At 66.9% G+C, this 57,671-nt stretch carries 46 protein-coding genes (1 of these 46 running past the window's edge); 29 read left to right on the forward strand and 17 right to left on the reverse strand.

Annotated features, from left to right (window positions below; genetic code table 11):
• On the forward strand, positions 1 to 1,539 hold the full coding sequence (gene dnaA, locus LZC94_00005) for a chromosomal replication initiator protein DnaA (protein ID WXB15660.1): 1,539 nt from the start codon (positions 1 to 3) through the stop codon (positions 1,537 to 1,539).
• A 787-nt stretch (positions 1,540 to 2,326) separates the two neighbouring features.
• Here dnaA and cysS read toward each other — a convergent pair.
• Positions 2,327 to 3,874, reverse strand: coding sequence for a cysteine--tRNA ligase (cysS, locus tag LZC94_00010; GenBank protein WXB15661.1), 1,548 nt, complete (start codon positions 3,872 to 3,874; stop codon positions 2,327 to 2,329).
• A gap of 68 nt (positions 3,875 to 3,942) precedes the next feature.
• Between cysS and LZC94_00015 the strand changes: the two genes are divergently transcribed.
• The 8 genes from LZC94_00015 to LZC94_00050 are packed head-to-tail and all read left to right on the forward strand — an operon-like array spanning position 3,943 to position 9,316.
• Positions 3,943 to 4,632, forward strand: coding sequence for a hypothetical protein (locus LZC94_00015; protein WXB15662.1), 690 nt, complete (start codon positions 3,943 to 3,945; stop codon positions 4,630 to 4,632).
• Positions 4,629 to 5,543, forward strand: coding sequence for an ABC transporter permease (locus LZC94_00020; GenBank protein ID WXB15663.1), 915 nt, complete (start codon positions 4,629 to 4,631; stop codon positions 5,541 to 5,543). Before LZC94_00015 ends, LZC94_00020 begins: the two co-directional genes overlap by 4 nt.
• The gene (locus tag LZC94_00025; protein WXB15664.1) at positions 5,540 to 5,992 is read left to right on the forward strand and encodes a hypothetical protein; all 453 of its coding nucleotides are present in this window, start codon (positions 5,540 to 5,542) and stop codon (positions 5,990 to 5,992) included. The genes LZC94_00020 and LZC94_00025 overlap by 4 nt, the downstream gene beginning before the upstream one ends.
• Entirely contained in the window at positions 5,989 to 7,155 is a 1,167-nt protein-coding gene (locus LZC94_00030; GenBank protein WXB15665.1) for an FtsX-like permease family protein, read from the forward strand. The genes LZC94_00025 and LZC94_00030 overlap by 4 nt, the downstream gene beginning before the upstream one ends.
• Positions 7,156 to 7,197: 42 nt before the next feature.
• Positions 7,198 to 7,647: a DUF2203 domain-containing protein gene (locus tag LZC94_00035; protein WXB15666.1), complete on the forward strand. Its 450-nt coding sequence runs from the start codon at positions 7,198 to 7,200 to the stop codon at positions 7,645 to 7,647.
• Between the two features lie 9 nt (positions 7,648 to 7,656).
• Positions 7,657 to 8,307, forward strand: coding sequence for a GTP cyclohydrolase I (locus tag LZC94_00040; protein WXB15667.1), 651 nt, complete (start codon positions 7,657 to 7,659; stop codon positions 8,305 to 8,307).
• Positions 8,304 to 8,978 carry an LON peptidase substrate-binding domain-containing protein gene (locus tag LZC94_00045; GenBank protein WXB15668.1) on the forward strand — a complete coding sequence of 225 codons (675 nt, stop codon included), beginning with the start codon at positions 8,304 to 8,306 and terminating at the stop codon, positions 8,976 to 8,978. The genes LZC94_00040 and LZC94_00045 overlap by 4 nt, the downstream gene beginning before the upstream one ends.
• Positions 8,975 to 9,316, forward strand: a complete 342-nt coding sequence (locus tag LZC94_00050) for a Rieske 2Fe-2S domain-containing protein (protein ID WXB15669.1) — start codon at positions 8,975 to 8,977, stop codon at positions 9,314 to 9,316. Before LZC94_00045 ends, LZC94_00050 begins: the two co-directional genes overlap by 4 nt.
• Before the next feature lie 18 nt (positions 9,317 to 9,334).
• On the opposite strand, the gene LZC94_00055 is transcribed toward LZC94_00050, so the two are convergent.
• Both LZC94_00055 and pdxH read right to left on the reverse strand, forming a co-directional pair.
• Complete coding sequence (locus LZC94_00055) at positions 9,335 to 12,619, reverse strand: hypothetical protein (GenBank protein WXB15670.1); 3,285 nt, start codon at positions 12,617 to 12,619, stop codon at positions 9,335 to 9,337.
• Between the two features lie 11 nt (positions 12,620 to 12,630).
• A complete protein-coding gene (gene pdxH / locus LZC94_00060; GenBank protein ID WXB15671.1) occupies positions 12,631 to 13,299 on the reverse strand; it encodes a pyridoxamine 5'-phosphate oxidase in 669 nt (222 codons plus the stop codon).
• 301 nt (positions 13,300 to 13,600) lie between these two features.
• On the opposite strand from pdxH, the gene LZC94_00065 reads away from it, so the two are divergent.
• The gene (locus tag LZC94_00065) at positions 13,601 to 13,903 is read left to right on the forward strand and encodes a hypothetical protein (GenBank protein ID WXB15672.1); all 303 of its coding nucleotides are present in this window, start codon (positions 13,601 to 13,603) and stop codon (positions 13,901 to 13,903) included.
• 229 nt (positions 13,904 to 14,132) lie between these two features.
• On the opposite strand, the gene LZC94_00070 is transcribed toward LZC94_00065, so the two are convergent.
• Positions 14,133 to 15,047, reverse strand: coding sequence for a hypothetical protein (locus LZC94_00070; protein ID WXB15673.1), 915 nt, complete (start codon positions 15,045 to 15,047; stop codon positions 14,133 to 14,135).
• A gap of 152 nt (positions 15,048 to 15,199) precedes the next feature.
• Here LZC94_00070 and LZC94_00075 point away from each other — a divergent pair, with 152 nt between their 5' ends.
• From LZC94_00075 to LZC94_00100, 6 genes are all read left to right on the forward strand, one after another.
• On the forward strand, positions 15,200 to 16,828 hold the full coding sequence (locus LZC94_00075; GenBank protein WXB15674.1) for a prolipoprotein diacylglyceryl transferase: 1,629 nt from the start codon (positions 15,200 to 15,202) through the stop codon (positions 16,826 to 16,828).
• Between the two features lie 12 nt (positions 16,829 to 16,840).
• The gene (locus LZC94_00080) at positions 16,841 to 17,767 is read left to right on the forward strand and encodes a hypothetical protein (GenBank protein WXB15675.1); all 927 of its coding nucleotides are present in this window, start codon (positions 16,841 to 16,843) and stop codon (positions 17,765 to 17,767) included.
• Positions 17,713 to 18,006, forward strand: a complete 294-nt coding sequence (locus LZC94_00085; GenBank protein WXB15676.1) for a hypothetical protein — start codon at positions 17,713 to 17,715, stop codon at positions 18,004 to 18,006. The genes LZC94_00080 and LZC94_00085 overlap by 55 nt, the downstream gene beginning before the upstream one ends.
• Entirely contained in the window at positions 18,003 to 18,494 is a 492-nt protein-coding gene (gene tsaE, locus LZC94_00090; GenBank protein WXB15677.1) for a tRNA (adenosine(37)-N6)-threonylcarbamoyltransferase complex ATPase subunit type 1 TsaE, read from the forward strand. The genes LZC94_00085 and tsaE overlap by 4 nt, the downstream gene beginning before the upstream one ends.
• Complete coding sequence (locus LZC94_00095; protein WXB15678.1) at positions 18,491 to 21,058, forward strand: CehA/McbA family metallohydrolase; 2,568 nt, start codon at positions 18,491 to 18,493, stop codon at positions 21,056 to 21,058. Before tsaE ends, LZC94_00095 begins: the two co-directional genes overlap by 4 nt.
• Positions 21,059 to 21,156: 98 nt before the next feature.
• Positions 21,157 to 25,251: a protein kinase gene (locus LZC94_00100; GenBank protein WXB15679.1), complete on the forward strand. Its 4,095-nt coding sequence runs from the start codon at positions 21,157 to 21,159 to the stop codon at positions 25,249 to 25,251.
• Positions 25,252 to 26,086: 835 nt separating this feature from the next.
• Here LZC94_00100 and LZC94_00105 read toward each other — a convergent pair.
• From LZC94_00105 to LZC94_00130, 6 genes are all read right to left on the reverse strand, one after another.
• On the reverse strand, positions 26,087 to 26,359 hold the full coding sequence (locus LZC94_00105; protein WXB15680.1) for a hypothetical protein: 273 nt from the start codon (positions 26,357 to 26,359) through the stop codon (positions 26,087 to 26,089).
• A gap of 98 nt (positions 26,360 to 26,457) precedes the next feature.
• Positions 26,458 to 26,772: a hypothetical protein gene (locus LZC94_00110; GenBank protein WXB15681.1), complete on the reverse strand. Its 315-nt coding sequence runs from the start codon at positions 26,770 to 26,772 to the stop codon at positions 26,458 to 26,460.
• A 39-nt stretch (positions 26,773 to 26,811) separates the two neighbouring features.
• The gene (locus LZC94_00115; GenBank protein WXB15682.1) at positions 26,812 to 28,251 is read right to left on the reverse strand and encodes a hypothetical protein; all 1,440 of its coding nucleotides are present in this window, start codon (positions 28,249 to 28,251) and stop codon (positions 26,812 to 26,814) included.
• 437 nt (positions 28,252 to 28,688) lie between these two features.
• Entirely contained in the window at positions 28,689 to 29,519 is an 831-nt protein-coding gene (locus LZC94_00120) for a metallophosphoesterase (protein ID WXB15683.1), read from the reverse strand.
• 89 nt (positions 29,520 to 29,608) lie between these two features.
• Complete coding sequence (locus LZC94_00125; GenBank protein WXB15684.1) at positions 29,609 to 31,288, reverse strand: transglutaminase-like domain-containing protein; 1,680 nt, start codon at positions 31,286 to 31,288, stop codon at positions 29,609 to 29,611.
• A gap of 40 nt (positions 31,289 to 31,328) precedes the next feature.
• Positions 31,329 to 31,673: a hypothetical protein gene (locus LZC94_00130; GenBank protein ID WXB15685.1), complete on the reverse strand. Its 345-nt coding sequence runs from the start codon at positions 31,671 to 31,673 to the stop codon at positions 31,329 to 31,331.
• Between the two features lie 134 nt (positions 31,674 to 31,807).
• Here LZC94_00130 and LZC94_00135 point away from each other — a divergent pair, with 134 nt between their 5' ends.
• The 6 genes from LZC94_00135 to LZC94_00160 all read left to right on the forward strand — a co-directional run bounded on the left by LZC94_00135 (position 31,808) and on the right by LZC94_00160 (position 39,904).
• Positions 31,808 to 33,001, forward strand: a complete 1,194-nt coding sequence (locus tag LZC94_00135) for a UTP--glucose-1-phosphate uridylyltransferase (protein WXB15686.1) — start codon at positions 31,808 to 31,810, stop codon at positions 32,999 to 33,001.
• 35 nt (positions 33,002 to 33,036) lie between these two features.
• The gene (locus tag LZC94_00140; protein WXB15687.1) at positions 33,037 to 34,038 is read left to right on the forward strand and encodes a PhoH family protein; all 1,002 of its coding nucleotides are present in this window, start codon (positions 33,037 to 33,039) and stop codon (positions 34,036 to 34,038) included.
• Complete coding sequence (locus tag LZC94_00145; protein WXB15688.1) at positions 34,035 to 36,017, forward strand: GAF domain-containing protein; 1,983 nt, start codon at positions 34,035 to 34,037, stop codon at positions 36,015 to 36,017. Before LZC94_00140 ends, LZC94_00145 begins: the two co-directional genes overlap by 4 nt.
• Before the next feature lie 190 nt (positions 36,018 to 36,207).
• Entirely contained in the window at positions 36,208 to 37,605 is a 1,398-nt protein-coding gene (locus tag LZC94_00150) for a hypothetical protein (protein WXB15689.1), read from the forward strand.
• Between the two features lie 82 nt (positions 37,606 to 37,687).
• A complete protein-coding gene (locus tag LZC94_00155; GenBank protein WXB15690.1) occupies positions 37,688 to 39,349 on the forward strand; it encodes a hypothetical protein in 1,662 nt (553 codons plus the stop codon).
• Positions 39,350 to 39,397: 48 nt separating this feature from the next.
• Entirely contained in the window at positions 39,398 to 39,904 is a 507-nt protein-coding gene (locus tag LZC94_00160; protein ID WXB15691.1) for a hypothetical protein, read from the forward strand.
• Between the two features lie 1,001 nt (positions 39,905 to 40,905).
• Here the strand turns inward: LZC94_00160 and LZC94_00165 are convergent.
• Both LZC94_00165 and LZC94_00170 read right to left on the reverse strand, forming a co-directional pair.
• Positions 40,906 to 41,988, reverse strand: a complete 1,083-nt coding sequence (locus LZC94_00165) for a hypothetical protein (GenBank protein WXB15692.1) — start codon at positions 41,986 to 41,988, stop codon at positions 40,906 to 40,908.
• A 23-nt stretch (positions 41,989 to 42,011) separates the two neighbouring features.
• Positions 42,012 to 42,857, reverse strand: a complete 846-nt coding sequence (locus tag LZC94_00170; protein WXB15693.1) for a class I SAM-dependent methyltransferase — start codon at positions 42,855 to 42,857, stop codon at positions 42,012 to 42,014.
• A gap of 37 nt (positions 42,858 to 42,894) precedes the next feature.
• On the opposite strand from LZC94_00170, the gene LZC94_00175 reads away from it, so the two are divergent.
• The 6 genes from LZC94_00175 to LZC94_00200 all read left to right on the forward strand — a co-directional run bounded on the left by LZC94_00175 (position 42,895) and on the right by LZC94_00200 (position 48,280).
• Positions 42,895 to 44,286, forward strand: coding sequence for a M20/M25/M40 family metallo-hydrolase (locus LZC94_00175; protein WXB15694.1), 1,392 nt, complete (start codon positions 42,895 to 42,897; stop codon positions 44,284 to 44,286).
• Between the two features lie 233 nt (positions 44,287 to 44,519).
• A complete protein-coding gene (locus LZC94_00180) occupies positions 44,520 to 45,002 on the forward strand; it encodes a roadblock/LC7 domain-containing protein (GenBank protein WXB15695.1) in 483 nt (160 codons plus the stop codon).
• Positions 45,003 to 45,056: 54 nt separating this feature from the next.
• Positions 45,057 to 45,644, forward strand: coding sequence for a GTPase domain-containing protein (locus LZC94_00185; GenBank protein ID WXB15696.1), 588 nt, complete (start codon positions 45,057 to 45,059; stop codon positions 45,642 to 45,644).
• Positions 45,645 to 45,743: 99 nt separating this feature from the next.
• Complete coding sequence (locus tag LZC94_00190; protein ID WXB15697.1) at positions 45,744 to 46,568, forward strand: metallophosphoesterase; 825 nt, start codon at positions 45,744 to 45,746, stop codon at positions 46,566 to 46,568.
• A 186-nt stretch (positions 46,569 to 46,754) separates the two neighbouring features.
• Complete coding sequence (locus LZC94_00195) at positions 46,755 to 47,531, forward strand: VOC family protein (GenBank protein WXB15698.1); 777 nt, start codon at positions 46,755 to 46,757, stop codon at positions 47,529 to 47,531.
• 452 nt (positions 47,532 to 47,983) lie between these two features.
• Entirely contained in the window at positions 47,984 to 48,280 is a 297-nt protein-coding gene (locus tag LZC94_00200) for a (2Fe-2S)-binding protein (GenBank protein ID WXB15699.1), read from the forward strand.
• On the opposite strand, the gene LZC94_00205 is transcribed toward LZC94_00200, so the two are convergent.
• Both LZC94_00205 and LZC94_00210 read right to left on the reverse strand, forming a co-directional pair.
• The gene (locus tag LZC94_00205) at positions 48,274 to 49,227 is read right to left on the reverse strand and encodes a COX15/CtaA family protein (GenBank protein WXB15700.1); all 954 of its coding nucleotides are present in this window, start codon (positions 49,225 to 49,227) and stop codon (positions 48,274 to 48,276) included. The genes LZC94_00200 and LZC94_00205 overlap by 7 nt on opposite strands.
• Before the next feature lie 549 nt (positions 49,228 to 49,776).
• Entirely contained in the window at positions 49,777 to 50,712 is a 936-nt protein-coding gene (locus LZC94_00210; GenBank protein ID WXB15701.1) for a GGDEF domain-containing protein, read from the reverse strand.
• A gap of 440 nt (positions 50,713 to 51,152) precedes the next feature.
• On the opposite strand from LZC94_00210, the gene LZC94_00215 reads away from it, so the two are divergent.
• Positions 51,153 to 52,466, forward strand: coding sequence for an MHS family MFS transporter (locus tag LZC94_00215; GenBank protein ID WXB20337.1), 1,314 nt, complete (start codon positions 51,153 to 51,155; stop codon positions 52,464 to 52,466).
• Between the two features lie 149 nt (positions 52,467 to 52,615).
• Here LZC94_00215 and nagE read toward each other — a convergent pair whose 3' ends face one another.
• The 3 genes from nagE to LZC94_00230 form a co-directional block, all read right to left on the reverse strand.
• Positions 52,616 to 54,370, reverse strand: a complete 1,755-nt coding sequence (gene nagE / locus LZC94_00220; protein WXB15702.1) for an N-acetylglucosamine-specific PTS transporter subunit IIBC — start codon at positions 54,368 to 54,370, stop codon at positions 52,616 to 52,618.
• A gap of 221 nt (positions 54,371 to 54,591) precedes the next feature.
• Positions 54,592 to 57,231: a phosphoenolpyruvate--protein phosphotransferase gene (ptsP, locus tag LZC94_00225; GenBank protein ID WXB15703.1), complete on the reverse strand. Its 2,640-nt coding sequence runs from the start codon at positions 57,229 to 57,231 to the stop codon at positions 54,592 to 54,594.
• 16 nt (positions 57,232 to 57,247) lie between these two features.
• Positions 57,248 to 57,671, reverse strand: partial view of an SIS domain-containing protein gene (locus LZC94_00230; protein WXB15704.1) — the end only. It continues 599 nt past the right edge of the window; only the last 424 of its 1,023 coding nucleotides appear in the window; its start codon lies beyond the right edge, outside the window; its stop codon occupies positions 57,248 to 57,250.

The following is a 57,671-nucleotide window of genomic DNA, read 5'->3' on the forward strand; positions in this document are numbered from 1 at the left end:
ATGGAGACGATTCCGACTGAGAAGCAGCTTTGGGACGAGGCGGTCGCATTCACGCGCGACAAATCGCCCGGGAGCTTCGACCAGTGGTTTTACGGTGTGCAGTTCGAGGGTCTCACCGATGGTGTGCTCTGTCTTCGAGCCCGTGATGAGTTCGTGCGCGAGTGGGTCGATCAATTTTTCTTGCCTACGCTGACCGATCACATTCGCAGTCGTACGGGCTGGAGCATCCAGGTGGCATGGACAGTGGGGGGAGAATTGGATCATCCCGTTATTGAGCCGCCTCCGAACCGAGTCGGCGAAGAACCGAACCGCTTGAACAACCAGGCGCGCGGAATCGTCCTGGGTGGACCGAGCACGGGCCACACGGGTCACTCTGGCCACGCGGGTCACACGGGCCACACAGGCTCTGGCAACGTTCAGAACCTGGCGACGGCCTCCGTGCTGGACGATGCCGCTCCATGGAGCGAGCGCCGCGTGGTGCGTCAGAACATGCAGGTCGTCGCGCCGCCGCTCGAGGGCCTGAACCCGAAGTACACGTTCTCGAACTTCGTCATCGGCCCATCGAACCAGCTCGCCCATGCGGCCGCCATCGGCGCTGCAGGAGGTGGCGGCCGCCGGCACAACCCGCTCTTTCTGTGCGGCGGAACGGGGCTCGGAAAGACGCACCTCGTGCACGCGGTGGCCCATCGGGTCCGCGCCGAGCGCCCGTCCACGCGCATCGTGTACGTCTCGGCCGAGAAGTTCCTGAACGAGTTCCTGCAGGCGCTGCAGGACCAGCGGATGACCGAGTTCCGCAACCGCTATCGCGAGCGGTGCGATCTCTTGCTGGTCGACGACATCCAGTTCCTCGCGTCGAAGACGCAAACGCAGGAAGAGTTCTTCCACGCGTTCAATGTTCTGCACCAAGCCGACAAGCAGATCATCGTCACCAGCGACAAGTACCCGCAGCAGCTCGAGCGCATGGAGGAGCGCCTCATCTCGCGCTTCACATGGGGCCTGGTCGCCGACATCCAGGCACCCGAGCTCGAGACGCGCGTGGCCATCGTGCGCAAGAAGGCCCAAATCGAGGGCATCGAAATTGCCGACGACGTGCTGGTCTACATCGCCCAGTCCGTCCGGAGCAACGTGCGCGAGCTCGAGGGCACGCTCATCCGCCTGGCGGCCAAGGCATCGATCACCTCGCGCATCATCGACCTGGACTTTGCCCGCTCCGAGATCGCGCTCTCGTCGAGCGCGCGCGCCAACGAGGCGAGCGTGGAAGACGTGCAGCGCGTGGTGTGCCACCACTTCAAGCTCAAAAGCGGCGACCTCCTCTCCAAAGACCGCCACAAGAGCGTGGCCTTCGCCCGCCACGTGGCCATGTACCTTTGCCGCGAGCGCTTGAAGTGCAGCCTCCCCGAGCTCGGTCGCGCCTTCGGCAACCGCGATCACACCACCGTGATGAGCGCCGTCCGCAAAGTCAAAGCCCTGCGCGGCGCCGATCCCGAGGTGCGCGCCCACCTCGAAGCGCTCGAGCGCAAACTGGGCACGGCCGACTGACGCCGCTCAGGGGCGGCGCGAGAAGATCGGAACCGCGAGGGCCGTTCAATGGCTGGCGGCCCTAGCGTCCTGGCGGTGGATTCAAGAGAAGATTGGAACCGCCAGGGCGCAAGGAGCGCCAAGAGAGGGGAGGCGGATGAAAATTTTCATCCAACTCTGACTCCGTTTCAATCGTTGGCGGCGCTAGCGTCCTGGCGGTTGAATTGAAGAGAAGATTGGAACCGCCAGGGCGCAAGGAGCGCCAAGAGAGGGGAGGCGGATGAAAATTTTCATCCAACTCTGACTCCGTTTCATCGGTTGGCGGCCCTAGCGCCCTGGCGGTTGAATTGAAGAGAAGATTGGAACCGCCAGGGCGCAAGGAGCGCCAAGAGAGGGGGAGGCGGATGAAATTTTTTTCATCCAAACTCGGACTCCGTCTCAATCGTTGGCGGCGCTAGCGTCCTGGCGGTTGATTCAAGGTTGGCGGCGCTAGCGTCCTGGCGGTTGAATTGAAGAGAAGATTGGAACCGCCAGGGCGCAAGGAGCGCCAAGAGAGGGGGAGGCGGATGAAATTTTTTTCATCCAAACTCGGACTCCGTCTCAATCGTTGGCGGCGCTAGCGTCCTGGCGGTTGATTCAAGGTTGGCGGCCCTAGCGTCCTGGCGGTTGATTCAAGAGAAGATTGGCCAGGGCGCAAGGACGCCAAGAGAGGGGAGGCGGATGAAATTTTTTTTTCATCCACTCGGACTCCGTTTCAATCGTTGGCGGCCCTAGCGTCCTGGCGGTTGAATCGATCGCCTCTGCGCGTCTAGACGAGCAGGCGCCAGCGGGTGGTGTCGCCGGCGTCGAAGACTTCGACGTTGAGGGCGTGGAGCTCGGCGCGTAGCTCGTCGGCGCGCTTCCAGTCCTTGGCGGTGCGCGCGGCGGTGCGCTCGGCGACCTTGGCCTCGATGGCGGCAGGGTCGAGATGGCGCAGACGAAGGCGGCGCTCCAAGGTGCGCTTGGCGTATTCGGGGCCGGTGGTTTGCAACAGGCCGAGCGGCGCGCATGCCGCCTCCAACGACGTGATGGCCTTGGCGGCGAGGGCCACGGCTTGCGCACGCGCGGCGGGATCTTTCTTCAGCTTGCCGATCTGTTTGACGATCTCGTTCGCCGCCTTGCAAAGCTCGCCGATTTCGGCGACGGCCACCGGGGTGTTCAGATCTTTGTCGAGCGCGGCAAGCACCTTTTCGGGCGTCTCGGCCACGATCTTGGACTCGTTCTTGAACGCCTTCGCGGGCGGATCGCCCGATGCCGCGGTGCTGGTGTCGGCGCCGGCTTCGGCCACCGCGGCGGCCAAGGTGTCGCGTGTAATATACACGTAATCGACCCGGCGCTCGGCTTCGTCGATGCCGGGGAAGACGACCCGGCCGTCGTCTCGCTTTTCGACGTCGAAGGACAGCGGGCCGCGGTAGTGCGTGCCGAGCAGGTAGTAGCGGAAAGCTTCGGGATCGTTGCGCTCGAGCACGTCGCGGATGGTGACGAAGTTGCCGAGCGACTTGCTCATCTTTTCGCTGTCGACGTTGAGGAAGCCGCCGTGCAGCCAGTAGCGCGCGAAGGGAGGACCCCACACCGCCTCGGCCTGCGCGATTTCGTTCTCGTGGTGCGGAAAGATGAGGTCCATACCGCCGCAGTGGATGTCGAAGTGCTCGCCGAGGTAACGGGCCGCCATGGCCGAGCACTCGATGTGCCAGCCGGGGCGACCTTTGCCCCAAGGGCTCGCCCAGCCCCAACCCTCCTCGGGCTCACCCTTCCAGAGCGCAAAGTCCAGCGGATCGCGCTTCACGTCCGAGGTCTCGATGCGCGCCCCCGCCAGAAGATCGTCGATGTGCCGGTGCGAGAGCTTCCCGTACGGCTCGAAGCTTCGAACCGAAAAGTACACATCGTTGCCCTTGGCGGTGGCGGCCACGTACGCGGCCCCCTTGTCGATCAAGGCCTGGATGAGGGCGATGATCTCGGGGATGTGCTCGGAGACGCGCGGCTCCTGGTCCGGCCGTGCGCAGCCGATGCAGGTCAGGTCGTCGTTGACGAGCTTGGACATTTCCGCCGAGAGCGCCAGCGGGTCGATGTTGCGCTCGCGAGCCCGGCGCAAAATTTTGTCGTCCACATCGGTTTCGTTGCGGACGTGGGTGACCTCGTAGCCGCGCGCCCGAAGGTGGCGCACCAGCACGTCGAAGGTCGTGTAGGTACGGCCGTGGCCGGCGTGGGCCAAATCGTACGTCGTGATACCGCAGACGTAGACGCTCGCCGTTTTGGGCACGAGGGGTTCGAAAGTCTCCAGCTTCTGCGTCAGGGTGTTGTAAAGCCGTATCGTCATCCCACATCGCGATATAGCGGAAGACGCGCCGTCGCGCGCGCTTGTGTTATTCAAACGACCCACGCGACATGCGCGCCCCCCCTTACCTGTCACCCTCCGGCGTCGTTCTCGCGGGCTTTCTCTGCATGAGCTTTGCTCTTGGGTGCGGGGGCTCGCAGCGGTCGTTCGATGGTTCCGTCTACCGAAATGGCCAGGTCGCCTTTCGGATCCCACCCCCACCGAGCGGATGGCGCCGCGTCGAGGTCAACGATGCCTCCCTCGCATTCCGCGACGATGCCCGCGACGCGGTCATCTTGGTGAACGGCCGCTGCGGCGGAAAAGACGACGATACCCCGCTCGCGGCGCTCACCGCGCACCTCATCATGGGCACCACGGAGCGCGAATACCTCAAAGAGGAGACCCTCCCTTTCAACGGCCGGGAGGCGCGGCACACGCTCTTGCGCGCTAAGCTCGACGGCGTGCCGAGGGTCTACGACATCTATGTGGCGAAGAAAGACGGCTGCGTCTACGACTTCGTCCACGTCGCGCCCCCGAGGTCCAGCGCGCCCACGGTCTCCAGCGCGCCCGGTATCTCCATCTCGGGCCCGCCCACCGTCTCCGTCGCGCAAGCCGTTTCCAACGCGCAGGCGGCCTCCAACGCGCCCGATGCATCCAGCGGCGCGCAAGGCGCACCCGACCTATCGAGCGCCGAGGTGGGGGCACCCGACTTCGAGCGGTTCGTGAGCGGCTTTCAGACCATCGGCTCGGGGGCGTTGTGACCGAGACCGAGCGCGGGGCCCTCCCTTCGGCATCTTCGCCGCCGTCCTCACGCGGGGCGCGGGCCGGAGGTCCAGGCGACGGAGGCGACGATGGCCCGCGGCTGTCGCTGCCCTCGATCGCGCCGCCCCCGTCGTTCTTCGCCCACCACTACGAGCGGACGCTTCGCCTGATCGACCACCTGGGCGAGGTGACCTTGCTGATCGGGCGCATGTTCCGCGCGCTGCCGCGCCGTCCTCTGGAGTGGCGGAGCACCTTGCACCAGATGGAGTCGCTGGGGGTGCGCTCGATGGGCATCGTGACGGTGACGAGCATCTTCATCGGCATGGTCATGACCATTCAGTTCGCCTTCGGCCTGCGCCGCTTCGGGGGGCTGGAGTACATCCCGCGCGTCATCGTGCTGTCGTTCGCGCGCGAGCTGGCGCCGACCCTCACCGCCGTCATCGTCGGGGGCCGCATCGGCAGCGGTATGGCGGCCGAGGTGGGCGCCATGAACGTGACCGAGCAGGTCGACGCCATCCGCGCGCTGGGCGCCGATCCGGCCAAAAAGCTGGTGCTCCCGCGCACGGTGGCGGCGGTGCTGGTGATGCCGCTCTTGAGCATTTTCGCGCTGTCGCTCGGCACGTTGGGCGCGGTGATCATCTGCTACTCGCAGTTCGACATCAGCCCCTCGTTCTTCATGCAGTCGTCGCTCGAGTCGGTGCAGATGGGCGATCTGCTCAGCGGGCTGGCCAAGACGCCCATCTTCGGCTTCATCATCGCCATCGTTGGCTGCCACTTCGGCCTGCAGACGCGCGGCGGCACCGAGGGCGTCGGTCTCAGCACCACGCGCACGGTGGTGGTGGTGTCGATCGCCATCCTCATCGCCGACTTCTTCCTGACGAAGATCTTCATCGGCATCACCGGATCATGACCGCGGGGCAGCGCCGCAACCTCGCGCTCGCCGTTCTCGCCGGCGCGTGCGCCGCCGTGCTCGGCATGAGCGCCGACGCGCAGGCGCGGCGGCAGGCGCGGGCGCGCGACCGAGGTGCCATCGAGGCGGTCGCGAAGCGCTTGCCCTCGTCGGATCTGGCGCTCTCCAGCGGGGCGCGCTGGCATCGGTATCCTTCGCAAGAAGAGCCGGGTGCGGCCTTCGCGGACGGTCCGGCCTTCTCCGACATGGATCCGGCCGGCGGCTTGATGGCGCCTCCCATCGAAGCGTGGAGCGCGGAGCTGCGTCCGACCCCCAAGCGCGCCGAGGAGCCCGACGACACCGGCGATCATCCGGACGCCGAGGAGCACGACGACACCGGCGATCATCCGGACGCCGAGCAGCGCGACGACACCGGCGATCATCCGGACGCCGAGGAGCGCCCGCGGTGAGCGCCCTGCTCGCGCACGCCGCGGGGGCGGTGTGGCGTCGCCGCGGCAAGGCCGGCGCGCTCGGGTGCGGGCTCGCGCTCACGGTGGCGTTGATGGCGGCCATCCTCTTTCTCACCGATGCCCTCCGCGCCGAAGCCTCACGCGCGCGCGCCGCGCTGCCCGACGTGCTGGTGCAGCGGCTCTTGGGCGGACGCCCCGCGCTCTTGCGACCCGAGGACGTGAAGAAGCTCGACGGCATCGATGCGGTGCGCGAGGTGCGCGCGCGCGTGTGGGGCTACCTGTTCGTACCGGCGCTGCAAGGCAATGTCACGGTGATCGGAGCGCCCTCCGACCTGGTACCGCTCACGGTGGCCGGCGGCGCGCTCGATTCGGGCCGCGATCTCGCGCCGGCCGCGCACGAGATGATCGCGGGGACGACCTTGGTGAAGGCCATGGGGCTGGTGGTGGGCGACGAGATGCAGCTGCCCTCGGCGGCGACGGATGCACCCTCGCTGCGTTTGGTCGGCACCTTTTCGAGCGTCGTCGACCTGTACACGGCCGACGTCATCGTCATGAGCGACGAGGACGCGCGCGCGGCGCTCGGCCTGGGCCCCGACGACGCCACCGACGTCGCCGTCACCTTGACCAACCCCGCGGAGGCGCGCATCGTGGCCCGCACGATCCTGGAGCGGCTGCCCGGCGCGCGCGTGATCGAGCGCGATCTGCTCGACCGCGTGTACGCGCTCGCGTATGGGCGGCGCGCGGGGATCGTGCTGGCCGCGTCGATCCCGGCGCTCCTGGCGCTCCTCATTTTGGCGTGGGACCGCGCGACGGGCTTGGGCCCCGAGGAGCGCCGCGAGATCGCGGTGCTGAAGGCGGTGGGATTCGCCACGTCGGACGTGCTCTGGGTGAAGCTCTTCGAGGCTCTGCTGGTGGGTACGACCGCAACGGTGGTTGGCCTCCTCGGTGCTTACCTCTGGGTCTTCGTCTTGGGGGCGCCGGGCCTTCGTCCGGCGCTGGTGGGATTTGGGGTGCTCTACCCCGAGGCGCCGCTGACCCCCGAGGTGGATCTCACGCAGCTGGTGGCCATCGTCCTGGGCGTGTTGGCTCCCTTCATCGGGCTGAACATCGTTCCGGCCTGGCGCGCGGCTTCGATGGATCCCATGGACGCCATGCGATCTTGATTTACAGTGGTTGCCACTTCTTTCAACGCAGAGGACTCCACCATGACCGAGCGCGAGCGCGAGCGAGAAGTATTCACCATCGAGGCGGCGAACGCGCTCGTCCCGACGCTGTCCGCGTTGGTCACGCGTCAGTTCGGTCGCCGCACGGAAATCGAGGACCGACTGAAGTCGCTGAGCGCTCTGGTGGGCGAGGTCCCGAGCGATCTCACCCCGCAAGACGAGGACGCGGACTCGGTTCGCTCGATGAAGCGCGAGTTGGTGCAGCGCATCAACGAGTACCAGGAGGGCTGGCGCGATGTGGAAGCGCTTGGGGCGGTGGTCAAGGATCCGCGCATCGGCTTGCTCGACTTTTACGGAGAAGTAGACGGTCGGGCGGTGTGGCTCTGCTGGAAATATGGCGAGGCCGAAGTGGGTCATTACCACGCGCTCGACGAAGGATTCTCCGGGCGGCGCGCAATCCGCACCAGCCTGCGCCAGCGTATGCTCAACTAGACCCGACCCATGAGAAAGCCCGATCGCCAAGCGGCTGCAGCCGCCATCGACGCCTTCTTGCGCGCCTTGGGCCGCGAGCCCCAGGACGATCCCAACCTGGTGGGCACGGCGGCGCGCGTGGCCGACATGTTCAGTCAGGATCTCTGCGCGGGCTACGGCATCGACGCGACCGCGCTGCTCGCGCGCGAGACGTTCCCCGTCGAGACGACCTCGGGCTCCGCGGGGGTGGTGGTGCTGCGCGATCTGGCGGTCACGACCACCTGCCCGCACCACTTGATGCCGGCCACGGGGCTCGCGACGGTTGCCTTTGCACCGCAGTCGCGGCTCGTGGGGATTGGCACGGTGGGGCACGCGCTGGACGCGCTGTCGCGAAGGCTCACCTTGCAAGAAGAGATCGGCGAGAACATGGCACGCGCCCTCTTCGATGCGCTGGCGCCGGTCTGGGCGGGTTGCCGGCTGGTGCTCACGCACACGTGCATGACCGCACGCGGCCAGCGCCGGCACGGAGCTCGAGTGGAAACGATCAGCATCGTCCCTGCCGGCGATCGTCCGGTGGCGTACTATCTCTTGTCAGGATCCACTTCGGGACCCGCGCCCGGATCGGCGTCGGGTTCCGCGCCCGCGCAGCCGGCGCATTCGCACGATCCGGGGTCATCATGAGCTACACGAAGGACAAAGACAGGGAGAAGCTTCTGGCGGCGCTGGACGAGCTCCCGCTCTTTCCGCTCCCCAAGGTGGTGCTCTTTCCGCGCGCGCTCCTGCCGCTGCACGTGTTCGAGCCGCGCTACCGCACGATGCTCCGCGACTGCCTCGACACCCACGGCGCCATGGCGGTGGTGCTGATCGCCGATCCCGGGAAGCTCGACCTTCACGGGCACCCGCCGATTCACGCTGTCGCCAGCGTGGGAACGGTGGTGGAGCATCAGCCGCTGGAAGACGGGCGCTCGAACATCCTGCTCAGCGGCGCAGCGCGCGTAAAGCTGGAGGAGCTGCCGTTCCTTCCGCCCTATCGCCGGGCGCGCGCCACCATCCTCGAGGAGCACGGCGAGGAGGTGTCCTCCACCGATCGCACCGCGCTGGTGGGCGCGGCCACCGCGTTCGCGACCGAGGTGAAAAAGAGCGATCCGATGTTCCACTTCCGGCTGCCGCCCGAGTCCACCATCGGCGCCATCGCCGACCTGTGCGCGCACCACTTGGTGATCGACGCCGCCGCGCGCCAGGCCATCTTGGAGGAGCTGCACGTCGCCACCCGCGTGCAGCGGGTCATCCGCGAAATTTCGCTTCAGCGGCAGCTGCTGGCCGGCAGCTCCAACGGAGGCGCAACGAATTGATCGTCGCGCGCGTCCCGCGGGCGGAGCTCTCGGAGGGGGCGCTCTTACGCATTCCGTATCCACCGTACGATGTGCTGCTCACGTTGATCGAGGGCAAACCCTACGCCGTCGAAGACGCCTGCAACCACTCCGGCGCCAGCCTCGCCGAAGGGTGGCTCGAGGGCCACGGCATCGTCTGCCCCATGCACGGCTACATCTTCGACATGCGCAACGGCGCCCTCGTCGCCCCCCGCGGCGTCTGCGATGCACAGCGCACCTTCCGCGCTGTCATCGAAGGTGACGAGGTCGCCGTCTACGACGACTTTTCGTTGACCATCACGGGGTTGGGCGCGCGCTAACGGGGCGCCCGCGAGGGCTCACTTCTTCACGCAACGAAGCGGGTAGCGCGTACGCACATTGAACGCCGCGACGTCGATGGTCGCCGTGTCACCGGGGCCGCCGACATTCGCCTTGGTGCCGCGCGCCGGGAGCGCGGCTCTTCCAGCGCCTCGGGTCAACGCGTCGGCGCTGCCATCGACGATGCCCGACATGCGCTCGATGCAAAGCCGCTCGCTCGAGATGCGCACCCGCGCGGTGACGCTGCGCAAGGACGCGGGGTAGCCGGCGGCGCCGGTTTGAACGTGCACGGTGCTGGTCATCGGAAGATCGACGATCCACCCTGGCTCGTCGCCGCCGCAGGCGCTGATGCCGTCGCGATCCGCAAAGTCGATGGATCCGAGCGGCTCCAGCTCACCGGCCGCGCCGCTGGCGAGATCGATGGGCAGCACCCAGCGCAGGGGAACGGCGCGCTCGGGATCGGGCTGCCCTTCGACCACCAGCCCGATGCTGCGCCCGTCGGGCCGCTTGGCCAGGCGCAGCGAAGGGATGGCGTTGTCGGCCGCGCGTGGAACCCGCACCAGCTCGCGCGCCACGCCGCCTTCGACCTCCCAGACGACGGCGGCCGGCAGCTCGTTGGCGCCCTGCGGCCCCGTCAGGATCCAGCGCCCGCCCGCGCGAAGGGCGGCGTCGATGGCGCCAAAAGGCTCGCCGTCGTGGCGACGGATCTCGAGCGGCGGCTTGTCCGCCTCCAGCTCGATGGGCACCGATTCGGCGGGCGACAGCCGCCGCGCCACGAGCAGCGCGTGCTGCCCATCGTCGGCGGAGGCCACCTGCCACGACGAGACCGGCCGCGGGATGCCTCCCCCGGTCGCAAAGCGCGACGAGTCGATGATCACGCGCGGCGCCGGCGCAGGCTGCGTCGTTTGAATCTCTTGCGAGCTCGCGTACGGCGACGTGAAGCGCGCGATCCAGCGGCTCGTGCGCTCCCACTCGCTGGTGCCTTTGGCCCCCCACGCATAGAGGCGCAAGAGCGGTCCCGTGCGCGGCGTGCGATCGAGCGGCTCGCCCGTCTCGATGCTCAAGCCCAGCTCCTCGCCCGGGAGCTTTGGCGCGGCCACCGCAAAGAAGGGCGACCAATCCAAGTTGGAGAGCGGCAAGGGCCGCGGCCCGCTCGCGCCGCCGGTTGCGCTCCAGATGACCGAGTGCGGAAGGACCACCTCCGGCATCACGATGGGCGCCCGCGCGGGCTGAATCGGCGGCGCCGCCGCGACATGGCGGGTCGGCTCGCACGCGAGCTCCACGATGGGCGTCGGGCGGCGCAGCCCGCGCGACGTGAGGGACGCGTCCATCGGAGCCACCTTGGGCGGTCCCCACCCGATGCGCACCCACCCCGCGGCCACGCACCCCGCCGGCCCGCACGCTCGCACCGTGGAGCTGCGCGACTGCGCGGTGGGGGCGATGGGCTCGGGAAGATCGACGGGATCCCAGGTCATACCGCCATCGGTCGTCTCGTAGCCGCGGCGCGATGCGGTCCACCCAAGGCCGTAGCGGCCCGACACGATGGGGAAGCCCGCATCGCGCACATACGCGCCGGCGCGCGCATGCCCGTCGAGCTGGATCTGCACGCCCAGAAAGGTGCCCGCCGCCTCGACCCAGCCGCCGATCACGCCGTGGCCGCGCTCCTCGAAGCCATCGAGCCATAGCCCTTGCCGCATCACACGTGCGACGTCCGGGGCCAAGGTGGGGAACACGATGGGAACCGTGGTCACCTTCTTGGACGCATCGAGCACCGTCAGGCGCGCCGCGCCGAGATCTCCATGTGGCGGGGAGACGACGACCACCCGCCCATCCGCGAGCGCCACCATCCGATCCCCGGAGAGCTGTCCGTGCAGCTGCACCTCCCGCCAAGGCCCGTCCGCCGCCCGGATGCAGTAGCTCACGCGCGATGCGGCCGGCGCGTTCGCCGCGTTGGCGGCGTTCGATCGGGCGCGCCCCGAGCCTCCGAGCGGGAGCATGTCGGCGTCCTCGGACGGCGCATCCTCCGCGCACCCCCCGCGCACGGCCACCGCCCCCGTGCCCGACGCCAGCACCACCCTCGGCCGGTCGAACCGCCGCAGCTCGGCGAGCCGCCCATGCGCCGCGTCGTAGGCGTAGATCACCGTCTTGCCGCGCGGCTCGCCGCAGACGAACCCGAACGCGCCCGCGTCGTTCGCGCCGCCGAGGGCCAGCGGATGGCAGCGCGCAGGCTTGAGCCCAAAGGCGTCGGGCGCAAAATCGACCAGCGCCCCATCTTGGAGCCGCACCCGCGCCAGCGCACCATCGCGCGCCAGCACCGCGGTCCCATCGGCCATGGGCCAGCCGTCTTCCACCGCCGCCACCATCGGGCGCTTTCCCAGCGACTTGGTGATGGCGCTTTGAAGGCTGGCCCCCGGCGCCAACGACGAGACGGATCCGGCTCCCGCGCTGCCGAAGCCGCCGAGGCCCGCCACCGGCCCCATGGCCTCGCGCCGATCGGGCTTGCCTGCGAGCTTCGAGACCTGCCCATCGGCGTGGACCAGGTACCAAGCCGGCGCGCGCGCCGCATCCATGCCGCCCACGGCGATTCCCTCGTCGAGGGGCACCACGTCCTTGGCGTCGATGGGAAGCCCGAGCGGCTTCCACGAGGCACCGGCATCGAAGGTCGCCATGGCGCCGCGCAAATCGGCGACGGCCACCGCGCGCCAGCCATCGAGCGCCCCGAACGCCCCGATGTAAGGCGCGCCCGGAAATGCGCCCGCATCGACGGGCGCACCCGTGCGCGGATCGATGGCGCGGAAGGCCCCGCTGGAGCTCTTCAAGTACACGCGATCGAGCCCGACCACCACCCGCGCGATCACCGACCACGGGGAGGCATGAATGGGCTTGGCGCGCTCCAGCCATTTGCCCGCGCGCCACACGGTGCTGTCGAGCACGAAGAGGAACCCGCCCCCCATGCGCTCCGGCACCGCCAAGGTGATGCTCGGCGCCTTGGGCAGGCGATCCTCGGACGCGAGCAGCGCCCCGTTCGCCTGGCTCACCACGCGGATCCCCGCCACGATCGTGCGAACGCCGCCGCCCGGCTCCACGCCAAAGGCGCGGTCCTCCTCTACGATTTCAGGGACGAGGCGCGCGCCCCGCACCGTCGGATCGGCTTTGGTCGCGGGCCCCGCCGTGCGAAGGTTCCCCCGCGGCTCGCTGACCGACAGCGCGCCACCGTGGCAGCCGCCCAGCGCGCCCACCGCGACCAACGCGCTCGACGCGATGAACGCGCTCGACGCCCCCAGGCCCGCCCGCGCTAACCGCACCCGCGCGGACTTCAGGGGGCGAGGCGCACACGGCGCCATGCGGCCTCCGGGTTGTCGCGGGCATAGGCGATCCGATCGTGCAGGCGGCTGGAGCGCCCTTGCCAGAACTCGAACGAATCGGGCGCGACCCGATAGCCTCCCCAGGTCTCGGGCAGCGGCACCGGCTGCCCCTCGTAGCGCGCGGTGAGCTCGTTCACCCGCGCGTCGAGCCACTCGCGCGTGGTGAGCACCTGGCTCTGGGGCGATGCGAGCGCGCCAATCTGGCTACCGCGCGGCCGGGAGTGAAAGTACGCCTCGGACTCCTCGCGCGTCACCTTGGAGGCTGTTCCGCGGATCCTCACCTGGCGTTCGAGCTCCTTCCAGAAGAACAGAAGGGCGACGCGCGGGTTGTCCGCGATGTCACGGCCCTTCGCGCTCGCGTAGTTCGTGTAGAAAACGAGGCCACGGGGAGCCACGTCCCTGAGCAATACGATGCGAGCCGAGGGGCTGCCGTTGGCGTCGACGGTTGCCAGGGTCATCGCGTGAGGCTCGTGAATCCCAGCGGACACCGCCGTCGCCAGCCAGCTCTCGAACTGGGCGAAGGGATCTGCGAGCACATCGGCTTCGGAGAGGGTTGCGCGGGTGTACTCCTCGCGAAGCGACGCGAGGTCGGAGGTCTCGAAAGAAGGCGGTTTCGACAAGGTTTTTCCCTGAGTTGGAGAGTATGTCACACCAACTTGCGCACGCGCCCGACGATGCGCTGCTCCGCGAGGAGGGCACGCAAACCCCCCCGGCAGGAGGCGTTTTGTTGCCACCCGGTGACGTCATTGCGGCGTTCGCGACAAATTTAACGAATCATATGTTCAGTTGTGTGCCGACTTTGCGTCACCGATTCTTGACCGGCTCCTCTACTCCGGTTATCGGTGGGGTGGATCGGCGCGAACTCCACCATGGAGTCTCGTCGCAACTTTCCAAGGACTCGGGGGGATGAGGTTTGAATCGATGGGCAGTCGATTGACGTGGCTGCAAATTCGGGAACGACGCGAGTTCAAAGGGCGTTGGGTTGCACTCGATGAGTGTCGCTACGACACGAAGACCTCCCAGCCCATCGAGGGCTCCGTCGTCGACTCCGATGAAGATCTCGTCACGCTGTGCAACCGCATGCAGGAGAGCGACAATCGCTATTGCGCCATCGTTTACTGCGACGACGCCGAAACCGCGCCGCCGCCGACCGTTCGCCGTAGTCCGAGCAGCCCGTCGTTCACGGAGTTCACGCCCGCACCGGGTCGGCCCTACACGCACTGAGCGCGCTATCTTCGCCGGGCTCCGGCTCGCGTGACCATGGTTGCCATCTCCTCCCGGTGATGCGAGCCCGGGGATGGGGAGGTAGTGGTGGAGATGTGTGCGCCCACGAGCACGCGAGCCGGAGGGGCACCAATTGGGGGGTTGCTGGGTAAACGACCCCCTCGGCCGCTCTATTCCATCGGCTTCGTCGTTTCCCTCGACCCCGCGCTCGGCCGGCGACCGCCCACGACTAAGGCAGCGGCGTCACCTTGACGTTGTCGAAGCACACCTTGACCTCCCAGTCGTTGAAGCCGAAATACTCGTGGCCGGGGCCCGCGAGCGGTGCGTCATCGGCGAAGGAGGCCATCTCCAAGCCGTCGACGAACCATCGGACGGTCTTGCCGTCGGTGCGCTCGATCTTGAAGTGGTAGATCTGCCCCGCGACGACCGGTCTTTCGCGCGGATCGTCCGAGGTCTTATCGATGTGGATCTCCTTGCGGTCCTTGCCGTGCTCGTTCTGCCGCGCCAGCGCGTGGAGCGTGTTTTTCCAGCCGCCGAAGATGGGCAGGTAGCTGGTGGCGTTGTTGTAGGAGATGGCGGTCGCGCCCGACTGCCCATCGCCCCAGACCTCCGCTTTGAGATCGCCGTCGGGCGAGTCGCTGATGGCGTCGAACTCGATGCGCGCGTTGACCGGAATGGCCCGGGTCATCCAGACACCATGGTTGCGCGCCCCCTGCCCGCAGAGCCGCCCATTTTCGATGTGCCACACATCGGTGTTCGACTGCCGCCAGTTGGGCCCGAGCTCGGGGCCGATCGCCGCGTCGGCTTTGTCCGCTTTATCGCCTTTATCGCTCTTGCCTGCCTCGTGCGCGCCGCCCTCGCGCCCGGAGTCGGCCTCGGACCGATTCGTCGGAAGAGCGTTGGGGCGTGCCGCCCGTTCGAAATTGTCTTCGAAGATGCTGGTCAGCACATTGGCTGGCGGTTGCGGTCGCGCTGCAGGCGCCTGCGCTGCGGCGGGTTTGGCCCCGGCGTCCGAAGGGGTGCTGTTGCCCGCGGGGACGCACCCCAAGAGCAAAGCCGAGACGAACGAGGAAACCGCGGGAAAAGCGAAGAAAGCGCGGGGCGCGCCGCCGCCAGGGGAGCTCGTCACGGCCGAAAAAGGCATGCGACGGGCGTATCGGGAGCGGGAGGGGAAGCGGATCGCGGGCTGGGACGGCACCCCGCGATTTCTAGCCCGGTTTGGTCGGGGCGAGGTCACCAAACTGGCGTCGCGACTTAAAAGCGCGCGCCATTTTGGTGTAAAACCCATTCCCCAACATGCATCCGATCCTGTTTCGCATTCCTCTCCCCCATGGGCCGCTCAAGCTCTGGTGGGGGCTCGTTGCGGTTGCGGTCTTGTCGGCCGTCTATGCGATCGTCGCGCATCGCCGGAAGGAGCGGGATGGGCTGGTGATCGGCGGTCTCTTTGCCGTCGTCGCCGCGGGCGCTTCGTACTTCTTCCGCGGCGTGCAGTTCGACGCGTCCAACCTGCCCATCTACTCGTACGGCGTGATGCTCGGGCTCTCGCTCGTCGTCGGCTGGTACCTCACGTTGACATTGGCCGAGCGCGATGGGCTGCCCAAGGAGACGATGGCCAACTGCTACGTCTTCACCGCGTTGGCGGCGCTGGTGGGCTCGCGTCTCTTGTATGTCGCGACCAACATGGACGAGTTCAAGACGTTCAGCGACATCTTCGCGCTGCGTCGCGGAGGGCTCGTCGCGTACGGTGGATTCATCGGCGGCTACTTGGGCAGCTGGGCCTACCTCGCGCGCCACAAGATTCGATTGATGCCGTGGGCCGACGTGGCCGTGCCCAGCTTGGCCTCGGGCCTCTTCATCACCCGCATCGGCTGCTACCTCTTCGGCTGCGACTTCGGCAAGCGGCTGTCGGGCGACGCGCCGGGCTGGCTCAAGAAGCTCGGCACCTTCCCGCACTGGGCGCAGGGCACCCTCGACGGTGGCGACGGCTCGCCCGCGTACCTGCGTCACCTCGAGCTGTTCAAGGGCACGCCGCTCGGCGCGGAGGTCACCAGCGCGAACGCCTCGCTCCCCGTGCACCCCACGCAGATCTACGAGTCGCTGGTGGGCCTCCTGCTCTTGGGGCTCCTGCTCTGGCAGCGCAAGCAGCAGCGCTTCCGCGGTCAGATCTTCTTCACCTTCGTCTTTGCGTACGGCTTCTGTCGCTTCCTGCTCGAGATCCTCCGCGACGACGTGGAGCGCGGCGAGTACGGCCCCGCGATGGGCGAGCACCTCTTGGTGCCGGGCGCGCTCCTCGTCTTGTCGATCGGCTTCGTGTTCGGCATCGCCCTCGGCATCAAGAACGCGCAAGCCCGCTTGGTGGCGCGCGTGCTCGCGTTCCTCCCGCCCATCATCGCGTACATCAAGCTGCGCCCCGCCTCGTTCGGCGGGCAAGTCAATGTGCAGCTCTCTACCAGCCAGCTCATCGCGGTGATCACCGGGCTGCTCGTGTCGTACTTCTACGCACGTTACTGGCAAGACGCACGGCGCAATCCCAAGCTGGCCATGGCGGTGGGCACATTCGAAGAGGTCGCGCCCCGCAAGCGGAAGAAAGCGCGCGCGCCGGTGGTTCAAGAGGTCGAGGAGGAGACGGAGGAGCCGGAAGAAGAGCGCGACGAGGACGAAGAGCGCGACGAGGGCGACGTGCGCGTCAGCGCGCTCCCCGACGCTCTCCCGTCGGGAGGCGACAAGGACGAGGACGTGAAGGAAGTGAAGGAAGTCACGCCGACGGCCGCGGCCTCCCCGACGAGCAAGAGGAAGCGCGAGGAGAAGGCCGAGGCCAAGGACACGGAACAGCCTGGCAAGACGAAGACGGAAAAGAGCGAAAAGATAGAAGAAGGACTCGCCCACGCCGGGGGGAGCTCAGGAGATCCCGCGCCGGAGACTTAGGAGACTTCGAATATGTTGCAGTCGCGCACCGCGGCGCGCGCGGTCACCAGGAGCGCGCCGCGACCGGCGCATCTCTGGGCCGTCGGGCTGGCGCTCGCCCTGATTTCAACGAGCGCCGAGGCGCTGGCCGACAAAGTCGCGGTGCTCCCGTTCGCGTCGGCGAGCGCGGGGCCCGGCGCCGCGACCAAGGCCGAGCTCGACCTGGCGCGTTCGGCCACGCAGAGCGCCGTCGTCAAAGGCGGGCACACCGCGCCGACGCCTTCGGAGATGCTCACCGCCGAGATGGCCGTCAAAGATGGCGTGGCCGATACGAGCGAGGAGTTCCGCGCCGCCGGCCGCGCATCGAGCTCGCAGTGGAGCATCTCCGCGCGCGTCGAGCCCTCCGGCGCGCCCGGGCGCTACCGGCTCGAGCTTTTGGTCTGCCAAGTGAAGACCGGCCGGGTCGAGTCGCTGGCGCGCGAGATCAACGGCGCCGATTCGGCGCAAGCCACATCGCAAATCGGCGAGATGCTCGCCATCTTGGTGCGGCCCGAGGGCATCGGCAACGCCGACATCACCTGGTCGCAAGCGCCGCCGCCGCTCCCCCCGCGACCCCCGCCACCCCTGTTGCGCCACCTCCCGCGCCGCCGGCTCCCGCCGAGCCTCCCGCGCAAACCACGCCCGCGACATCCGTCTCCGTCTCTGCGCCCGCCGCACAGTCGGGCGAGCGCGCATACGGTGAAGGCCGTCCCTTCGCCGCCGGCGTTGCTCTCGGCGTGCTCGGCGCGTTCGTGCGACCGTCGAACGCGCAGGGGAGCGCGACGTCGTTGTTCCTCACCGGCTCCTTGGGCTACGCCATCGAGGCCGTGCCGGGGCTGGAGCTTCGCGCCGACTTTTCCGGCGCGGTGGCCGGGCCGCGCGCGCTCATCGCCGAGGCGGGCGCGCGCTACCTGCGCGTGATCGATCCGTCGCGCCGCACCTTTCGCATCTACGCGGGGCCCGAGCTCGAGCTCGGCGGCTTCTTCACGCAAGGCGGCGACAAGAGCGGACGCTTCTTGATCCGCGGCGCCTTGGTGGGCGGCATCGGCATCACGGAGCAAATCGGGATCGAGGCGAGCGGCGACATGGCGGTGGCCGCCGGTGGCGCAGGTACCTTGGTGTTCGGCGGCGCCAGTGCGCGCGGGATCGTTCGCTTTTGAGCGCGCCCGTCGTGCTCGAGCTCGCGTCCCGCAAGGACACGCAGCGTCTGGGTCGGGCGATGGCCGCGGTGCTCGAGCCCGGCGATCTCGTCGTCTTGAGCGGCGATCTCGGCGCGGGCAAGACGTTCCTCGTGCGCGCCATGGCGCGTGGGCTGGGGGTGCCGCGCGAGGTGGCCATCGCGAGCCCCACCTTCAACCTGGTGCAGGAGTACACCACGCCGCGTGGATCGTTCGTGCACGCCGACTTGTATCGCCTGCTCGACGAGCCCGAGCGTCTGCCCCTCGAAGTGGCGCGGCTCGACTTGGCGGAGCGCCGCGCTGAAGGGGCGATTGTGGCGGTGGAGTGGGGAGAAGGTGCGATTCGCGCGCTGGGCGATCGCGTGGCACTCTTGGTGCGTTTGCAACTCGATGGATGTACGCGCAGGGTCACGATCGAAGGGGTGAAGGCCACGGCGCTCGACACCTCCCGCGCCTCCTCACGCGAATGAGACGTGGGGATTGGATCGCCACCGCGCTCCTCGCGGGCCTGCTCGGGTTCGCGTTGACGCATCGTCCAAAGCCCCCGCGCGAGGAGCGCGTCGCCCGCGAGGCGCACCCCCGGCCCGTTCCCCCCGATGCGCCGCGTCTCGGGGGCGCGCTGGGGACGTTTGCGATCGAGCCCGAGCGGGTGACCGCCACCTTTGCGCGCGACGGCTTCGCCCTCCCCATGGATCTCGTGCTCCTCGCCGACGGTGACGCGCGTCCCGTGGCGCTCTCGGGGGTGGCGTTGCTCCCGGATGGAACCTTGCATGGAACTTTCGTCATCGATTTGGATGGCGAGCCTCAAATTGCGACCGTCGTCTTCCGTATGGATCCTTCGAGAGAAGTGTTGTTGGCAGAGCTCTCCATATCGGACGCGCGCTTCGCAGATGCGCACGGGCTTTCACTCGCCGTCGAGTTTGGCGCCGGGACCCGTCCCGTCTTCGTCTCCGGTGTAGGCGAAATCTCGGACGTCGCGCGGGTCACCGGACGCGCCGCCGTTCTCGAGGACGACCTACATCCTCTTGGCGCGGTCTCCGCCAGCGGTCCCGTGCAGGTTCGGCGCCATCCCACGCAAGGACCCGACGAACAGCACGGCGATGGCCCTATGGACCTTCTCGTGGCAAGCCCTCCTGCCCGCAACGGAAAGACCGATCTGCGCCTGGTGCTGGGAAAAAGCAGCGCCAGCCTCTGGGGCGTTCTCTTTGCCCAAGCTGGAATGGAAACGGCACCCGTCCACGGCATCGTCTCCGCGGCGCCGGGTGACACGCGCGTACGCGCTCACGCGCATGTCTTCGGGCTCGATGCATCGGGCTCACCCTCGGTGCGCGCCGCCGTCGACCACGAAGGCCGCTTTGCGATCGACGTGCCGCGCTCCGTCGACAAATGGTACGCGGCCGAGAAAGCGGATCGCACCAGCGCGCCCATCGTGTTCGAGCCCGGAACGCCCTGGGATCTGCGCCTCGATCTCTCGCCCGGCGGCGAGCTGCGCGTGCGCATCGTCGATCCCGACACCGGCGCCCCGCTCACTGCGCGCCTGGTCGTGCACGGCGTCGATGGCACCCTCGATCCAAGCTTTGGCCCCGACTACCGCGCGTCCGGCGCCGGTCCCATCATCGATTCGCTGCGCGGGGATGTCGCGACCCCGCTGCCCGCAGGCCGCTACCGCGTTTCGGCGACCAAAGGCATCGAGTACACGGTCGATGCCAAGACCATCGAGCTCGCGGGCGATCGCACAGTCGCGCTCGAACTTCACCTACGCCATGTGGTGCCCACCCCGGGCATGCTGGGTTGCGATTTGCACGTCCATGCGCGTCCCAGCTTCGATACGCCGGTATCGGTGGAAGACCGCGTGCTCTCCCTCGTTGCGGCAGGGATCGATTTTGCCGTTCCGAGTGAGCACAATGTGGTGGGCAACTATGCACCTGCGCTCGAAAGCTTGGATCTCGCTCATGAAATGGGCAGCGTTCCCGGGGTCGAGATCACCACGTTCAACCCTTACATCGGCCACTTCGGCCTCTTTCCTTTTCCACTCGATGCAAGGGTCCCGCCGTTCCGCCATACGAATGTGGCCTCCATTTTCAATGCAGCAAGACGCGGCGATCCGAACCGGATCTTGCAAGTCAATCACCCGCGCCTTTCACGGGAGATAGGTTATTTCGACGCCATGGGGTTCGATCCGCGTGGCGCTCCGCCCTCGCGAATGCGAACCGACTTCGACAGCATCGAAGTCTACAACGGCTATGAGATGCAATCGCAGGAGAAGGTGGACGTGGTCCTGCGGGACTATTTTTCGCTTCTCAACCAAGGGCATCGCATTACGGCAACCGGCAGCAGCGACTCGCATAGCATTCAATATCAATGGGCGGGGTATCCGCGCACGATGGTCATGGTCGGCCCGGTCGCCGACGGGGATCTCACGGGCCTCGATCCGTCGGTGGTCGTTTCCAACCTCAAGCGCGGAGCGGCCATCGTGACCAGCGGGCCCGTGGTCGAGGTGGAAGCCAACGGTGCGCACCCGGGTGATGAGCTCATGCTCGCTTCGGATGCCACCCTGAGCGCCCACGTCAAGGTGCGCGCGGCCCCGTGGGTGGACGTCACGTCGGTGGAAATCGTCGTCGATGGAGCGACCACCTCGCGCATCGACATTCCTTCGCAACCCACCAAAATAGGGGACGAACCCGGCACCATCGAACAAGCGGTCGCACGGACGGTGCGCTTCGATCGCGATGTCCCTATATCGGGTTTGCGATTGTCCACAACGTTGTCCACAACGAATCCCGACTCACGCACGACATCGACCAAATCAAATTGGAAGTTGTCGGCAGCGGATCCGCGTTTCCGCTTGCAAACAAGCGACACGCGGCGTCATTGGTTTGTGGTGATCGTACGGGGAACAAGAAAGGTCGACGATGTGTTGCCGTTCATGCCTGTGCCGCCGATGGCCATCAGCAACCCCATTTGGTACCGAATGAGTACGATAGGGGCCGACAGCAACCCCTCGAAATCGTTGAGGGGAGAACCTACGCGCTAAAGCGTTCGAATCGGGTGGACGATGAAGTCGTGTGCTATAGCCGCGCTCGTGATCGCAAGGGGGAGGCATTCCGCCGTCGCTGGGGCGGAGAACGCATCATGAACAGCCAGGGGGCCGGCCACGGCCACGCACATTCTTCCACCATGTTTGGCCGCTATTGCTTGCTCGAGCGACTCGGTCAAGGCGGCATGGCCGAAGTTTTCAAAGCGAAGAGTTTCGGCGTCGAAGGTTTCGAGAAGATCCTCGTCATCAAGCGTATTTTGCCCGAGCTTTCGCGCAGCAAAGAGTTCGTGGACATGTTCATCCACGAGGCCAAGCTCGCCGTGCGTCTTTCGCACGCGAACATCGTTCAGGTGTTCGATCTGGGCATCGCGCCGATGGCCGGGGCCATCGCCAGCCCTGCAAGTGTACCGGCGAGCGTGCCGCCTTCCTCCCGTCCGGGGCAGGGCCATGCGCTGGCGGCCGCAGATTCCCCGGCCGGCGCCTATTTCATGGCCATGGAGTTCGTGCACGGGTTCGATCTGGCGACCTTGCTCGCGCGCTGCCGGCGCCAGCAAATGGCGCTCCCCATCGACATGTGCGCTTACATGGCCGCTGAAATCGCCAAAGGCCTGGACCACGCGCACCGCCGCCGCGACGAAGAAATGAGGCCCCTCGGCATCGTCCACCGCGACGTATCGCCGCAAAATGTACTGATTTCATTGGAAGGGGAGGTCAAAGTCACCGACTTCGGTATTGCGAAAGCGCGCGGAGTCGTCGGCGATGGATCGTATTCGCAAGAAGACACAAGAATGCGAAAGCTCCAGGGCAAGTTTGGTTACATGAGCCCCGAGCAAGCGCGCGGTGAGAATGTCGACGCGCGGAGCGATCTTTTCTCATTGGGCGTCGTTCTTTACGAATGCGTCACCGGGGTGAACCCCTTTAGCGCACCGACGACATTCGAAACCTTGCGCAGGGTGCAAGCGGGCGAATACCCGCCGCTCGAGCTCCTCCGCACGGATGCTCCGCCCGAGCTCATCGCCATTTTGAATACATCGCTGGCCAAGGACCCCGGCGATCGCTACCCCGATGCGGGGCGGATGTACGAGGCGCTCCTCGCCTTTTTGTACGCCCAGCAAAGCCGCTACGGCGCGCACGATCTGGCGGAGTTCGTGGCGCGGTTCCGGACGGACGACACCGGCTCCCATTCGGCCATCTCGGGGCGCCTCTTGGAGGTGCCGAGCATGGAGGGGCCGGTGGTCAGCACCGGCGACCGCACGCCGGTGGAGGTCCCGCAGCGAAGCAGCGTCTCCATCACGCCGCCGCTCGAGACCGGCGTGCGCATCGTGGGGGCCGGCGAAATCGGCGAGCGCCGCGAGGTGACCGCGCTGGTGATCGAGTTTCCGCAGCGCGACTCGCGGGAGCAAGCCGACCGCGCCATCACCATCGTCAAACGCTACGGCGGGCGCATCGTTCGCCACGAGCCTGAGCATCTGGCGGTGCTGTTCGGCCTCGACGATCCCGACGGCCGCGACACAGAGGTCGCCACCCGCTGCGCGCTGGTGGCGCTTCGGGCCATGGGCGCGCTGGCCGGTGATCCGCTGGCCCCCAGCGCCGGCCTCCACGTCGGCCGCATCCACGTGACCATGCGCAAGCTCGAGGACGGCGAGGAGCTCGCGCAGGCCACCGAGGACGAGCGATTCACCTCCCTTTTGACGACCGCGCGCGAGTTCGCACGCACCCGGCCCGGCCGCGCCGCGCTCTCGCCCTTGGTGACCCGCCAGGTGAAGGGCCTCTTCGGGCTCGAGCCCCTGAACGACGGCGATGGCCCGCGCATGGGCCTCAGCGGCTTCGTGGTCAAAGACGTGCGCGGCACGGCGGAGACCTTCGGCCGCTTCGTGGGCCGCAAAGGGGCGCTGCGCTTTCTGGGCGAATCGCTCGCCCTGGCGACCAAGCGGCGCGCGCGCCTGGTCACCTTGCGCGGCGATCACGGTGTCGGAAAAACGCGGCTCCTCTACGAGGTGGAGCGGCGGCTGCGCAAAGGCGGCTACAACGTGGCGTTCTACATGGCCACGTGCCCGCCGCGCGGCCGCGAGCTGCCGCTCTCCGGTATTGCGTGTATGTTGCAAGTGTTGTGCGGCCTCTCGGAGGCGGAGCCGGCGGAGCGGGTGCTCTCGGTGCAGCCCCGCTTGCGGGCCTTGGGCCTCCACGACACCGACGTGGTGACGATCCTCAACGTGCTCGGGGCCGGGCTGCCCACGTCGGGCGCGAACGCGAAGAACTCGCTGAAGCAGGCGTTCTCCCGCATGCTGGCGCGCCTCTGCGAGGACAAGCCGTACACCCTGGCGTGGGACGCGGCGCACGCGATGGATCAAGACAGCTTCGACGTGCTCGACGCGGCGGTGACCAAGCTCTCACGTTCGCGGCTGCTCCTGATTTTTACGTGCCGCGCGGGCTTTTCGCACGCGCTGGAGAAGCGCGCGGAGCACGCCGCGCTGGAGCTGACGGATCTCACGGCGGACGACGCGGCGAAGCTCATCGCCGCGCGCCTGGGCATCGACGAGGTGCCCGACGAGCTGGTGCGCTTCGTGCGCGAGCGCGCGGGGGGGCATCCGCTCTTCATCGAGGAGATCCTCAAGGCGCTGGCCGACGCGCAGGCGGTCTCGGTGGTCAACCGAAAAATCGAGACCATGCGGCTGGTGGGCCAAGATTTGGCGCTCCCGAAGACGTTGCGCGGGCTGGTGGCCTCGCGCGTGGCGCGCTTGCCATCGGCGGAAAAGACGGTGCTCCAAGCGGCGGCGGTGCTCGGCGATCGGGTGGACGTGACGGTGCTGGGGGAGATGCTGGGCGAGCCGCTCTCGGCGCTGGAGTACGCGCTGGGCGAGCTCGATCGGCGCGAGCTGATGACCCACGTCGGCGCGGCGGAGCTCCGGTTCATGTCGCCCATCCTTCGCGAGGTGGTGCTCGACGCGCTCCCGCCGGAGGCCGTCCGAAAGATGCACGCGGTGGCGGCGCGCGCGCTGGAGCACGTGCAGGGCGACCACGTGTGGGAGCAATCGGCGCGGGTGGCGGCGCACTATTACGAGGCGGGCAAGAGCGGTCTGGCGGCCGGGTACTTCGCCAAGAGCGCGGACTTGCGGCTGGCGGCGCGCCAGCTGGAGGCGGCCGTCCGCGACTATGCGCGGGCGATCGCGCTGGCCGACGTGGAGGCGCACCCGGCGGAGGAGCTGGTGGGATGGCTTCGCGGGCTGGCGCAAGCGGCGCGCATGGTTCGAGCGTGCCCCGACGCGGTGGAGCTCTGCGCGCGCGTGATCGAGCGCGCCGATGCGGCCGGCGAGCTCGCGCATCGGGTGCAGGCGCGGGTGCACGCGGGGACCATGCTCACGTCGCTGCACAACTTCGAAACGGCGCGCGCGCACTTCGCGGGCGCCGAGCGGCTGGTGGAGGGCAACGAGGAGCTGGCGAAATCCATCTTGCTCGCCTACGCGGACATGGCCACGCGCCAGGGCGATTTCAAGCGGGTCTTGGCCATGGTCGAGCGTCTGGAGCGCCTGGTGAGCGCGCACGGCGACAAGGCCGAGGAGCATCGGGTGCTGCTGTACCGCGCGCAAGCCCACGCCGGCCTGGGCGATCGCCGTGGCGCGCTCTTGGCGCTCGCGCGCGCCGAGCAGCTCTCGGCCGACGACGCGGCGGCCACCTGTGAGCGGCAGAAAGTGCGCTCGCTCATCGACTATTTCACCCGCGATTTCCGCGGCGCCGCGCTGGCGGCCGAAATGGCGACCGACATGGCGCGCTCCTTGGGCCTCACCTACGAGGTGGCCACCAACCTGCACAACCTAGGCGACTTCCTCATCCGCCTCGACGATCTCCCGCGCGCCTACGGCGCATTCCGTCAATCGCTCGAATTGTGCGCCGAGGGCGGGTTTGCCCGTCTTGGGAGCCAAAACCGAATGTTCCTAGCCTTCCTCGACGGCATCAACGGCGATGTCGTGGCCGAGGAACACCTCCGGCAAGGCATCGCCTACGCCGAATCCAACGACTACACCTGGGACGCCGTCAACGGCCGCGCCCTCCTCGGCCAACTCCTCCAAAGGCGCGGCCAATCCGCGCTCGCCCGCCTCGAGTTGGAGCGCGCCCGCGAGCTAGCCCGCAAAATCGGAAACCGCCTTCTGGCAGACGATTGCGACACGGCGCTTCGCAGCTTGGCGAGCTGATTTTGCCGGAGCTTGGCGAAAAGATGGGGTAACCGCGGGGGGGCGATTTCAGGGCGGAAGTTGGCGAAGATGGGGTAACCGCCGGGGGGCGATTTCAGGGCGGAAGTTGACGAAGATGGGGTAACCGCCGGGGGGGCGATTTCAGGGCGGAAGTTGGCGAAGATGGGGTAACCGCCAGGGCGCAAGGAGCGCTAGGGATTTTAGGATATTTCTTTCTCTCTCTTGGTATTCCTGGTGCCGTGGCGCTTGATTCAATGGTCGCCTCGAAGGCGCTAGGGTCGCCGCCGGGGGGCGATTTCAGGGCGGAAGTTGGCGAAGATGGGGTAACCGCCAGGGCGCAAGGAGCGCTAGGGATTTTAGGATATTTCTTTCTCTCTCTTGGTATTCTTGGTGCCGTGGCGGTTGATTCAATGGTCGCCTCGAAGGCGCTAGGGTCGCCAGGTTTAGAATGTGGTTTCTCCCGTAGCGTTTGTGGCGCCGTGGCGGTTGATTCAATGGTCGCCTCGAAGGCGCTAGGGTCGCCAGGTTTAGAATGTGGTTTCCCCCGTAGCGTTTGTGGCGTCGTGGCGGTTGATTCAATGGTCGCCTCGAAGGCGCTAGGGTTGCCAGGTTTAGAATGTGGTTTCTCCCGTAGCGTTTGTGGCGCCGTGGCGGTTGATTCAATGGTCGCCTCGAAGGCGCTAGGGTCGCCAGGTTTAGGACGTGGTTCTCCCGTAGCGTTTGTGGCGCCGTGGCAGTTGATTCAATGGTCGCCTCGAAGGCGCTAGGGTCGCCAGTTTTTAGGATATTGGCTTCTCTCTCGTAGCGACCCGTCGGTTGATTCAACCGTAGCCCCTTAAACCGAGAGGATGCGCACTTCTGGAAAGACGGTTCGTAGACGCTCGAGATCATCCACGTCGCGCGTAAAGACGACATCGCCGCGGGTGGATGCGGAGGCCATGACGAGGGCGTCGATGGCGGTTGCGCTTTTCATGTGCGCGATGGCCTCGCCCGCGCGCCGGGTGAGCGAAATGGTGGTGAGCTCGATGTCGACTTCCTCGAGGATTGCCTCGCGTCGATCCGATCTTCCTCGCCACCACTCGATGAGGACGGGTACGGGGACCGTCATGGAGATGCCCCGTTGTAGCGCGCTCAAGAAAATCTTCGTGATGCGTTGTCTCCGTTGTTCCAACGCGATCAACGCACCCGTATCGAAGGTAATGCCGGTCATGCGATTTTACGGGTTCGCGTCTCCGTCGTTTCCAGACGATCGTAGGTTGCTTGTTGCTTCTTCGTGGCGCGCCCCTCGATTACGGCTGCGATGGCTTCGCTCTCCTCTTTCGTCGGAGGAGGCCCGAGCCACGCGAGAAGCTCACGCCTCCTCTCGGCCCGCTCCTTCTTGGTGCGCTCGCGCTCGAGCAGCGGCGCGACGCCGGAAGCGAAAAGAGCGGAGAGATTTCCGCCGTGTTCGGCCTTGGCGATACGCCGCAGCACCACCAGATCGTGGCTGTCGATCGAGATGCTGACCTTGCGGGTGCGCATTGCCACCAGGGTAGCATCCGGTCTCGACCCGGCAACGACTCAATCCCCTACCCGCAACAAGCCATTGAGCACCTCGGCCTGCTCGAAGATGGCCGGATCTTTGGTGTCGCGGGCCAGGGCGGCCATGGAGCGGGCGTGCAGCTCGGCGAGGGCGCGGATGCCGCCGGCGTTTTGGATGCCGTCGCCGAAGAAGGCGGCGTCGAGGCGGCGGAGGGTGGCGAGCGCGGAGGCGTAGGCGATGACGTCGCCGTGACGGGATTTGGCGATGCGCTCGATGTCGTCGTCGTAGATGCAGGGGAGGCGCGCGGTGAGATCGCGTTCGACGGTGGTGCCGGCCTCCGTGTAGTGGGCGATGACGGTGAAGTAGAAAGGCTCGTTGGGCACCCACGCGGGAACGGTGACCCGGAGCACCTCGGTGCGCGCTTCGCCCGCGCGGACATTGCCGAGGACGACCTCGCCCCCGTCGAGCTTCCAGAGCACGTCGCCACCCGAAGCTTCGAGGACGTGGGATGGAGAAGGGCTGCCCTCGAAGTGCAGCGATAAGTTTTCGAATTTGAGATCGCCCGACGGGGGGATCGCCGTTCGAATGGCTCCCTGGCGCGACTCGAGCGCCTTGTCGATGCCGACGAAGCCCATGCCCGCCATGCCGATGTCCGCCACCACACCCGTTTTGGCCTTCGCCGTGGAGGCGATGGCGCTGACGATGATTCCATCGCCCGCCATTTTCTCGAGCTCCGTGCGAACGGCCGGCGGCAGCTTCGGATCGTCGCCGCCGTCGCTCAGCACCACCACGCGGCGCGTTCCTTTTCCGGCGGTGGCCGCGGCGGCGGCGCGCAAGGCGCCCAGCAGATCGCGCGCGCCTCGATCGCGCTCTTCTTTGGCGAGGCGCTTGCCGACGGCGGCGTTGCCGATGGCTTTGTGCGAGCCGGGGATGGCCGGGAGCACGAGCTTCGCGCCTCGCGAGTCGACCACGGCGAAGCGGTCGCGCGCCGCCATCTGCTCGAGCGCGGTCTCGACCAAGGTGCGCGCGTCTTCGCCATCGCCGTCGAGCACCAGCGCGATCTGCTCGCCCATGCGCGCGGTGCCCTCGGCCGCCGGGGCGATCACGTCCACGCGGATGAGCACCTCGCCGCCCCACTCGGGCACGCGCGTGTCGCTCGGCCGCATGGCGATGGCGAGGCCCTGCGTGGCGAGCAAGGTGGGGCTGCTGGTGGCCGTAAACCGCCCGTTGCGCGGCACGATGAAGCCGATGGGCGCGCGCCAGGGATCGTCGGCGGAGCGCTGCACGATGCGGCGCGGGATATCGGTGCGATCGTGGATCTCGAGGCCGTTGGCGGTGACCACGGCCGCGCCGCCCGAGCCCTTTTGGCCGACGATGACGGTTCCGTCCTTGGCCAACATCGGGCCGCCGCATCCGGGAAGCAACGCCGCGAAGAGCACCGCGGTGCCCGCTGCAGCTGCTCCGTATCGACCGGCCATGGCTCTTACCTATGACGTAGAAGAGCCATTTCTGCCAGGCTTGTCTTGGCGCACGGTTGCGCTAGGCCCCTACGCCGCGAGGCCGGGCTACGTCGCGAAGCCGGGCTACGCCGCGAAGCCGGGCTACGCCGCGAAGCCGGGCTACGCCGCGAGGCCGGGCCACGCCGCGAGGCCGGGCTACGCCGCGAGGCCAGGCCACGCCGCGAGGCCGGGCCACGCCGCGAGGCAGGCTACGCCGCGCCGGACCACGCCCTGAGGCAGGCTACGCCCGCGCCGGACCACGCCGCGCCGGACTACGCCGCGAGGCAGGCTACGCCGCGCCGGACTACGCCGCGAGGCCGGACCACGCCGCGCCGGCTACGCCGCGAAGCCGGACTACGCCGCGCCGGGCCACGCCGCGAGTCCTCGACCCCACGACGTCCCAGCCCCGCGCGGCCCTACGCCGCGAGCCCCACACTCTCCAGCGTATCGTTGCACACCTCGTAGAGCCGCACGCGCGGCCGCCCCGGTGCGTCATCGACGGTGGCCGAGGCGCCGAAGACTCGGTTCTTTTTCGAGCCGAGCACGATGCGGTCGACCATGCGGTGCCGGTGCCCGTGCAAGAGGTGAAGGTTCGGATGTTTCTCGAGCAGGTGCAGAAGCCGCGCGTGACCGCGCAGCCCGTCGATGAAGTGCCACGGGTTCTTGGCGTTGCCGAACGGCGGGTGGTGCAAGACCACGATGGTCGCCTTTTTGCGGAGCGATGGATCGGAGGTGCGTCGCTCGAGCGCGTCGGCGGCGTCGTTCGTCAGCTCGCCACCGGAGCGCGCGATGCTCTGATGGCGGCATGCGTCGATGGGCAAAATGGCAAACCCCCCGCGGTCGAGCACCAAGCCCGGCTCGCCTGCGCTCGATCCCGCGTAGGCCCGCAGAGGGCCGGCCATCGCGCGCTTCCAGCCGTCGTAAGAATCGTACGCGTCGTGGTTGCCCGGCACGAGGGTGACGCTCTCGGGCGCGACCGCCGCGTCGTGCAGCACCTCGGCGAAGCGCTCGAACTGCTTCGAGGTCCCCAGCTCGGTCAGATCGCCCGAAATGACGATGTGGTCGGCCCGCGCGCGCTTGGCGCTGTCGAGCGCGTGCTTCATCTTGAGCGCCCGCGCCTCGCCATCGAGCCGGCGGTGGAAGCTCACCACGCGCGTGCTCAGGCTGTATTCGCTTTGGTTCGAGCGACCCTCGAGGACGTGGACGTCCGAGAGGTGCGCGATGCGTTGCCGGAGAGGGCCCGCCACCGGCCGGCCCTCGGAATCGGGCGGAGGGTTATGGTTTTTTGGCCCCTCGTTCATCGTGCACGCTCATGGATTTGGATGCACGCGCCCGGTCACGGGCTGCGCCCGCAGCGCATGTTCCCCGCCGTGCGCGCGACCACGTCGTAGTCGCCCACCGGCACGTTCGACGGGACGACCAGCGCCCCTTCGAAGGCCCCATGCGCGTCCGTGGCCAATGAGCCAACCGAGAGCTCGGCGCCGCGCGCGCCCTTGGGCGACATATCGCGCAGTACGACTTCGATGACGACGTTGGGGCAAGGCTCTCCGTCGGCCCGCACGTTTCCGCTCACCCGCAACGGCCCGCCGCGCCGTGTATCGAGGTTGCCCACCGAGAGCAGGACCGACGAGCGCGGTCGATCGTCTTTCTCCTCCGCCGCCCGCGATACCGGATCGCTCGGCGATGTGAGCGGAGCACCCGATGTCGAACGAGGCCCCATGCTCGAGCTCGTCGACATCGACGAGGATCCGCCCTGCATTCCCCCGCCGCGGGAGCTCGACCCACCGCTGTTTCCACCGTTACCGGCTCGGCTTCCGCTGCCCGAGGTGTTGCCGGTGGGTCCGGAGCTCGGGGGCGCGAGCGCCTCGCCCGGGGTAGCTCCGGCAGGCCACTGAAACGGGTCGGGCGGCGGATCGTAGGCGGGGCCCTCGCGGATTGGATCGCCCACGGTGCGTCCTGCCCCGCCGAGATCCATGCGGCGCCACAGCTTCCCGTCGTAAATTTCGACCCACGCGTGCGCTTCGTTCATCACCATGCGCGTGGGCAACCCCAGGCCCAAGGCGGTGACCAAGAACGAGAACGCGCGGTGCCGGCACACGCCTTTTTGGGACAGCGCCAAGTCGAGGTACACGTTGCTCTGTTCGTGCGGCGGCTCTTCCGCCTCGACGAAGCTGCGATGGTACGAGACCAGCTTCCGCACCACCTCGCGCGGCTGCATGGTCGCGCGGCTCACGCCGATGCGCGCGGCGACTTGCTTGGCGGCGGCGGCCACGTTGGGCGGGAGCTTCTCGAGCGTGGGAAAATCGCTCCACGAGGGCGTCCCGTACTCCCCGCCAAAGGCATCGCGCGGCGCGCTGATCTCCATCACCAGGCGCGCGCGGCCGGCGGGCGCCGCCACGAACCAGTTGTCGGCCCCATCGCGGAAGAGGGAAAAGGAGAGATCGCGCGGGCCCGCGGCCAAGTGCGCCCGCACCACGTGGGCGCCGGGGGCCACGCTGGGGATGCGCACGGAGCCGTCGGCGCGCGTGTTGAGCACGATGTCGGCGAAGAAGCGCTCCTCGCCCTCGGCATCGCCAGGGCTCAGCTTGATGGGCTCCTGCCGCGTGTGTCGCACGAACAGCTTGTACGACTCGTCGACCGCGTCATAGGCCCAGAGCCTCTTGAACGGCGCGGTGGCCGGCCGAAAGGGCTCGTCGTAGTGCGACACGTCGGGCCGGCGCGTATTGCGATCGGGCGTAAAATAAGCGTGATCGGAGCTTGCGTCGCCGGTGGCGTTGTTCTCGTAGGCGGTCTCGTTGGCCGCCGGCGTCTTGCGCGCGTCGGGTGACCGCACCAGACCATTGCGCGTCTCCACCGCCGCGGGGAGCTCGCCGGTGCTGGTGGCCCCGAGCGACCAATCGTCCTCGATGTCCGCGGGGATGGGCACATGGAGCACCGGCCCCGTGGCCGCCGCCGGCCCGGTGATCGCGAGCGCAAGCACCGCCGGAAACCACAAGAGCCGCCTCGAGGCATGCATCGGGGTGGATGCTAGCAGCAATCCTGGAGCCCGAGCGCCGTTACCGCGGGCTCGCCGGCTTCCATCCTCCGGGCTGGTAGAAAAAGGCGCCCTCCGAGGCGCTGTAGCGGGGCGCGTACCAGGATTGCCCCGGCGGCGCGTTCTCCCAGTGGCCCGGGATCCACGTGTATTGTGCACCGGTCCAATGCCAGTAGCCGTTGACCCAAACGGCGGTGGCGCCGGGTGGGGCGGGGCGCTCCTCTTGAAGAGGGAGCGGCGGCGGCCCGTTGACCACCACGCCACGCGGTGTGGGGTTCGAGGCGGTCGCGACACACCCCGCTTGTGTCAACGCGATGGCAAGAAACGAAGCGGCAAGAAGCGAAGAGGTAAGCTTACTGCGGTTCATGACTTCCTCCTTCGTGACGAAGGCAGCTCCCGAGGGCACGCAGCCCTCGAGCCAAACGGCTGACGACCGGCGCGTGATGTGCACACCGGCGGGGCGGATCCGAAAAGAACAAAACAGAATAGCATGGGAGCGCTATGCGTCCTCCGAACCTGCAGAACCTGAAAGAAGAGCTCGACTCGTCGTTCGATCCCGAAACGCGCACGAAGCTCACCCAATCGGGCTTTGACGCAACACGACTCGTCTCCCTCGCCGCAAGTCTTGCCGGCGGGGATGCGAACACCCGGCGCAGCCGTCGCAATCGCATCGCCGGCGCCGTGGAGCCTCCATCCGAGGACGAGATCCGCCCGATTCCGCCGCCCGGCTCCGGCGAGCGCCAGCGCCTGGAAGCGCTTGGGCTCGAGGCCCTCCGCCGCGGTGAATTGGCCTTTGCCGTCCTCGCGGGCGGCATGGCCACCCGAATGGGAAGCGTGGTCAAGGCCCTGGTCGAGGTCGCGGACGGCCACACCTTCTTGGATCTTCGTCTGCGCGAAAACCGCCTTTGGTCCGAGCGCGCCGGCCGTCCCGTTCCTCTGTGGCTCATGACCAGCGAGGCCACCGATGCACCCACGCGCGACGCGCTCGAACGCACCGGCGCCCCGGCGCACGTTCGAACCTTCACGCAAGATCTCGGATTGCGGCTCACCCCCGAGGGCCGCCTCTTCTTCGGCGACGATGGAAAGCCGAGCCTCTACTCGCCCGGCCACGGCGATCTCGTGGACGCCCTGCGCCGCTCCGGCCTGCTTCGCGCATTTCTCGCGCAAGGAGGTCGCTACGTGTGGATCGCCAACCTCGATAACCTGGGGGCGACCATCGACCCGTGCCTGCTCGGCCTCTTCATCGAGGTGCAGCGCGAATCCGAGCGCGCGGGGGCCCGCATCGACGTGATGGTGGAGGTGACCGACAAGGAAGCAGGCGATCGCGGCGGTATCCCCGTGCACGCGCTTGGTAAGCTGCAAATACTGGAAGAGTTTCGACTTCCTTCCGATTTCGACGCCAGCGCCGTGCGGGTGTTCAACACCAATACGTTCCTCGTATCGGCCGCGGCCCTCGAGACCGTGAACATCGAATGGAATTGGTTCGAGGTGGAAAAGCAGGTCGAGGGCAGGCCCGCCATTCAATTCGAGCGCTTGCTTCAAGAGCTCACCGGTGCCATGCCTGCTGCATACGTCCGAGTACCGCGCCACGGTCCTTCGGCGCGCTTCCTCCCCGTCAAAGATCGCGACGAGCTCGAAGCGCGCAGGGGCGCCATCGCCTCCGTGGTCCGAAGCCGCGGTATTTTGCCCGAATAGAAGAGACGACAAACGAGGAGATCCCTTCAAGCTCCATGACCAGCACGACGTCCGAACTCGAAATTGCCGATGTTGGCACCTTGCTCACCCTGACCGGCCCGCAGAACGAAAAACTCCGAGTGCTCGAGCGCGAAGCCAACGTTCAAGTCGGTTTGCGGGGAAATACCATCTTCGTCCGCGGTGAGCCCGAGGCCGTGGCCCTGGCCGAGCGCTTCCTCGCCGAGTCGGCCAGCTTGCTCGCATCGCGCGGCATTCGGGTCGATACGGTCGACACGGGCCGCGCGCTCCGCATGCTGCGCGAGTCGCCCAATCGAAGGCTCTCCGATATGTTTGCCTTCGACCGGGACGCGGGCGAGGACGTCGTGACCCTGGGCTCCGCGAGCCGTCCGATCGGCCCGCGCGGCCTGGCCCAAAAGAAGTACGTGGAGTCGATCCGCGGGCACGATCTCACGTTCGGGATCGGGCCCGCCGGAACCGGCAAGACGTATCTGGCGATGGCGTGCGCGGTGGCGGCGCTCAAATCGGGCGCCGCCAAGCGCATCGTGCTGACCCGCCCCGCGGTGGAAGCTGGCGAAAAGCTAGGCTTTTTGCCGGGCGACTTGGCGGAGAAGGTGAACCCCTACCTGCGCCCTCTCTACGATGCGCTCAACGATATGATGGACTTCGACAAGGCGCAGGGGCTCATCACCCGTGGCGCGATCGAGGTGGCACCGCTCGCGTTCATGCGCGGACGAACCTTGAACGACTCGTTCGTCATCCTCGACGAGGCGCAAAATACCACCTCCGATCAGATGCGTATGTTTCTGACCCGACTCGGTTACAATTCCAAGGCGGTGGTCACCGGAGACGTCACGCAAGTCGACCTGCCCGAGGGGCGTTCGAGCGGGCTCGCGGAAGCGCGCACCTTGCTCGATCGCGTCCCTGGGATCGCCTTCTGCCACTTCACCGACGTCGACGTGGTGCGGCATCCGCTGGTGCAAAAGATTATTCTCGCATACGAGTCGCGCGACTCGGCGAAGGGGGCAAAAGAACGATGACAGTGGCTCTCTCGTCTGGAGATTCTCGCGCGACCGATTGGGAGCAGCGCCTCGACAAGTCACGTGAGGATCTCCTTCGAGACGGTCGCCTGCCACCGCACTGGGTGACCCGCCCGCACCCGCTCTTGCTCATGATCGCGCAGGGCCATCACCTGGTCCTGGTCACCCCGGCCCTCGTATGGGATCGGGGCCGCGAGCTCTTCAAGCCGTTCGCCGACCGCTTTGCGTCGGAGGCCGCGATGCTCGTCCTCATGGGCCACCCCCGCGAGGGCGACTTTGCGCAGGCCATGAACAAAGGCCTGGCCAGCATCGTCTCGGAGCAGCCCACCCCCGACGAGCTACACGTGGCCGTGTTTCGCGCGCTGGAGCTCCTGGAGGCCAAGGTCCACGCCGAGAGCCGCGCCAAATCGCTCCGCCGCTACCGCTACGAGGTGGCGGAGCTGGTCGACATCGCGCGCGCCATGACCACCGAGCGCGACGTGAACAAGCTGCTCACGGTCATCCTCGAAAAGAGCCGCTTCATCACCGGCGCCGACGCGGGCAGCATCTACGTGGCGGAGGGCGACGAGAAAAATCCGCAGCTTCGCTTCAAGCTGACGCAAAACGACTCGGTCACCTTCGACTCGCGCGAGTTCGTGATGCCGCTGTCGAACCGCAGCATCGCCGGGAGCGCCGCGCGAAGCAAAAAGCCCATCAACATCGCCGACGTGTACGATTTGCCCCCCGGCTCGCCGTACGGCTTCGACAAAAGCTTCGACCAGAAGATCGGCTACTCGACCAAGTCGATGCTCACCTATCCGCTCATTTCCCAGCGGGACGAGGTGATTGGCGTCATCTCCCTCATCAACAAGAAGAAGGAGCCGCACAAGCTCCTTTTGTCGCCCGAGGACTTCGAGGAGCAGGTCATCCCCTTCGACGAGCGGAGCGAGGAGCTGCTCGGCATGCTGGCGGCGCAAGCGAGCGTCTCGCTGGAAAATACGCTGCTCTACGATGAGATCCGCAAGCTCTTCGAGGGCTTCGTCAAGGCCAGCGTGGAGGCGATCGAGTCGCGCGATCCGACCACCAGCGGTCACTCCCGCAGGGTCGCCGACTTGACGGTGGAGCTCGCGCAAATCGTCGACCGTGAGAGCGTCGGCCCGTACAAAGATGCCTTTTTCAGCCGCGAGGATCTGCGCGAGCTCGAGTACGCGAGCCTCCTCCACGACTTCGGAAAGATCGGCGTTCGCGAGCGGGTGCTGGTCAAGGCGAAGAAGCTGTTCGACGAGGAGCTCGAGCTCATTCGCGCCCGGTTCGACTTCGTCGCCCGATCCATCGAGGCCGACGTGCTCACCCGAAAGCTGCGCGCCCTCGAGCGCGGCGCCCAGTCCACGGAGCTCGCCAAGCTCGATCGCGAGCTCGCCGAGCGGCGGGCCGAGCTCGATGCTTCGTTTCAGTCGATCCTCAACGCCAACGAGCCCACAGTGCTGGCGGCGGGCGACTTCGAGAAGATCGAGGCGCTCGCGCGCGAGACGTACATCGATTTGCGCGGCGAGGTGAAGCGGCTGCTCACGGACCACGAGGTGGTGTCGCTCTCCGTCAAACGCGGCTCGCTGACCCCGCAGGAGTTCGACGAGATCAAGGCGCACGTCACGCACACGTTCAAGTTTCTCTCCCAGATCCCCTGGGGGAAGGTGTTCCGCCGCGTTCCTCTGATCGCGGGCGCGCACCACGAGCGCCTGAACGGAACGGGCTACCCCAATCGTTTGCGCGCGGAAGAGATCCCCGTGCAGTCGAAGATGATGAGCATCGCGGATATTTACGATGCGCTCACCGCGGCCGACCGACCTTACAAGAAGGCAATCCCCGTCGATCGTGCGCTCGATATCCTCGAGTACGGGGTAAAAGATGGGCACCTCGACGCGGAGCTGGTGCGTATTTTCCGGCAAGCGCGCGTGTGGGAGCTGTGCGATCCCGTACCGGCGTCGCTCATTTTTCGCTGAAACGTCACCGGACGTTCGCATGCATCGGGCATTCTGGGTGGGGCGGGGTCTGTCACACATCCGTCACGCTTGTGGCGCAGCATCGCGACAATGCGGTCACAAATGCCGTGTTATGAGCGGCCCCATGAAGCTCAAGGCTCTATTTCGCTCCTCCGTGACGAGGCGCGCTCTTTCGCTCCTTGTTCCCGCGATGTCCCTGACCGCAGCGCACCAGGCGGCCGCGCAGGAGCCGGCTCCTCCTTCAACTTCCTCGCCGACGACGACCCCTGGCGCATCATGGTCGACGGCGCCCACGTCCTCGAGCGGCTCCGACGTCGGCACGCAGCCGGCGCAACCCACGGCCGCCGCGCCGGCCTCCGGTGACGTCGAAGGGCGCGTCAAAGCGCTCGAGGCGAAGCTCGCCGGGATGCAAGAGAAAGAGGAGAAACGCAGCAAGGTGCTCGAGTGGCTCGAGCACGTCAAGCTGTCGGGCTGGATTCAGCCGCAGCTCATTTGGCAGTCGTACAACGACGCCGCTTCGCCCAACGCGGGCGCGGGCGGAGCATCGGGACTTCCGGCCGGCATCGGCGCCAACACCACCATCGCCAAGGCCGACGGAACGACCACCAACCCGGACATGTTCCGCATCCGCCGCGCGCGACTCAAGTTCGAGCTCACGGCCAACGAGTACGCGAAGGTCATCATCGAGATCGACCCTTTCCCCACCGGCGGGCTGCAGGGTGCGGGGACGGGGACCATCGGGCGCCAGGTCGAGGCCGTGGCCACGATCCCTTGGTCGAAGGACGTCAAGACGGAAATCGGAATGGGCATCATGAAGCTCCCATTCGGCTACTCGATCCTCCAGTCCGACGCCGATCGTCCCTTCATCGAGCGCAACTGGTACGAGCAAAACATGACCCCCGGTGAGTTCGACGTCGGCGTGCGCGCCGCCACCACCGCGCTCGACAAGAAGCTCTCCGTGGTCGCCGCCGTCTTCAACGGCGTGACGCAAGGCGAGAAGAACTTCACCGTCCTGCCCGACGTGAACCGCGGAAAAGACGTGGTGGGCCGCGCCGCCTACAACTTCGGCCCCTTCGACGTGGGCGTGAGCGGCATCTTCGGCCACGCCGCGGTGGTCGACGCCACGGCGCTCAAGTTCAAGCAGTACAAGCGCTGGGGCGTAAACTTCGAGGCCGCGGTGCACCACAAATTCGTGAAGAGCCTGGGCAACACCAAGGTCTTCGCGGAGCTGGTGCTGGCGCAGAACCTCGATCGCGGCACCAAGTACGCGTTCGCGCTGCCGACCATCCCGGCGAACATCAACGACGACGTGGGCAGCCACGACGAGCGCGGCTTGATGGTCCGCCTCGAGCAAGATCTCACCGACTGGTTCACCCTCGGCTTCCGCTACGACATGTACACCCCCGACTCGGCGCAGAAGAACAACGCGCGCGACACCTACGGCTTCCTCGGGTCGGTGAACTTCGCCAAGGGGCTCAAGCTGTTGCTCGAATTCGACCACGCCATCGACAACGTGCACCGTCCAGGATCGGCGGCACCGTCGAAGCAAATCGAGACGTTCTCGAGCGTGTTGCAAGCTCGGTTCTGAACGACTGCCATTTCGACCCCCTTTCGAAGAAAAAAGGAAACCTCCGGATCGGCCTGACCGAAAGGCCTTTTCGGAGGCTTCCATGCATAAACTTACCGTCTTGGCTTTCTTGGCCGCCGTCGCGTTTGCCGCTTGCGGCGGCGCGACATCCGGCTCGAGCCCGGGTGCAGGTGCTTCGGCCGAGCCCGCGTCCACGGCGGAGAGCTCTCTCTCCGGCTATCCTCTCATCACGATGCCCATCGAGGTGCTCGGCGCGGCGGGAACGATCCGGGAGGTGATCGTCCCGCTCCCTGGGAGGGAGGTATCCGCGGGTGGTCTGAAGATTTCAGTGCAGGTGCACAACCTTAGTTACGATGACAAGGGAAGTGTACAGATCAATGGTTCGAGCTGGATCCCGCTGCGCAACGATACGGTCTCGGTCGCGGAGCCTGGTAAGAGTTACGGCGGCATCGGTGGAGGCTTTCATACGCTCACGTTGACGATCGACGTGCCGGCTGGTGCTGCCGTTGCGGGGGCGAACACGATTCGCTTTCGGTTCAACGGCACCGACGGGGTGTCGATTGGCTACCGCGTTCTCCGGCTCAACGTGCTCGATGCAAGCAGGCGGCCGCTGGTTCCCGACGCGATGTTCGTCGCGGACGATCCGAACACGTGGACCGCGCCGGACAGCCGTGCATCGGCAATTGCGGAAGGCAAGCGTCTCTGGCTCGATGGAGCTTTGCAGGCGCCGAACGGCGCCCCCTTGCAGGCGCATTGCGCCGATTGCCATGCGAAGGACGGACGCGATCTGCATTATTTCAACTACTCGAACACGTCGATCATCGAGCGGGCGAGGTTCCACCAGTTGACGGAAGAGCAGGGGAGGTTCATTGCCAGCTACATCCGCGCGCGGCCGGCCCCGAGCCCTGCGCAGCGCTTGTATCCGAACCCCGATCCGCACCCGGGCCGGCCCTGGAATCCACCCTTTCAGCCGGGGCCCGGCGTCGATAGCCGTCCGTTCAACGAATGGTCGGCGGGGGCAGGCATCGGCTGGGTGCTCGATTCGGACGCGGACATGATGCCGTACTTGTTTCCGAACGGCATCACGAAGGAGCGGATCGCGAGGGATGCCGACGTGAACGCCCGCGAGATCCCGATCGCGCTGCAGTTCCCGGACTGGAATCACTGGCTGCCGCGCACCCACCCGCGCGATGCTTGGGGGGGCGATTGGGACGCAAGCCATATCCGGCAGCTCTACGACGGCGGCGGTGAGGTACCGAGCATTCGTGAAGTGTTCGCGAAGTCGCTCGCCGAGGACCACGCTCATGTGAGCGAACCGTATTACCAAGACTACGTCTCGGGGTGGAACCTCCGAATCTGGCAGTTCCTCGCGCCGCGACAGCACCCGGGGGAGCCGGAGTCCGTGTGGACCGTCGAACACGCTCGCAAAATCTACGACACCTCGCTTTGGCACAACGTGAAGACCTGGGAGGTCGTGCAGGAGTTCCAGGTCGAGGGAAACAAGATGCGGCCGAGCGAGCGTGAGCTTCGCAGCTGGGTCGCGGGGCGCATCTTCGATACGGCGCCCCATCTCTTGCACCTGCCGCCCACCAAGTCGGGCGTCAACACGAAGGCCGGTGACGATGCCCACAACCGACTGATGTTCACGTACTTCTCCGCGGACTGGTACCAGCTCCAACTCACGATGGATCCCGGCAACAGTACCGATGGGCAGTACCGCAGCAACCAGCGCCCGGTCGATTGAAGCTACGCGTACGGGTTTCTCAAAGACTTACCCAACCTGACGGATCGCATGAACCCGCTGATGTATACGCTGTACCTCATCAAGGGACTTCAGGCGACCGACAATGCGAGCGGTTTGAGCACCACCGCAGTGGCGACGCCCGCCGGGTGGACGCCGGTCAGTGCCAGCGCCATTTTCACCATGGTCTATTCGGGTAACGAGTGGCTTCGGCAGTTCGACATCCTGACACCGGCCGAACGTACGAAGCTCTTCGAAGTCATGGTCCAGCATTGGTTCGATGTCACGCGGAGCTTCTCGGCGGCGGCCCACAACGCGAGCGGATTCGCGCCGCGCGATGCAAAGCTTCCGCCGGCCCCGTACTGGTTCGGTAGCTCCAACGCGACACGGTTCCTCGAGCAGGTTTGGTTGCAGATCCCCGCATTCCGGCAGCAGGGGGTCGACCCTGCACTGCTGAACAGCATGGTCGATTGGGCGGAGTCCGTCTGGCCAAACCCCGGCGGTTTGGAGACGCCTCCCGCGCCGGTGCGCACATGGGCATCCTTGAAGAGCAACTAGTGTAGAGCGGTTTCTCGTAACGTTGATCGTCGAAAACCTACGAGGAACAGCTCGAGGCCATTCGCAGGAGCCCCGACGACGCATCGACAGCACGGCGCGCACGGCATGAGAATCGACGCCATGCAAAAGTGCTGTAGGACGCCGGGCCTGAAAGACGAAAGCCAAGGGCGTGGGAGAGGAGCCCGAAGCCCTTGGCGGTTCATTTTGGTTCGATTTGGACGATTCATGCTTGCGCGGGTCCAGGTGGGAAGCTAGATTCCACTGCACTATGAAGATCGCAATGAGGTTGCGCTAAAACCACGGTCGTGCGGCACCTGCGGGAAGGTGTGCTGTGAGTCGAAGCTTTCGCGTCGCTCGCAAGCGTTGCCTGCAGATGTCTCGTGCACGGTCGTAGTTGACTGCTCGTTTCGTCGTTCGTTCGTTAGGCCCGCTGGTTTTCCTTTTGCGGCGCGGAAGATTCGGGCGCGGTGCGCACTTCGTTCTGCCCTGTGCGGCTTTGCCGCCTGTTTTGCGTGACCCACGGTAAATCCGTTTTCGGGCGCGCGAAGCAGCTCGGGGCTCGGTCAAAACGAAACGCCGGGTGACACCTCGCGTGTTGCTCGGCGTTTCGAATCGAGTTCTCGAAAAGGCTGCGCGATATCGCATTTCGTGCAATGGGTTTTCTGCGTCTTTTTATCGCTCGCCGCGGCGAGCACAGGAGACGTCCATCATGACTCGACGCATTGATTCCACATTTCGTACTTCGAATACGGCTGATTCGGTATCGCAAGATCCCGTGCTCGCGTCGCTCCTCGACGCGATAGGGAAGGCCGAAGAGGCGCCCTCGGAGAAGGCCGCAGGCGAAGAGCCTCGCGGTGAAAAAGGCGCGCGCGAGCACGGTGCGTTCTTTTCGCGGTCGCTCGCTTCGAGCCCGCGCCACGCACCGACTCGGTTTGCGCCGCAAGCCGCGCGGCGGATGCCGGTGCGCCCCGGTCTCCGCGGTAAATAGGGGAGGGTCCACATCACCGTGGTGTGCGGGCGCGGACGATGACGTCCGCGATGCTCGCGGGGGATCGTACGCCCTCGAGCGCGACGTCGGGGGCCGTGAACGCGGCCTCGACGAGCTCGTGTACCCTGTGGATGCCGTCGGCACCGGCGCCTTCGGGGAGCTCGGCGAGCTCGCGCTCGAGGCGGACGACGGCGTCCCGTGAGGCGAGGAAGTCGCCGCCGACCCGAAAGATGCCGCGCGCATCGGGGCCGGCGGCGACGGTGCCGATGATCGTCTCGGCGGTGGCGGCCCAGGGGGGATCGGTCGCCACCTCGGGGGCGGGTTCGTCCGGTTCGGACGATCCGTACGGCCCGTCCGAACCGGACGAGGCCCACGGGGCGAGATCCGCGCGCGTGCACGCGTAGGCATCGACATAGGCGCGCGCGATGGTCTCGATCAGCGCATCGAGGTCGACGGCGCGGCCGAGCACCTCCTCGAGGGTGGCGGGCGCCTTGCCCAAGAACGACGCGCGCGCTGTGCGATCGCCGGTGGCAAATGGGGTCGCGACGGCGATGAACGCCTCCAGGACGGCGCGGCCGCTGCCTGCGTCGTGCGCAAAGCCGACCCAGGCGACGGGCCTTTTGGCGACGCTGATCCAATCGCGTCCGAAAAAATTCGCCTTCTGGCCAAGCTTGGTGAGCGCCGCGAGGAGCGGGCGCACATAGCGGTTCACCAAGCGCGAAGCGTCGGCGGCGACGAAGGCGGCCGGGTGCGCGAGCCCGAGAAGAACGTGAACCGTGCCCGGCCCCACCTCCACGAGCGGACCGCCGGAGACGCGGCGCACGTACCGGCGCGCATCGCTCTCCGCACCCCCGGCGTGCGCCTCCTCGCCGTGCGCGCCCGCGCCGTGCGCACCCGCGCTGCGTGCAACTTCGCCCTGTACGACTTCGTCCTGCGCGACGCGCCGCTGAAACGCTCCGAGCACGAGCGCCACCTCGCGCAACCGCGCGACCGTCAGCTCGCCAGCGTGCGACTGCGGTGCGGTCATGGCGCGCTCGCCGAGCGCCCCGATGTCACCCGCGCCCAGCGCTCCCGTGCGCACTCCCAGGGTACTCACGCCTGCCACCGTAGCGCGCCCGCTCACACGCGCGCGTGCAGAAGGTGCCCGAAGCCGCCCGAGCGCAACCCGTCGGCGCGGCCCTCGAAGAAGCGCGTATGGATGGCGCCCGGCGTGAGCGTCTCCACATAGGAGTACCCCATGGCCGCGACCTCGTGCGAGAGGGGCAGCGGCTCCAAGAAGGTGACCCACGGCTCGCCGATGGCGGCGACGAGCGCCGCCATGGTGTCGAACTCGCGGCGCTCCTCGGGCGGCATCCCGTCGGGCGGAATGGAAAAGTCGAACACGATCTCGGTCCCCGCGCCGCGCGAAGCCACGAAGCGCAGCGCGTTCATCACCACGTCGCGCGAGAGGTAGTACGTCACCCCCAGCCACGAGAAGAACGTCGGGATCGACGGATCGAGCCCCGCCCGCGCGAGCCCCTCCGCGAGCGTTTGCTCCTCGAAATCCACGGGCGCGAATGTCAGGGAAGGCGGCACGGCGATGCCGGCTGCCGCGAGCCGCTCGCGCTTCCACGCTTGCGTGGCCGGGTAGTCGACCTCGAACACGCGCAGCGACGGGTGCCGGTTCCGATAGGCGAACGTGTCGAGGCCCGCGCCAAGGACGACGTATTGACCCACGCCCCGCGCGACCGACGCCTCGAGCGCATCCTCCGCGTAGCGGCTGCGTGCGACCAGAAAGGCGCGAAGGGTACGAAGGATGGGCCGCTGGTGCGCGTCCGGATCGGAGACGATCGACGCTTCGGCCTCCTCGCCCACGATGCGCACGGCCAGCGGATCGTCGAAGATCGCCGGGCGATCGAGCAGTTGATGCGCGGCGCGACGGACGGCGACCCGCATGGCCGTGGCGCTCGGACGATTGCCTTGCATGCGACCATTTTAGCCCGCCGCGCTATCGTCGTCCCTCATGGATTCCATCGACTGGGGTACCGAGGGCGACCGCTGCATCGCGCTCCTCGCCGATCTGCTGCGCATTCCCAGCGTGAACCGCGGCACGGGCGAAGAAGGCGATGGAGGGGAGAGCCCTGCCGCCGAGCGCCTGGCGGAGTTTTTGCGCGAGGCGAACATCGAGCCCCGCATCTTCGAGAAGAAGAAGGGGCGCGCCTGCCTGGTGGCGCGCGTGAAAGGAACGGGCGAGCGCCCGCCCATCCTGCTCAACGCGCACCTGGACGTGGTCGAGGCCGACCCAACGCGCTGGGACCATCCGCCGTTCGGCGGGGAGATCCACGACGGGTACCTCTGGGGGCGCGGCGCCATCGACATGAAGCACATGGCCGCCATGAGCGCGTGCGTCCTCGCGCTGCTCGCGCGCGGCGCGGCCGGCAAGCTCGATCGCGACGTCATCTTCGCGGCGGTGGCCGACGAGGAGGCCGGCTGCGCCGATGGCAGCCTCTTTCTCGTCGACGAGCACCCCGACCAAGTACGTGCAGAGTACACGCTCGGCGAGGTGGGCGGCTTCTCGCTGCACCTCCTCGGGCGCACCTTTTACCCGATTCAAGTCGCGGAGAAGGGCGTCTGCTGGGTGCGCGCCACCTTCGAGGGCAACCCGGGGCATGGCTCGCTCCCCGATCCGAACAGCGCGGTCTTGCGCATGGCCAACGCGGTCTCGGCGCTGGGCCGCGCGCGCCTGCCCATGCATCCTTCCGCGCCGGTGGCCGGCTTTCTTCGGGCGCTCGCCGCGAGGCTCCCGCTGCCGCAGCGCGGCGCGCTCTCCCTGCTCGCCGTCCCGGCGGTGGCGGGCGCCATCCTCGACCACCTGGTGACCGATCCCGATCAGCGCCGGACCTTTGGCGCGCTCTTGTCGAACACGGCGACGCCGACCCTCGTGCGGGCCGGAAGCAAGGTGAACGTCATTCCGGGACGCGCGTCGGTGGACATCGATGGGCGGGTGCTGCCGGGACAGACGGAGGCGTCGTTTTTGGAGGAGCTGCGCGCCGTCCTCGGGAAAGATGCGACCCTAGAAGTGTTGAGATCGCTTCCGCCCGTCGAAACCACATCGACTAGCCCGCTCTTTGACCATCTGGCGGCAACAATCCGCCGTCATGCGCCTCAAGCGGTGCCGATTCCATTCGTCATTCCGGGATTTACCGATGCCAAGGCTTATACGCGCCTCGGTTCGACGTGCTACGGTTTCGCCCCTGTCCGCTTTGATCCCACGCACACGGATGTCGTCTTTTCCCGCATGTATCATGGCCACAACGAGCGTATCCCCGTCGATGGGCTGCGTTGGGGGCTTACGCTTCTATATGACGCCGTCGCTCGCTTCTGCAGCCGAAAGAACGGCGTGGACGCGGGCTGAGGCGATCGGATAGAACCGTGGCATGCGCCGTGTGCCACACTGGCGGCTCTCTTCTCTCCCCTCTTCTCTCCGTGTGGAGGCGAGCGAAGGTTCTGCCGGCCCACCCGGGGCCCCAAGCACGCAAGCAAGCAAGCACGCGAGCATGCAAGCATCTGGGGGCGGCTACGTCGAGGGATTCTCTCGCGTGCACTGGTCCCGATTCGAAGTAGGCATTCTGTCAGCCGAGGCTCCTAATGGTCAACCCGCAGATGGTGATGTACGAAGAGGAGTTCAATCAGATCCAAACGGTCGTCGATCGTTTGGTTCGCGACGCGAACGCCAAGGTCGTCTTCATCGTCGATAAAAACGGCCAACTCATCGCCGCGAGCGGTGACATCGACAACGTCGATACGACGAGCCTGGCCTCTCTGACGGCAGGTAACATCGCCGCCACGGGAGGTATGGCCAAGCTCCTGAAGGAGCAGGAGTTCGCCACCCAGTTCCACGAGGGCGAGAAGGCGAACATCCACATTCAGCTCGTCGGAAACCGCGTCATCCTGGTCGTCATTTTCGACTCGCGTTCCAGCCTCGGGCTGGTGCGCTTGAGGGTGAAGAAGGCGAGCGAGGAGCTCAATCACATCTTCGAGGCGCTCTTGAAGAAGGTGCAGGAACCCGGAGCGGATTCACCATTTGCCGAGATCACCGATGAAGACATCGACAACCTCTTCAACGATTGACCTTAGATTCGCGAAGGCGAGTCCGAACTTGAGGGGGTACGAGGGCAAGACGCGATGAGCTTCATCAATTACATGGCCAGGGAGATCAACTGCAAGTTGGTCTATTACGGTCCTGGGCTCTGCGGAAAAACGACGAATCTCCAGTACATCTACGAGCGCACCAACCCGGAGGCGAAGGGCAAGATGATCAGCCTCGCCACCGAAACGGAGCGGACGCTCTTTTTCGACTTTCTCCCCCTCGCGCTGGGAGAAATCCGCGGCTTCAAGACCCGCTTCCACCTGTACACGGTGCCGGGGCAGGTCTTCTACGATGCCTCGCGCAAGCTCATTCTGAAGGGCGTCGACGGGGTCATCTTCGTGGCCGACTCCCAGATCGAGCGGACCGAGGCGAACCTGGAGTCGGTCGAGAACCTGCGCACCAACTTGGCCGAGCAGGGCTACAACCTCGACAAGCTCCCGTACGTCATGCAGTACAACAAGCGCGATCTGCCGAACACGGCCTCGGTCGAGGAGCTTCGCCAGATGCTCAACCCGACCAACGTGCCCGAGTACGAAGCTGTGGCGCGAACGGGCGTGGGCGTGTTCGAAACGCTGAAGTCGATTGCCAAGCTGGTCCTAACCGAGCTCCGCAAGGGTGGTTGACCGCGCGGCGGATCGCTTCGTGCGGCGGTTGCTTGCCGATACACGCAGTTGACACCAACGTCCCGGACTGGACCCGCACACAGGTCCTGCAGGTTCGGAATGCAACTTTTGGCCCTGAGTGATCTCCACGTAGCCGACCGTACCAACCGCGATGCCATCGCCGCGATCCCACCGCATCGCGACGACTGGTTGATCCTCGCGGGCGACATCGGCGAGACGGAAGAACATCTGGCGTGGACCTTCGAGACCTTGGGCGCCAAGTTTGCGCGGCTCCTGTGGGTGCCGGGCAACCACGAGCTCTGGACGACCCCCCGCGCGGCCGATCTTCGCGGCGACGCCAAGTACCGCCGCCTGGTGGACGTATGTCGCGCCTACGGGGTGAGCTCGCCCGAGGATCCGTACCCGGTGTGGGAAGGAAAGGGCGCCGACGGGACGGACACGGGCCCCTGCGTCATCGCCCCGCTGTTCGTCCTCTACGACTATTCGTTCCGTCCGGACCATGTGACGCGCGACGGCGCGGTGCCGTGGGCCAAGGAGCACGACCTGGTGTGCGCCGACGAGTTCCTGCTCGATCCGCACCCGTACCCCACGCGCGATGCCTGGTGCGCCGCGCGCTGCGCCGCCACCGAGGAGCGCCTCGCTGCCGTCGATCCCGCGCTGCCGACCGTGCTCGTGAACCACTTTCCGCTGCGCCAGGAGCACGCGTGGCTCCCGAGCATCCCGCGCTTCTCGATCTGGTGCGGCACCCGGCGGACGCACGATTGGCACCAGCGCTTCCGGGCGAAGGTGGTGGTGAGCGGGCACCTTCACGTTCGCACCACGCGCTGGCTGGACGGGGTGCGCTTCGAGGAGGTGTCCCTCGGGTACTCGCGCCAATGGTCGCAATCGCGCGGCGCCGAGAGCTACTTGCGCACGATTCTGTGACACCGGTGACGATCGCGCGTCGCCCGGGCCGCGGTGCTTGCGCGCCCGCGCGCGAACCTTCGCGAGGTTGAGCAGCGCCCGTCACGGCGCGAGCGGATTTTCGTTACGGTCGCGGTGCGGGCACGCGCGTGCGCGCAGACGGCGCGAGGGTCCGGTTGTACGCTCGTCGCCGAGGAGGATCGAGCCATGCCGGAAGTGACCAAGTACCAGCCGGGGACGTTCTGTTGGGTGGAGCTCGCGGCGCGCGGGGTGAACGACGCGAAGAAGTTCTACAAGGAGATCTTCGCCTGGAGCTACGACGACGTTCCGATTCCCGGCGGCGGCGTCTACACCATGTGCAAGGTGCGCGATCGCGACGTCTGTGCGCTCAGCGAGCAGCGCGAGGAGACCATCGCGCAAGGCGTTCCGCCGCACTGGCTGGCGTACATTTCGGTGACCAACGCCGATGCGATCGCCCAGCGCGCCGGAGAGCTCGGGGGACACGTGCTCGCGTCGCCGTTCGACGTGATGGACGTGGGGCGGATGGCGATCCTCGCCGATCCGACGGGGGCCTTCTTTGCGCTCTGGCAGCCGGGGAAGCACTTCGGCGCCGGCCTTTTGCGCGAGGCGCAGGCCATGGAGTGGAACGAGCTGTCGACCACCGATCCGGCGGCCGCGCAGCGCTTCTACACGAGCCTGTTCGGATGGACCACGCGCGAGGCCAGCGGCGCGGGCATGGAGTACATCGACTTCGCGCTCGGCGAGTACATGGTCGGCGGCATGATGAAGGCGCAGCCCGGGATGCCCTCGGCGTGGGTCACGTACTTCTCCGTGGTCGATCCCGACGGCAGCAGCAAGAGCACAGCGTCGCTGGGCGGCACGGTGTTGCTCGCGCCCATGGATATCCCCGGCGTGGGCCGCATCGCCGTGCTCCAAGATCCGCAAGGCTCGGTCTTCGGCGTGGTTCGCATGGTCAAGAAGTAGCGCGACGGGCGCGGCGCAGGGTGCGCGCACCGCCGTTCGACGTCATGGACCTGGGGCGCACGGCGCCGCTCGAAGAGCCCACCGGCCAGCGCGCCGGCTCGGGCCTGCTCTGCCGGAACGGGAAAAAACGAGAACTAAGAAGCGAGAGACGAAAACAAACCGGATGGTGAGGGGGCTAACCCCCCCTCACATCACGGACGATTCAGGCGAGCGCGGCGGCCGGCGTTCTTCGACTTGAGCTTGGCGCGGTAGCGCTTGCTCTTCGTGCGGTTCGTCTTGCGCGGCTTCTTCGAGATGACGAGGTACATGATGGCTCCAGATGCGGTCCGCTCGGGTCAAGGTCCCGCTCGGGTCAACCTCAGAAAGGGACCCGCTTACTAGCCGAGGGCGGGCGGCAAGGCAAGGGCACCGGGATTGAATTTCGCGCCCGAGCGGGGCATTGTCAGCATCGCATGGGCAAAATTCTCGTATGTCGCTGTGAAGACGTGACCCTCCACGAGCTCGAGGAGGCGATCGAGCGCGGTCACGACGACCTCGAGTCGCTCAAGCGCTACACGGGGTTCGGCACCGGGTGGTGCCAGGGAAAATCGTGCGTGGCCTTGTGCGCGCACCTGTTGCGCAAGAACGGCGGCGCCGCCGACTTTCCCATCACGCCGCGCCCTCCGCTGCACCCGCTCCCGCTTCGCGATCTGGCAGGGCTCGCGGACGTGGCGGACGATGACATCGCGAAGGGCCGTCCGCCTCAGTAGCTCAACACGCCGCCCTCGGCCGAAGGGCCCGGGAGCGCGTGCGCCTCGGGCGCGCGAAGGGCGCTCGCGGCCAGGAGGATCAGCGCGATCCACACGCTGTCGGCCAAGAGCAGGTGCACCAGCTGCATCGGGATGGGCGCGAGCAGCGCCACATTGGCGATGCCCGCGATCATCTGCGCGACGATCAGCAGCGACACGGTGAGCGAGAGCTTGCGCACGAGCCGCGTGGGGCGGAGCAGACGTGCGAGCGTGGCCGCCAAGAGAACGACCACCGCGGTGAGGGTGGCAATCACGGGGTGAAGAAGCCGAAGCCGCACGAAGATGTGCGCGCCGGTCGAGATCTCTTGCAGGAGCCCCTCGGACACCGAGTGCACCGGGAAGAGCGTATCGCCGAGGGCGGTCACCGCGCCGCTCATGCCGAGCACCAGCATGAAGGCGACGGCGAGCCCCAAGCTCCATGCCACGACCCCCTGACGTCGCAGGGACACGCGCGCGCCGCCCGACGCCCAAAAGGCGGTGAGGGTCAGCGCGGCCAAGAGGAAGAACGTGTTGGTCAAGTGAAGCGCCATGGAGAGACCGCGCTTCATCGACTTGTCGTGGGCGACCAGCTCGAACAGCACCAGCCCCGCGCCAATCAACGCCTCCGCGCCCACCAAGCCAAATGCCGTCCACGCCCCACGCCGCACCACCGAGCCGCGCGGGTACGTGCGGTGCGCCGCGATCGCGAGGGCGAGCCCTCCGAGGAGCGACAAGCCGCTGGTGATCCGGTGCGAGAGCTCCACCAGCATTTCCACCCCCGGTGCACGCGGGAGGACCTCCCCGTTGCACAGCGGCCAGTGCGCTCCGCAGCCCGCGCCGGAGCCGCTCGCGCGCACATAGGCACCCCAGGCAATGACGAGGAGGTTGTAGGCGAGGAGCCCCCAGGCAAATTTGGCGAATCGCGGCACGCCTCGCTTTTGGCTTCAAAGGTGCGCGAGGTCAAGGCTCCGCGCGCGTGCGCCGTCGTAGACGCGCGTGCGCCGGTCGAAGAGAGCTCGTGCGCAGGTGCCCCGGTCGATTGGCGAATCGCGGCACGCGTCGCTTTTGGCTTCAAAGGTGCGCGAGGTCAAGGCTCCGCGCGCGCGGGCGCCGTCGTAGACGCGCGTGCGCCGTCGTAGACGCGCGTGCGCCGGTCGAAGAGAGCTCGTGCGCAGGTGCCCGGTCGATTGGCGAATCGCGGCACGCGTCGCTTTTGGCTTCAAAGGTGCGCGAGGTCAAGGCTCCGCGCGCGCGGGCGCCGTCGTAGACGCGCGTGCGCCGGTCGAAGAGAGCTCGTGCGCAGGTGCCCCGGTCGAGGAGAGCGCTGCGCGCCTCCAGGGAAACGCGAGGGCCCATGCCGTTCACTCAACCCATACACGTACCCGTTCCCGAAGGTTCCGGGCAGAGAAGATCGGGAAGGGGAACATGTACGTGTACGGGTACGGGAGCAAAGAGAGCCTACGTGAACGACCTTGGCGCTAGGGCGCCTTGGGCGGGTACGCGAGGGCCGACTGAACCCGGTTGCGTCCGCTGCGCTTGGCGGCATAGAGCGCTTCGTCCGCCGCCGTGATGAGCGCGCCAACGTCCTCGGCGGGGACGTCGGGGTAGGTGGCGATGCCCAGGCTGATGGTGACCGAAATGGTGCAATCGTCGTTCTCGAACGGGGTGCTTGCGATCAGTTGACGCAGCCGCTCGGCGAAGATGCCCGCGCGTGAAGCATCGAGCCCGCGGCAGATGACCCCGAACTCCTCCCCGCCGTAGCGGGCGAACAGGTCCTCGGTGCGCACTTGGCCCATCGCGAGCTTGGCGAGCCGCGCGAGCACGAAGTCGCCGGCGACGTGTCCGTAGGTGTCGTTGATCGATTTGAAGTGGTCCACGTCCATCATGATCAGCGACAGCGGCTGGCGATGCCGCTTTGCGTAAGCCAGCTCCGTCTCCAGCCGGTCGAGGAAGTGCTTCTTGTTGAATGCCTTGGTCAGCCCATCACGCAGCGCGGCTTCGTACATGCGCTGCTGGAAGCTCTCCTCGAGATCATCGTGGTAGGTGAACTTGAGAATCGTCGTCGAGCCGATGTGGATTTTGTCGCCGTCGTGCAGGATGTGGGCGGCCTCCAGCTTTTCGTCGTTCACCGCGGTGCCGTTGGCGCTCTGCAGGTCCTCGATGATGACCTCCGTGCCGCGCTGCACGATGCGCGCATGACGGCGCGATATGCCGTCATCGGTGAGGCGGATTTTGGCCGTTGAGGTTCGTCCGATCAGCGTTTCTCCGTCCTCGACGCGGTACATCGCACCGACACTGTCGCCGGCGAGGACGATGAGATAAGCGCGATCCCTAACCGACTTTCCGAGGACGAGATCGAGAGGAGCCTTTCCGACTCGTGTTTTCTCTTCGTCATCGGGTGGAATGCTGGTCATTATTCAATCAAATGTTCGCAGATCCACGAAACGTGGGTCAAGACTGACAAGACGTGAGATCGGCTCTCCAGACCGACGACCAAAGACCGGAGAGCACGACAGCGACACCACTGGCGCGGATTCCCGCATATACTGCTCCGTTAGTCACATGTGCATGGGGGCATCGGTCACTTCCCGCCGGAGGGGGCCGCTGTCTGCCTTTCTACCGTTGCCGTCACCTTCCGCAGCATCAACGGCAAGCCACCAGACCCCAGTAGACCCACCAGACCCACCAGTCCACCCGAGAACGGGGGCCGAGCATGATCGAAAGTATGGGCGCAAAGGACACGTTAACGCCAGCCGTTGCCATCGGTGGCTCTTCCAGTTCCAACGTATCGGGCGAGCCGATCGCCGACCCCGCCACGCTTCGCCGCGTCATCTTCGCGGCTTCGCTTGGGACATTGTTCGAATGGTACGACTTTTACCTTTATGGGAGCTTAGCCGTATTCTTTGGAGGTCTCTTTTTCCCGCAGGGGAATGACACGGTTCAACTGCTCGCGAGCCTGGCCACATTCGGGGCGGGCTTTGGCGTTCGTCCGATTGGTGCGCTGGTATTTGGTCACCTTGGGGACCTTGTCGGTCGCAAGTATACCTTCCTCGTCACCATGGCCACGATGGGCCTGGGAACGGCGCTCATCGGTCTGCTCCCCACGTACGCGACCTGGGGCATCGGCGCGACCGCGCTGCTCGTCTTTTTGCGTTTGCTCCAGGGGCTCGCGCTGGGCGGTGAGTACGGCGGAGCCGCGACCTATGTGGCCGAGCACGTCCCGGACGCGCAACGCGGCTATTACACGAGCTTCATTCAAACCACGGCCACGGCAGGCTTCTTCGTGAGCATGGGGGTCATCGGCATCACGCGCGCGTCGCTGGGCGAGGTGGCCTTCAAAGAGTGGGGCTGGCGCATTCCGTTCCTCATCTCGTTCATTTTGCTCATCGTCTCGCTCTACGTGCGGCTCAAGATGAAGGAGTCGCCCCTCTTCTCCAAGATGAAGGCGGCCGGGAAGGCGTCGAAGAACCCGCTCAAAGAGAGCTTCACCAACCCCGTCAACCGGCGCTACGTGCTCATCGCCTTCGGGGCCATCGCGGGCCAGGGCGTGGTTTGGTACACGGGGCAGTTCTATGCGCTGACGTTCTTGCAGACGATGCTGAAGATCGATTGGAAGACGTCGTACACCTTGGTGTCGATCGCGCTGTTCATCACCACGCCGCTCTTTCTCGTCTTCGGCTGGCTCTCGGATCGCATCGGGCGCAAGAAGCTCATCCTCGGCGGCTGCTTGCTGGGGGCGCTCACGTATCTGCCCATCTACATGGCCATGAAATACTTCTCGAACCCCGATGGGCTGCCCAAGGCCGATCCGGCGCAGATCAACCATGTGGCCATGGCGCTGCTGCTCGCCTTGCAGATGGTCTACGTCTGCATGGTCTACGCGCCGATGGCCGCGTTCCTGGTCGAGCTCTTTCCCACCCGTATCCGCTACACGTCCATGTCGCTGCCGTACCACCTCGGAAACGGCTGGATCGGCGGCTTCCTTCCGCTCATCGCCACCGCCGTCACCGCCTCCGCGTGGGCCAAAGAGACGTTCGGGCCCAACTCGATCTACACGGGCCTCCTCTATCCGATCGGCATGTGCATCGTCACCCTGATCGTGGGCACCCTCTTCATCCACGAGACCAAGGATCACCGTATCGACGCCGAGACCATCGGCGGGCATTGATGGTTCTTCGAAGCGCTGTCCGTTGAAGCGCTGCCCCTCGAAGCACTGCGGCTCCCTCTCGCCCCCTCCCGTTTTGCGGGAGGATGGGCGGGGGAGCCGCAGCTACTGCCAGCGTGATCATGGCGCCGGGCGGCGCGCGCCGGGGGCGACTACGACGTAACCAACGCCGCCGCGAGATCGCCCGATTGCGGGCCGACGATGACGTGAACGAGGGTGCTCGAGAAGCGCATGACGGCTTTGGCGCCGAGGCGCTTGAGGGCGCCCTCGTCGACTTTGTCGGCATCCACCAGCTCGGCGCGAAGGCGGGTGCCCGCGACGGTCTCCGTCACGCGGAGGTTACCTTCGCCGCCCAATGCGGCGACCCACGCGGCGCGATCGATGCCCGGGGCCGCCGCGGCGATGCGCGCGACCGCCGGCGCGGCTTGCGGAGCCTCGCGAACGACGGCGGAGCCGCCTTCGGCCAGGGCGGCGCGGATCGTATCGGCGACCCGATCGGCCTCCGGTCCGAGGACGACCTGCAGGCTCCCCGCGCCGGGGCGCACGATGCCCTTGGCGCCCAGACGCCGGAGGGCCGGCTCGTCGACGATGTCGTTCTTGTCCAAGGTGAGGCGCAGGCGGGTGGTGCATGCGTCGATGCCGCGCAGGTTGGTGGCGCCGCCCAGGGCCTTGATGAACGCGTAGGCGCGCTCGGCGTCGTCGGTGACGAGGGGACCGTGGGACACGGCTGTGTCCGCGGGCTCACGTCCGGGGGTCGCCAGGTTCCAGTGGCGGATGCAGAAGACGAAGATCCCATAGTAGACGGCGAAGTACGCGGCGCCCACGGGGATGAGGAGCCAGGGGTTCTCCGCGCGGCCGAAGGACAGGACGTAGTCGATGATGCCGGCGGAGAAGTTGAATCCCAGGCGGATGTGGAGCGCGTTCACGATCACGAACGCGATGCCGGTCAGCACCGCGTGCACGGCGTAGAGGGCGGGCGCGAGGAACACGAAGGCAAACTCCACCGGCTCGGTGACACCGGTGAGGAACGCGGTGAGCGCCATCGAGAGGAGCAGGCCGCCGACCCCCTTGCGGTTCTCGGGCTTGGCCGTGCGGTACATGGCGAGGCACGCCGCCGGGAGGCCGAACATCATCACCGGGAAGAACCCCGTCATGAAGATGCCCGCCTGCGGATCGCCGGCGAAGAAGCGGTGGAGATCGCCGTGGGCGACCTTGCCCGTCGCGTCGGCGAAGTCGCCGAAGATGAACCACACCATGCTGTTGAGCACGTGGTGCAGGCCGGTGACGAGGAGCACGCGATTGAGGACGCCGTAGATGAACACACCGATGGAGCCGGCCGTGAGGAGCCACTGCCCGATCAGATCCATCACGTGCTGGATGGGCGGCCACACGAAGCCGAAGACGATGCCGTAGACGACCGCCGTCAGGCCGGTCACGATCGGCACGAACCGTTTGCCGCCGAAGAAGGCGAGGTAGTCGGGGAGCTTGGTGTCCTTGTAGCGGTTGTAGAGCAAGCCGGCGGTGACGCCGATGAGGATGCCCCCGAGGACACCCATGTCGATCTTGCTCTCCTTGACCCCGGGCTTCTCCCACGTCTTCAAAATGGCGTTCATGATGAGGTACCCGAGACCGCCCGCGAGCCCCGCCACGCCCGCATTGTCGATCGCGAACCCCACCGCCACGCCGATGGCGAACAGAATGGGCAGGTTGTCGAAGACGGCGCCGCCCGCCTGCGCAATCAGCTTGGCATTCGCACCGAGGAGGTCAGGGCGGCCCAGAAGGTCGTCTTGACCAAACCTCAAAAGAAGCCCGGCCACGGGCAACACTGCGATGGGCAGCATGAGCGCGCGGCCGAGTTTCTGGATCTTTCCGAAGTTGACTGTTCCGAAATTGACCGCTTGCGTCATTGTGAAGTCCTCCTCGCGACGACGAATCTTTGAAGCTTTTGGAGCCCCTCGATGGGAGAGGCTCGAAAATGGGAGGTGGCACTCCGGCCTAGGGCCGTCGTGTGTCCCTTCGAGACTCAGAGCCAAAGGTCTCGACGGGGCGAAACCCCGCGAAAACATATCGAATCAAACCGGGCGGAGTCCGATTCGGAGCAGGCCCCCGAAGGGGCGTGCGCCGTGATTCACGTGTCGGGCCAGAGAGCGCGGGCCCGGGCGCGGATCTCCTTCGGAGAGGTGAGGTTCATCAGGACGAGCGTCTGCTTGCGGCAGGCCTCGTAGTCGAGCGTGCGCACGCGCGCTTTGACCTCGGCCACGACGCCGGCGCTCACCGAGAGCTCGGTGACCCCGAGGCCGACGAGCAGCGGAATGGCCTCCAGATCCGAGGCGAGCGCGCCGCAGATGCCGACCCACTTGCCATGCCGGGTGGCGCCCTCCACGGTGCGCGCGATGAGCCGCAGGACGGCAGGGTGCAGCCCGTCGAGCTTCTCGGCGAACCCCGGGTGGCAGCGATCCATCGCCAAGGTGTACTGCGTGAGATCGTTGGTCCCCAGGGACAAGAAGTCGGCGTGACGCGCGAGCTGATCGGCCAGGAGCGCGGCCGAGGGGACCTCGATCATGACGCCCAGCGAGGGGCGCTCGGTGAGCTTCAACTCCTTGGCGATCGCGTCCACGCGGCCGCGCACGAAGAGGAGCTCCTCGGCGTCGGAGACCATGGGGAGCATGATTTTGCACGCCGCGATGGGGGTGACGCCGAGCAGCGCGCGCAGCTGGGTGTCGAGCAGCTCGGGCTGCGCAAAGCCCGAGCGAATGCCGCGCAAACCCAGGGCGGGGTTGTCCTCTTTGGGGAGCGGCAGGAAGGGGAGCGGCTTGTCGCCGCCCGCGTCCAGGGTGCGGATGATGGCCGCGCGTCCCTCCAGCGCGTCGATCACGCCCTGGTAGGCGGCGCGCTGCTCGGCCTCGCTCGGGGGATCTTCGCGATCGAGGAAGAGCACCTCGGTGCGCAAGAGGCCCACGCCGTCGGCGCCCTGCCGGACGGCGTCGGCCGCGTCGGTCTGGGTGGCGATGTTGGCGGCGACCTCGATGCGGTGACCGTCGCGGGTGATGGCCGGCAGAGTGACTTGGGCGAGCGCTTCGGCGTGGCGGGCCGCGCGATCGGCCATGGCTTTGCGCGCGGTGGCCAGACGCTCCGCCGTGGGCTCGGGATCGAGGCGGCCCGCGGTGGCGTCGAGCAATACTTCTTTGCCGTGCGGTACAGAAAAGAGGGTCGGGCCCATGGCGACCAAGGAGGGGACCCCCAGGGCGCGGGCCAGGATGGCCACGTGCGAGGTGGCGCCGCCGCGGGCCGTGCAGATGCCCACGATGCGCTTTTTGTCGAGGCGCGTGAACTCCGAGAGCGCCAGATCGTCGGCCACCACGATGGACTCGGCGAACAGCTCGGGCTCGGGCAACGCGTGTCCGCTCATGGCGAGCAGCACGCGGCGCTCGAGATCGCGCAGATCGGTGATGCGCTCGGCCAAGAGCGGGTTGCCGAGGCGCGAAAGCACGGCACACTCCGCGTTCACCGCCTTGCGGTACGCCACGCCGGCGCTCACGCCCTTGCCCACGGCGCGCTCGGCGGCGGAGACGATCTCCGGATCGTCGAGCAGCGCTTGGTGCGCGACGAACATGTCGTGCTCCTGCCGCGCGTGCCGCGCGTTGGCGTCGCGAATGGCGGCCGCCACCTCGGCGCGCACGGTGGTGAGCGCCGCGGCCAGCCGCTCGAACTCGCCGTCCAGATCATGGAGCGCCGCCGGCGGCTCGACGTCGACGCTGTCGAGCCGCACCACCCGCCCCACCGCCAGCCCGGGCGAAGCGCTCGCCCCGGTGAGCGCCGCGCCCGATAGATCGGCCGCCGAGTCGATGGCCTTGGGCAGCGCCGTTCCTGGCGCCGCGGGAGCCGCCTCCGCGCCCGCGACGGCGGTCTGAATCGCTTGAATGACGTTGGTGAGCGCCGCCTCCGCCGACGACCCCCGCGCGTGCACCGTCACCCGGTCGCCTTCTTTGGTGCCGAGCCCCATGAGCGCCACCACGCTGCGCGCGTTGGCCGTGCGGCCGCCGAAGCTCACCGTGATATCGCAGCCGTTGCGGCGCGCCGCGGCCGTCACGAGGGCGGCGGGGCGCGCGTGCAGCCCGCCGTGGTGCGCGATCACGGCCTCCGCCAACTTTTCGCTGGCGCCCGCGCCGGCGGGCCCGCGCGCGGCGGCGACCTCGCCCGACGCGCGGATGAGCGGCGTGTCCTTCGGATCGCGGCGGCGCACCGTCATCAGCCGGCTCTTGCCGGCGTCCACCGATCCTGCATTGCGCCACGCGACGGAGTAATCGTCGCTGTTGGCCACCAAGATCATCGTTTGGAGGGAGGGGACCTCGCGGGCCACCTTATCGACGTCGAACGTGATCAAGAGATCGCCCGCCTGCACGTGCGCGCCCTCTTGCACGTGCGCCGTAAAGCCGCGCCCTTGTAGATGCACCGTGTCGATCCCCACGTGAACGAGGATCTCCGCGCCATTTTCGGCCGTCAGGGTCAGCGCGTGCCCGGCCCGGTGCAAATGGGTCACGATCCCATCGCACGGGGCCACCACGCTGTCCGAAATCGGTTCGATGGCGATGCCGTCGCCCATCATCCGCGTGGAGAACACGGGATCGGGCACGGCGTCCAGCGGCACCACGGGGCCGCTCAATGGCGCAAAGAGCGGGAGCTCGGCGAGCTTACTCCCACTCTCGGGCCATCGTAGTCTTTGCTCCAAAGACGGATCTTTCGACGAGCGAGGCTCGACCTTCGGCATGGTGCCCCTCCAAACTTCAACGCGTATGGGTCACTTTGGAAAGATGGCGCGGTACATCCGGATTGAAGCCGCGCATTTCGGCCACTCGCGCGGCAATAAGATAAAAAGTCTGAATCGCCAATATCGGATCGAGTGATTCGTCGTCGGCCACGGCGAGCGTCACGTCGCGCCCTTGAATGTCGGCCGGTGCGGCGAGGATGACACGTGCGCCCCGCCCGCGCATCTCTTCTGCGAGCTCGATGAGACCCTTTTGCTCCGCGCCGCGCAAGGCAAAGACGAAGAGCGGATAGCCTTGCTCGATGAGCGCCATCGGACCATGACGGATTTCAGCGCCGCTGAACGCTTCGGCCTGAATCGACGACGTCTCTTTGAGTTTGAGCGCGGCCTCCAGGGCAACTGCGAATCCCAATCCGCGGCCCACGACCATGGCGCGGTCGCTC

The organism is Sorangiineae bacterium MSr11954 (assembly GCA_037157815.1).
GTDB lineage: Bacteria > Myxococcota_A > Polyangia > Polyangiales > Polyangiaceae > Pendulispora > Pendulispora albinea.

Excerpts from the sequence above, each read along its gene's own strand:
- dnaA (WXB15660.1), top strand. The coding sequence starts at position 1 with ATGGAGACGATTCCGACTGAGAAGCAGCTTTGGGACGAGGCGGTCGCA.
- cysS (WXB15661.1), bottom strand. The coding sequence starts at position 3,874 with ATGACGATACGGCTTTACAACACCCTGACGCAGAAGCTGGAGACTTTC.
- LZC94_00015 (WXB15662.1), top strand. The coding sequence starts at position 3,943 with ATGCGCGCCCCCCCTTACCTGTCACCCTCCGGCGTCGTTCTCGCGGGC.
- LZC94_00025 (WXB15664.1), top strand. The coding sequence starts at position 5,540 with ATGACCGCGGGGCAGCGCCGCAACCTCGCGCTCGCCGTTCTCGCCGGC.
- LZC94_00035 (WXB15666.1), top strand. The coding sequence starts at position 7,198 with ATGACCGAGCGCGAGCGCGAGCGAGAAGTATTCACCATCGAGGCGGCG.
- LZC94_00040 (WXB15667.1), top strand. The coding sequence starts at position 7,657 with ATGAGAAAGCCCGATCGCCAAGCGGCTGCAGCCGCCATCGACGCCTTC.
- LZC94_00045 (WXB15668.1), top strand. The coding sequence starts at position 8,304 with ATGAGCTACACGAAGGACAAAGACAGGGAGAAGCTTCTGGCGGCGCTG.
- LZC94_00065 (WXB15672.1), top strand. The coding sequence starts at position 13,601 with ATGGGCAGTCGATTGACGTGGCTGCAAATTCGGGAACGACGCGAGTTC.
- LZC94_00070 (WXB15673.1), bottom strand. The coding sequence starts at position 15,047 with ATGCCTTTTTCGGCCGTGACGAGCTCCCCTGGCGGCGGCGCGCCCCGC.
- LZC94_00075 (WXB15674.1), top strand. The coding sequence starts at position 15,200 with ATGCATCCGATCCTGTTTCGCATTCCTCTCCCCCATGGGCCGCTCAAG.
- LZC94_00080 (WXB15675.1), top strand. The coding sequence starts at position 16,841 with ATGTTGCAGTCGCGCACCGCGGCGCGCGCGGTCACCAGGAGCGCGCCG.
- LZC94_00095 (WXB15678.1), top strand. The coding sequence starts at position 18,491 with ATGAGACGTGGGGATTGGATCGCCACCGCGCTCCTCGCGGGCCTGCTC.
- LZC94_00100 (WXB15679.1), top strand. The coding sequence starts at position 21,157 with ATGAACAGCCAGGGGGCCGGCCACGGCCACGCACATTCTTCCACCATG.
- LZC94_00105 (WXB15680.1), bottom strand. The coding sequence starts at position 26,359 with ATGACGGTCCCCGTACCCGTCCTCATCGAGTGGTGGCGAGGAAGATCG.
- LZC94_00110 (WXB15681.1), bottom strand. The coding sequence starts at position 26,772 with ATGCGCACCCGCAAGGTCAGCATCTCGATCGACAGCCACGATCTGGTG.
- LZC94_00115 (WXB15682.1), bottom strand. The coding sequence starts at position 28,251 with ATGGCCGGTCGATACGGAGCAGCTGCAGCGGGCACCGCGGTGCTCTTC.
- LZC94_00125 (WXB15684.1), bottom strand. The coding sequence starts at position 31,288 with ATGCATGCCTCGAGGCGGCTCTTGTGGTTTCCGGCGGTGCTTGCGCTC.
- LZC94_00130 (WXB15685.1), bottom strand. The coding sequence starts at position 31,673 with ATGAACCGCAGTAAGCTTACCTCTTCGCTTCTTGCCGCTTCGTTTCTT.
- LZC94_00135 (WXB15686.1), top strand. The coding sequence starts at position 31,808 with ATGCGTCCTCCGAACCTGCAGAACCTGAAAGAAGAGCTCGACTCGTCG.
- LZC94_00140 (WXB15687.1), top strand. The coding sequence starts at position 33,037 with ATGACCAGCACGACGTCCGAACTCGAAATTGCCGATGTTGGCACCTTG.
- LZC94_00145 (WXB15688.1), top strand. The coding sequence starts at position 34,035 with ATGACAGTGGCTCTCTCGTCTGGAGATTCTCGCGCGACCGATTGGGAG.
- LZC94_00150 (WXB15689.1), top strand. The coding sequence starts at position 36,208 with ATGTCCCTGACCGCAGCGCACCAGGCGGCCGCGCAGGAGCCGGCTCCT.
- LZC94_00155 (WXB15690.1), top strand. The coding sequence starts at position 37,688 with ATGCATAAACTTACCGTCTTGGCTTTCTTGGCCGCCGTCGCGTTTGCC.
- LZC94_00160 (WXB15691.1), top strand. The coding sequence starts at position 39,398 with ATGAACCCGCTGATGTATACGCTGTACCTCATCAAGGGACTTCAGGCG.
- LZC94_00170 (WXB15693.1), bottom strand. The coding sequence starts at position 42,857 with ATGCAAGGCAATCGTCCGAGCGCCACGGCCATGCGGGTCGCCGTCCGT.
- LZC94_00175 (WXB15694.1), top strand. The coding sequence starts at position 42,895 with ATGGATTCCATCGACTGGGGTACCGAGGGCGACCGCTGCATCGCGCTC.
- LZC94_00180 (WXB15695.1), top strand. The coding sequence starts at position 44,520 with ATGGTCAACCCGCAGATGGTGATGTACGAAGAGGAGTTCAATCAGATC.
- LZC94_00185 (WXB15696.1), top strand. The coding sequence starts at position 45,057 with ATGAGCTTCATCAATTACATGGCCAGGGAGATCAACTGCAAGTTGGTC.
- LZC94_00190 (WXB15697.1), top strand. The coding sequence starts at position 45,744 with ATGCAACTTTTGGCCCTGAGTGATCTCCACGTAGCCGACCGTACCAAC.
- LZC94_00195 (WXB15698.1), top strand. The coding sequence starts at position 46,755 with ATGCCGGAAGTGACCAAGTACCAGCCGGGGACGTTCTGTTGGGTGGAG.
- LZC94_00200 (WXB15699.1), top strand. The coding sequence starts at position 47,984 with ATGGGCAAAATTCTCGTATGTCGCTGTGAAGACGTGACCCTCCACGAG.
- LZC94_00210 (WXB15701.1), bottom strand. The coding sequence starts at position 50,712 with ATGACCAGCATTCCACCCGATGACGAAGAGAAAACACGAGTCGGAAAG.
- nagE (WXB15702.1), bottom strand. The coding sequence starts at position 54,370 with ATGACGCAAGCGGTCAATTTCGGAACAGTCAACTTCGGAAAGATCCAG.
- ptsP (WXB15703.1), bottom strand. The coding sequence starts at position 57,231 with ATGCCGAAGGTCGAGCCTCGCTCGTCGAAAGATCCGTCTTTGGAGCAA.